Origin of the sequence: Actinokineospora sp., from assembly GCF_052390155.1 — a bacterium.
Taxonomy (GTDB): domain Bacteria; phylum Actinomycetota; class Actinomycetes; order Mycobacteriales; family Pseudonocardiaceae; genus Actinokineospora.
On the sequence record NZ_JBQTHF010000029.1, the window covers coordinates 1 to 55,649 of the forward strand.

Genomic DNA, 55,649 nt, shown 5'->3' on the forward strand with positions numbered 1-55,649 from the left:
TGCGTGACAGACGACACATTATGGGCCAGTTTGCAGATCGCAACTTTCGCCATCGTCTGTGTGACCTGGGAATCACGGCGAGCCGTGCGGGCCCGGCGACGCTGGTGGAGCGTTAGGAGACCAGGCCGCGCCGGAACCCGTGGGCGACCGCCTGAGCGCGGTCGCGCACGCCGAGCTTGCGGAACAAGCGCCGGGCGTGGGTCTTGACCGTGTCCTCGGACAGGTAGAGCTCGCGGCCGATCTGGCCGTTGCTCTTGCCCTGGCTCATGCCGCGCAGCACCTGCAGCTCGCGGTCGGTGAGCTGGACGCCGGGGTCCGACGGCTGGCGCGGCGCGGGCACCGAGGTACTGGCGAGCGTGTGGGCGAGCGCGGCCACCAGCTCGGGCCGGGACGCGTCCCACCGCAGATAGCCGCGGGCACCGCCCGCGATGGCCGCCGCGATGCTGCCCGCGTCGTCGGGCGCGCCGAAGACGATGACGTTGGCCTGCGGGTTGGCCGAGACGAGTCGCCGTGTCGCTTCCACGCCCGTGGGCACGGCGCGCTGGGTGCCGACCAGGACGACATCCACCGGCTGGCGGGAGAAGCGGGCGAGCAACTCGTCACCGTGTGCTACGCAGTCGATGCGACTGACCCCTGGCACCGCAGACATAACACGGGTCAAGCCCTCCCGAACGCTGCGGCGGTCATCGCAGATCAAGACCGTCGTCACGGGGACTCCTTCCTGCAGCCGAGTGACGTTCCACTTCCCCTATCGGACGCTTCGGGCCGAACCTTGACACGATTCGGTGGTAAATCTGTCAACCAATCCACCAGATGACCGCCTCAGTAGGTTCACCTGATCGGAGCAGCAGCGAACAGCCAGGTGGGAACCCATGGCGACGCCGCGGCGAGCAGCCGGACGCCGGGGTCGGAGTGTCGTAACACACAGTGCAGGGTCTCGGCCGCGAGCGCGCGATCCGCGGCCGCGGACTCGGGGGCCAGATCGGCGCGCACGATGGCGCATGGCCAGACCAATGGCCGCAGTCCCGACGCGATCGCGTCGGCCAGCGCCCCGGTGATCATTTCGCGGGCCTGGGCACGCTCGCCCGCGGCGGCCAGGGTCGCGCCGAGCACGAGTGCCGACTTCGTCCGGTGTCGCACGGAAGTGGATCTCCCCGCCGCCGCGGCGGCGGCCCGCGCCGGGGCGAGGGCTGACTCGATTCGGCCCGCGCCCAGTTCGATCTCCGCCGCCACCCAGCCCCGGCGGATCTCCGCACGCCAGCCAGCATCCGGGGATGCCGACTCGGTCGCGAGGAGGCTGCGCGCCTCCGCGGTCCGGCCGAGTCCGACGGCGTCGGCGGCGAGACCCAGCAGCACGTCCGAGCGAGCAGCCTTGGCATCCATGCCCGCCGGGCCCGCGATGTCCGGATGATCCCGATCGATGCCGCGCGCGCCGAGTACGCCCGCGGCCGCGAGCCGGTGCAGCCCGGCCGCGTCGAGCGCCCGCGCGGCGGCGTGCCCGCCGAGCTGCCTGCGGTGCGACGCGAGGGCCGCCGCGGCGAGCGCGGCGAGCACCGGATCACTGCCGTTGATCAACACCCGCAGGCGCGCGGCCGCCGCCGCGTAGTACCCGCGACCACCGAGAGCGACGGCCGCCAGCCAGGCGTCACCGGGTGTCGCGCGGTCGCCGGGAAGGTCTCGATCGGGTCGGGCGCCGAAAGCCGCGTCCCACAGCGGTGCTCGATCGGGGTCACTCACCTGGAGGAATCCGGGTCACCGAGAACGAACGCCTCGATCCGGTCGACCGCGGCCAACAGCCCGTCGAGGCGCTCGGCGCGGCCCGGCAGGTCGAGGTCGAACCAGCCGGGTCCGCAGGCGAACACGTGCACCCGCTGCCGCGTCCGGGGCAACTGGTCGAACACGGCCGCGTCGCCGTAGGCGGGCACCTGGGCCCACAGGACGACCGCGGCGGGCGCGGTCCGGCGCACGGCGGCCGCGATGGCGGCGCTGGGGACCGTGGCGCCCAGCATCAGGGTGCCGATGCCGCGCCGGGCCAGCGCGGCGCGCAGCACGTACAGGGGCAGGCTGTGCCGGTCACCGGGGACGCAGGCCAGCAGCACCGGCCGCGGGTTGCGCGGCGTGGGCAGCAGTGGGGTGGCCCGGATCATCGCGGCCAGCGCGCTCTCGTGGATCAGGTGCTCGACCTCCACGCCGTCGCCCGCGTGCGCCCAGCGGCCCGCCACGGCGGCCAGCACCGGCCGGATCACCCCGTCCCACACCGCGGCCACCCCGTCGGACCCGATCGCGTCGAGGAGCATCCGCTGGGCCGCGTCGTCGTCCATGGCCAGCGCCGCCCGGCCGAAGCCGCGCGCGGCCGGGGTGCCGCCGGGCAGCGCGAGCCGCCTGCCGCCGTGCCGGGCGGGCTCGGCCGCCGCGAACGCGGACTCCAGCTCCGCGTCCAGCCCGCCGGGCCCGGCCAGGTCGGCGTCGCCGCGCGCGGGCGTCGGGATCTCGGCGTCGTCGGCGATCAGCCGCAGCGCGTACTCGGCGGCCTCCGCGGGGGCCACACCCTTGAGCAGCGCGCGCTGCATGAGTTCGAGGCGGGCGATGTCGGCCGGCCCGTAGCGCCGGTGGCTGCCCGTCGTGTGCCCGCTCGGGCCGACGCCGTACCGGCGGTCCCAGGTGCGCAGCGTGGCGGGGGCGATGCCGAGCCTGCGGGCGACCGCGGCGACCGGGAGGGTCGGCTCGTCGCCCGCCGGGGGAACACCCGCGGTAGCGCTGCCCGGGATGACGGGCTCGGACTTGGTCACCACACCCCCATCGTCGGGTGACCCCGCGTGTCCGGCAACTGGGCACACGACCACGCTCCGTCGATCGGAGGATGCCGATCGGCTGAATCGGGCAACCAATGAGTCGATCACCCTTGAACAAGTATTGGCGCGGTTCTAGCGTGTAACCCGCTGCACCGAATGGAGTATTGACGCTCCCTTCCACCAGACACTCCCACCAGACATGGAGGCGGCCACGATGGCGGACACACGCAGGCTCCCCGGTCCGAACGCCGACGTGTGGGACTGGCAGCTCGACGGGTCGTGCAGAGGCATGGACAGCGCGTTCTTCTTCCACCCCGACGGCGAGCGCGGGCCCGCCCGGGTGCGTCGGGAGGCCAAGGCCAAGTCCATTTGCCAGAGCTGCCCGGTGCTGTCGCTGTGCCGAACCCACGCGCTCGCCGTGCACGAGCCGTACGGCATCTGGGGGGGTCTGTCGGAGTCCGAGCGCGAGGCCATCATCAAGACCGAGAAGCGCAGCCTGGCTGTCGCCAAGTAGACATCGACGAAGGGCCCGTTCGAGTTCCCTCGAACGGGCCCTTCGTCGGCTCAAGCCAGGTCAGTGACCGTGGCCGTGCCCGTGGCCCTGGGCCGCGGGGGACTCGACTTCCTTCTTCTCCACGATGGCGCTCTCCGTGGTGAGCACCATGCGGGCGATCGACGCCGCGTTGGCCACCGCGGAGCGGGTGACCTTCACCGGGTCGACCACGCCGTCGGCCAGCAGGTCGCCGTAGGTGAGCTTGGCGGCGTTGAAGCCGTGGCCCCACGGCAGCTCGCGCACCTTGTTCACCACGACCGCGCCCTCCTGGCCGCCGTTCGTGGCGATCCAGAACAGCGGCGCGGACAGCGCCTCGCGGACGATGGCGACACCGGTCGCCTCGTCGCCGGTGAGGCCGAGGCCGCCGTCGAGCTCCTTGGCGAGCTGCACCAGGGCGGCGCCGCCGCCGGGCACGATGCCCTCCTCGACCGCGGCCTTGGTCGCGGCGACCGCGTCCTCGATGCGGTGCTTGCGCTCGGCCAGCTCGGTCTCGGTCGCCGCGCCGACCTTGATCACCGCGACACCGCCGGACAGCTTCGCGAGCCGCTCCTGCAGCTTCTCGCGGTCCCAGTCGGAGTCGGACGCCTCGATCTCCTTGCGGAGCTGCTCGGCGCGCCCGTCGACGTCGGCCTTGTTGCCGCCGCCCTCGATGAGGGTGGTGTCGTCCTTGGTGACCACGATGCGCCGGGCGGTGCCCAGCACGTCGAGGGTGGCCTCGGACAGCTTCAGCCCGACCTCGGCGGCGATGACCTGGCCGCCGGTGACGACGGCGAGGTCGTCCAGGAACGCCTTGCGCCGGTCGCCGAAGAACGGCGCCTTCACCGCGACAGCCTTGATCGTCTTGCGCAGGGCGTTGACCACCAGGGTGGACAGCGCCTCGCCCTCGACGTCCTCGGCCACGATGAGGACGGACTTGCCGCTCTCGGCGATCTTCTCCAGGACCGGCAGCAGGTCGGCCAGCGCGGAGATCTTCTCCCGGTGCAGCAGGATGTAGGCGTCCTCCAGGATCGCCTCCTGCGCCTCCGGGTCGGTGGCGAAGTGGGCCGAGACGAAGCCCTTGTCGAACTGGACGCCCTCGGTGATGACGAGTTCGGTGGCCAGTGTGGAGGACTCCTCCACGGTGATCACGCCGTCCTCGCCGACCTTCTCGATGGCCTCGCCGAGCAGCGCCCCGATCGAGGCGTCGCGGGAGGCGACGGTGCCGACCTGGGCGATGTTGTCGCGGCCCTTGACCGGCGTCGCCTTTGCCTTGAGGGCCTCGACGATGGCGTCGGACGCGGCCTGGATACCCACGCCGATGGACATCGGGTTCGCACCCGCGGCAACGTTGCGCAGGCCGACCCGGACCAGCGCCTGGGCGAGCACGGTGGCCGTGGTGGTGCCGTCACCGGCGACGTCGTTGGTCTTGGTGGCGACGTTCTTCGCGAGCTGGGCGCCCAGGTTCTCGAACGGGTCTTCCAGGTCGATCTCGCGCGCGATGGTCACGCCGTCGTTGGTGACGGTGGGTCCACCGAATTTCTTGGCGAGCACGACGTGGCGCCCGCGCGGGCCGAGGGTCACCTTGACCGTGTCGGCGAGCTTGTTCACCCCGCGCTCAAGGGCTCGACGAGCGTCCTCGTCGAAACTGATCTGCTTGGGCATTGACTACCTCTCGTGTGCATTGCGATCCCCGTGGGAACCCGCGAGCGCGCAAACGCCCCGGTGGCCCCGAACGGGGCCGCCGGGGCGTCCTTGCTTGGTCAGCCGGACGTCAGTTGATGACGGCCAGCACGTCGCGAGCGGAGAGGATGAGGTACTCCTCGCCGTTGTACTTGACCTCAGTGCCGCCGTACTTGGAGTAGATGACGACATCTCCGACAGCCACGTCCATGGGGACGCGGTTGCCCTTGTCGTCGATCCGGCCCGGGCCCACGGCCATGACCTTGCCCTCCTGGGGCTTCTCCTTGGCGGTGTCCGGGATGACAAGACCGGAGGCGGTCGTGGCCTCGGCCTCGCTCGCCTGGACAACGATCTTGTCTTCGAGCGGCTTGATGTTGACGCTCACCGCTGTGACCTCCACGGGTCGTCGAAAGCGTTGGCAGGTACCTAATGACAGTTCACGCGGTGCCGACCGGACGGCCGACCCCTCGTTACGGCTCCTGCCACCCCGCCGTCGCGGGTGCCGGGGCGGTACTGGTGCCGTGCATCTAGCACTCTACCCACGCGACTGCTAACCCTGCAACGACCCCCACCCGCGCGGTTCCTAGACTCGTTCGGTGACTGTTGTTCGAGCCGCGCTACCAGGGGACTTCGACCGGCTGCGGGCCATCGAGGTCGATGCGGGAGCAGCGTTCCAGGCGGTGGGGATGGACTTCATCGCCGACCTGCCCGCGCCGCCGGACAGTGTGTTGCGGCGGTACGCCGACGGCGGGCGGTGCTGGGTCGCGGACGAGCATGCGGCGCGAGCTGCCGGGAATGCACTCACTAGATAGATATCGTGGAAACAATTGACGTACACGCTCGCCGGCAGCAGAGTGATCGGCAGTCCGATCGCCCCGCTTCGGGAGGCTGCCCGTGTCGCGCACCCTGGCCCTTGCCGTCACCGCCCTGCTGTTGACCGGCACCGCCGCCCCGGTGGCCGCCGCGCCGACGCACGACGACGAGCGGCAACGTGACTTCAGCTCGGCCGCCGCCGAGTACGGCGTGCCCGAGCGGGTACTGCTCGGCGTCGCCTACCTGCAGTCGCGGTGGGATGCCAACGCGGGCACGCCCAGCACCGCGGCGGGCTACGGGCCGATGCACCTGACCGACGTGGAGACCGCCAACTCGGGCGGCAGCCACCACGACGAGGGCACCGAGGACCCGCGCGGCGACGACGCCCGAGCGGTGTTGACACCCGAGGCGGGCACGCCGGACCTCGACTCGCCGATGCTGCGCACCGCGGGCCTCGCCGCCGAACTGACCGGGCTCGACGCCGCCGAGTTGCGTACCGAGCCCGCCGCCAACATCCGTGGCGGCGCCGCGCTCCTCGCGCACTACCAGCGGGAGATCGGCCCCGCGAGTGCCGACCCGGCCGCCTGGTACGGCGCGGTCGCCCGCTACAGCGGCGCGACCGACACGGGCGCGGCGTCGACGTTCGCGGACGAGGTGTTCACCGTGCTCCGCGAGGGCGCCGAACGCACGACCGACGACGGCCAGCATGTCCGACTGGCCGCCTCCCCCGCCCTGACCCCCGACACGTCGTCGCTGGCGCGGCTCGGTCTGCGCCACACCGACCCGGACCGGGCCGAGTGCCCCCGCAACCTGGGCTGCGAGTGGATTCCCGCGCCGTACCAGGAGTTGCCGGGCAACGACTACGGCAACCACGACCAGGCGAACCGGCCGGTGAGCCAGAAGGTCGAGTACATCCTCATCCACGACACCGAGGCCACCTGGGACACCACCCTGCGCCTGGTGACCGACCCGACCTACGTCAGCTGGCACTACTCACTGCGCAGCAGCGACGGGCACATCGCCCAGCACGTGCGCACCGAGGACATCGGCTGGCACGCGGGCAACTGGTACGTCAACGCCAAGTCGATCGGCCTGGAGCACGAGGGTTTCGCCGCGCAGGGAAGCTGGTACACCGAGGCGATGTACCGCACGTCGGCGAAGCTGGTGCGGTATCTGGCCAAGAGGCACGACGTTCCGTTGGACCGCGCGCACATCATCGGGCACGACAACGTGCCGGGCACCACGCCCGCGAACGTGCGCGGCATGCACTGGGACCCGGGGCCGTACTGGGACTGGGCGCACTACATGGACCTGCTCGGCGCGCCGATCAAGGCCAAGGGCGGCCACCACGCCGGACTCGTGACGATCAACCCGGACTACCGCACGAACCAGCCCGCGTTCACCGGCTGCGTCACGGCCGGGATGCCGTGCGCACCGCGCGGGTCGACCTCGGTGGTGCTGCGCGGCGAACCCCGCGACGACGCGACGCTGCTGGTCGACATCGGACTGCGCCCGAACGGCACACCGTCCACAATGCACATCTCCGACCACGGCAGCCGCGTGGAGACCGGCCAGCGGTTCGCCGTCGCCGACCGCCAGGGCGACTGGACCGCGGTGTGGTACCTCGGCCAGAAGGGCTGGTTCCGCAGCCGCGACGCGGTGCCCGCGCGGGGCTCGGTGGTGACCGCGAAGCCAGGCGTGGCAAGCGTTCCGGTGTACGGCCGGGCGTACCCGGAGGCGGCGGCATACCCGGCAGGGGTACCCGTGCAGAGCGTCGTGCCGCTGCAGTACTCGCTGCCCGCCGGGCAGACCTACGCGCTGGGGCTGAGCACGCCGTCGGAGTACTACTGGGCGACGACGTTCGACGCGACCAACCACACGGTGGTGCGCGGGGAGCAGTACCTGCAGATCCAGTTCGGACACCGGATCGCCTACGTCCGCGCGGCCGACGTGGACGTACGCCGCGCCTGACTCGGTAGCGGAATTCGGGTGTCTTTCGGGACACCCGAATTCTGTTCGCCTAGACCGACACCGTGGACACCGGCAGGGCCGGGTTCGCCGAGAGATCCAAAGAGGACGGTTCGACCCCGGCCGCGACCAAGTGCGCGCCCAGTGCCGCCATCATCGCCCCGTTGTCGGTACAGAGGCGGGGGCGGGGGACGCGCAGCTCGATGCCCGCCGCCGCACAGCGTTCCGCGGCCAACTGCTTGAGCCGGGAGTTCGCCGCGACACCACCGGAGACGACCAGCGTGCCGATGCCGAACTCGGTCGCCGCGCGTACCGCTTTCGCCGTGAGCACGTCGGCGACGGCTTCCTGGAAAGACGCTGCCACGTCGTCGATCGGGACGGGTTCGCCGTCGCGCTCGCGGGCTTCGACCCAGCGGGCCACCGCGGTTTTGAGGCCGGAGAAGGAGAAGTCGAACTTCGCGTCGCGGGGACCGGTGAGGCCGCGGGGGAAGGCGATGGCGGACGGGTTGCCGCGCTGGGCGGCCGCGTCGATGGGTGGGCCGCCGGGGTAGGGCAGGCCGATGACGCGCGCGACCTTGTCATACGCCTCGCCTGCCGCGTCGTCGATGGTGGAGCCGATCTCGGTGATCTTCCCGGCCAGGTCGTCGATGCGCAGGATCTGGCTGTGGCCACCGGATACCAGCAGCGCCAGGCACGGCGACGGCAGCGGCCCGTGATCGAGGGTGTCGGCGGCGACGTGACCCGCGAGATGGTTGACGCCGTAGAGCGGGACGCCCAACGACATCGCGTACGCCTTCGCGGCCGAGACGCCGACCAGCAGCGCACCCGACAAGCCCGGACCACAGGTGACCGCGATGGCGTCCACATCGGACAGTCGGAGCCCCGCCGTGTCGAACGCGCGGCGCATGGTGGGCACCATGGCCTCAAGGTGCGCCCGGCTGGCCACTTCCGGTACCACACCGCCGAAGCGGGCATGCTGGTCGACGCTGGAGGCGACCTCGTCGGCGAGCAGGTCGAGGCCGCCGCCGGGGTTAAGCCGGACGATGCCGACGCCGGTCTCGTCGCAGGAGCTTTCGATGCCCAGGATGATCGTCACGTGGTCTCCTCCACCGGCACCGGCCGGGCCATGGTGTAGGCGTCCGCACCGGAGGGCTGGTAGTAGCGGCGCCGCAGGCCGATCGTGCTGAACCCGTGCGACTCGTAGAGCGCGATGGCGGCGACGTTGTCGACGCGCACTTCCAGGAACACCTGCGCGTCGGCCTCCTCGGCGCGCGCGAGCATCGCCCGCAGCAGCGCCTTGCCGATGCCCTTGCCCTGCCACGCCAGATCGACGCCGAGGGTGTGCACGCTGCCCTCCATGTCCCCGGGCACTCCGGCCAGCGACAGCCCCCCGTAGCCGACCAACTCCTCGCCGACGTAGGCGCCGAGGTAGTAGTGTCCCCAGTCCAATTCGGACGCGAACGCCGACTCGGTCCACGGATCCTCGCCGCCGAACAGGATCAGCTCCAGTTCGGCGCAGCGGCGCAAGTCCTTATGGCGCAACGGTTCTAGCCGGAACGTCATACTCGGCTCACCCGCTTGCGGGCGCCGGGCTCGACCGCGTCGGGCCTGCGCAGGTACAGCGGGGTGAGCGCGGCGGGCTCCGCGCCCGCGAGCAGGGCGGTGCGGGCGACGGCGACCAGACCGGCCGGGCTCGGGTGCTCGGGGTCGACCACCGGCAGGCTGAACACGCTCGCGTAGAGCCGGGCGCCTGCCGCACGAACCACGCCCAATTCGGCCAGTCGCTCGGCCAGTTCGGCGGGCGGGGTGACCGCGGGCTCGGTGATCCGGGCGCCCGCGGCATCGTAGGCAGCCCAGTAGACCTCGCGGCGGCGGGCGTCGGTGACGACCAGCAACGGCGGGCCGGGGGCGTCGGCGGCGATCGCGTCGAGCGAGCAGACCGGGTACACCGGGCGGTCCAGGCTGTGGCCGAGGGCGGCGGCGGTGACCATGCCCGCGCGCAGGCCGGTGAACGGACCGGGCCCGACCCCGCACACCAGCGCGTCGACGTCGGCCAGCGTGCGGCCCGCCGCCGCGAGGGCGTCGCGCAGGTGCGGGGTCAGCAGCTCGCCGTGCGCCTTGGCGTCGACGGTGACGCACTCGGCCAGCACGCGGGGGGTTCCGTCGGCGAGGTCGACGACTCCGGCGGTGACCGCGGGCGTCGCGGTGTCCATAGCGAGTACCAGCACGGTAGTCAAGGGTACGGCGCGCCCTCGACGTGATCGCCGCAACTCCCCGGAAACCCCGGGGACGCCATTAGGGTTGCCGAGTGCTGCTGCCCACCTTGGCCACGCCGGACGCGCGCGAAGCGCTCCGGTTCGGGCCCGACACCCTGACCCACGCCGAGCTGGCCCAGGCCGCCCAGGCGCTGGCGGCGCGGCTCGACGGGACCAACCGGGTCGCGGTGTGGGCCACGCCAACGCTGCACACCTGCGTGGCGGTCGTGGCCGCGCTGGTGGCGGGTGTGGCCGTCGTGCCGGTGAATCCGAAGGTCGGTGCGCGTGAGCTGGCGCACATCGTCGGGGACAGCGCGCCCGATCTGGTGCTCGCGGACCAAGCCGCCGAGTTGCCCGCGGCGCTGGCCGCGCTGCCGCGGGTCGACGTCGACCCGACCGACCGGCTCGACGGCGTCCTGCCTGCCGAGGCCGACCCGGAGGCCCCCGCGTTCATCGTCTACACCTCCGGCACCACCGGGCCGCCGAAGGGCGTGCTGCTGCCGCGCCGGGCCGTCGCGAGCAACCTCGACGCGCTGGCCGACGCGTGGAAGTGGACCGCGGCCGACGTGGTCGTGCACGCGCTGCCGCTGTTCCACGTGCACGGGCTGATCGTCGGCATGCTGGGGCCGCTGCGCCGCGGCGGCGCGGTGCACCACCTCGGCCGGTTCGACTCGCGCGCGGTCGCGGACGCGCTGGCCGGTCCCGCGACGATGATGTTCGGTGTTCCGACGATGTATCACCGACTCGCCGCGGACTGCGAGGCCGACCCGGCGCTGGCCGCGGCCGTCGGGCGGGCGCGGCTGCTGGTGTCGGGTTCGGCGGCGCTGCCCGCGGTCGACCACGCGCGGCTCACCAAGGCCACCGGGCAGCGGGTGGTGGAGCGCTACGGGATGACCGAGACGCTGATGAACTGCAGTGTCCGCGCCGCTGGCGACCGGCGGCCGGGCACGGTGGGGCTGCCGGTGGACGGCGTCGATCTGCGGCTGGTGGACGACGCGGGCGTGCCGTTGGCGGAGTTCGACGGCGAGACGGTGGGCGAGATCGAGGTGCGCGGGCCGAACCTGTTCCTCGGCTACCTGAACCGGCCGGACGCGACCGCGGAAGCGTTGCGGGACGGGTGGTTTCGCACGGGTGACATGGCCGTGCGCGAGCCGGACGGCTACCTGCGGATCGTCGGGCGGCGGGCCACCGACCTGATCAAGAGCGGCGGCTACAAGATCGGTGCGGGCGAGATCGAGAACGCGCTGCTGGAGCACCCCGGGGTCGCCGAGGCCGCGGTGACCGGCGAACCGGACGACGACCTCGGCGAGCGGATCGTGGCCTGGATCGTGGCCGAGGGCGACCGTCCGTCCGAAGTGGAGCTTGCCGACCACGTGGCGCGACTGCTGTCGCCGCACAAGCGGCCCCGGGTAGTGCGGTACCTGGATTCGTTGCCCCGCAACGACATGGGCAAGGTCACCAAGCGGGCACTGCGTGGCTGACGGCGGCGCGCGGGACATCGTCACCGCGATCTCCACCGGCTTCGTTGAGTTCACTGTGGACGGTCCGGCGCGCTCCGGCCCGAACGGCCCGCTGGACTGGTCCGGCTACGCCGAGGCCCGTGCGCGCGCCGTGGAACGGTCGGGGGAGACCGAGTCGGTGATCGTCGGCGAGGGCCGGATCGGCGACACCGCGGCGGTGCTGGTGGCCTTCGACTTCCGGTTTTTCGGCGGTTCGGTCGGCACCGGTACCGGCGACCGGATCGAGTACGCCTTCGCCCGTGCCCGCGAGACCCGCACGCCGCTGGTGTCGCTCATCGCGACCGGCGGCAGCCGCATGCACGAGGGAATGCTGTCGCTGCGCCAACTCCAGCGCATCGCGCGGCAGTCGACGCTGCTGCGCACGGCGGGTGTGCCGCAGGTGTCGGTACTGCGCGACCCGACGACCGGCGGGGTGTGGGCCTCGCTGGGCGCGGGCGCGGACGTGGTGATCGGCGTCGCGGGGGCGCAGATCGGGTTCGCGGGCAGGCGCGTGCGGGCAGCGGTCGACGCCTACGACCCGGCATACACGGCAGAGGGGCAGCTCGCGAGCGGACACGTGGACGAGGTGTGCCGGCCCGACGACCTTGCCGACGTACTCGCGGAATGGTTGGTACTGCTGGGTTCCGGCACACCCGAGCCCGCCGAGTTGCCGCGCGCGCTCGGGTCGGCGGAGTCGTCCGGCGACGGCTGGGCGGCGGTTCAGCGCGCCAGGTCGGCGGGCAGGCCGCACGCGGAGGCGTACCTGGACGACTACTTCGACCTGCGCAGAACCATTTCCGGCGACCGCGCGGGCGGCGTCGACGCGGGCATGTTCTGCGGCGTCGGTCTGCGCGGCAGGCGGGCGATCGCCTTCGCCGCGCAGGCGGGCACCGCGACGACACCGGCCGGATTTCGCACCGCCAGCAGGCTGATCCGGCTCGCCGAACGGCTCGGCCTGCCGGTGCTGACCCTGATCGACACGCCGGGCGCGGCCAACGACGCGGCCGCCGAACGCGCGGGCGTCGGCCCGGCGATCGCGGAACTGTTCGGCTGTGTCGCCGCCGCGCGGGTTCCCGTCACCACGCTGGTCATCGGCGAGGGCGGCTCGGGCGGCGCGCTGGCGCTGGCCGCGCCGGACCGCACGTGGATCACCCCGGACGCCTACTTCTCCGTCATCGCACCGGAACTGAGCGCGGCCATCCTCAAGCGCCCCGCCACCGAGGTCCCGTCAACGGCCGAGCAACTGCGCCTGCGACCGCGGGACCTGGTCGATCTCGGTGTGGTGCGCGGAATCGCGCGCTAACGCCAGCCGTCCAGGATCGCGGGCAGGTCCGACAGGCGCTGCACCACCGCGTCCGGCTCGACGTCGACCGGCACTCGCTGGTGCACCGGGATGTCGCTGTGCGGCACCAGAACCGCGCGCATCCCGGCCGCCTTGGCGCCGCTGATGTCGTCGTGCGGGCGGTCGCCGACGTAGACGCAGTCAGCCGGATCGTCCACCCCAACGGCCAGCATGGCCGCCTCGAACGCCGTCCGATGTGGCTTGGTGTAAGGAAGATCGCTGCTCCACACCCGGCCGTCGAACAGGTCGCGGACGCCGTCGCGGTGCAGCACCTCCTCGTGCCAGGCCGCGGGCCACGAGGTGGAGGACAGCACCCCGGTGCGCAGGCCGCGCTCCTTGAGCGCACCGAGCAGGGGCGCGACGTCGGGATCGGTCAGCGTGGCGGGATTCCAGTACTCGCGCAGCGCGGTCAGCGCCGGTTCCTCGTGCGGGGCCCCGGCTGTGTCGAGCACGTACGCCAAGGTGAACGCGGTGTGCTCGACGCGGACCCGCTGCCACGCGGCGTCTTCGGCGGCGAACACCGCGGCGGCGAGTTCCCCTGCGGCGACCGGGTTTCCGGGGTGCACGACGTCGGCGTAGGCCCGCCAGGCCGCGAGGTGGTCCATGGTCACCCACGGGGTCAGCGTGCCGCCCCAGTCGAAGATCACCGCGCGCATGCCGACCACCCTACGGCGCGGTCGATCCACGCGCCGTGCGGTTCGAGGGTGGCCAGCCGGGTGTCGTCGGGGCGGCGGTCGAGCCGGATCAGCAGGTGGTCGTCGGACAGCCGGGATGCCGCGCCCTCGCCCCATTCGACAACGACCACCGCCGCCACCAACTCGGTGTCCAGGTCGAGATCGTCGAGTTCGTCGAGATCGCCACCCAGCCGGTAGGCGTCGACGTGGACCAGCGGGATGCCGCGCTCGCCCGCCCGGTGTTCGCGGGCGATGATGAAGGTGGGGCTGCTGACCCGGCCCTTGACGCCCAGCCCGGCCGCGATTCCCTTGGCCACCACCGTTTTCCCCGCGCCGAGCGGCCCGGCGAGCAGGATCAGGTCGCCCGCGCGCAGCACCTCGCCCAGCCTGCGGCCGAACTCGAAGGTGTCCTCGGCCGCGGCCAGCTCCATCGGCTCAACCACGCTGCCACCACCATTTCCGGCCCGCGCCCCGGCCGCGCGCGCATTCCCGCAGCAGACCCAGCAGGTGCTCGTTGACCAACTCCGGCTGCTCCATCATCACCATGTGTCCCGCGCCCCGCACCCGGACCAGCTCCGCGTCGGGCAGTTCGGCCGCGATCCGCTCCGCGTGCGCGAACGGCGTCATCCAGTCCGCGTCGCCGCTGATCACCAGGACACGGCAGTGTTTCAGGCCCGCCAGCGCCGCGTATCGGTTGTGGCTGCCCAAAGTCTCGATGAAGTCCGCCAACACCCGCACGGGCGTCACGTTCAGCATGTCCACCAGGAAGTCGACCAGGCTCGGACTCACGCTGCGCGAGCCGAAGCCCACCGTGCGCACCGCGCGGCGGGTGAGCTGGCCGCCCGCAGCGCGGACCAGTTCGACCAGGCCGGGCTGCCACTCGGCGAACCGGCCGACGATGCGGGTCACCGGGTTGTACTTGGACAGCAGCGGTCGCGGCAGCCCCTGCTTGCCGACCTCGCCTGCCGACGTGCCGATCAGGGCGACGCCGCGGACCCGGTCGGCGAACAGGTCGGGGTGGCGTTCAGCGAGCGCCATGACGACCATGCCGCCCATCGAGTGTCCGATAAGGATGATCGGACCGGTGGGCACGACGGCGCGGATCACGTCGTCCAGGTCGCTCGCGAGCTGCTCGATGGAGCTGGTCTTGACGTTCGCGCGCTCGGACCGGCCGTGGCTGCGGTGGTCGTACAGCACCAGGCGCACCCGGGGATCGGTGGACTCGGGCAGGTCGCGGCGCTGGAAGTGCCAGCAGCGGCGGCTCAGCGCGAAACCGTGCACCAGCACCACGGTCAGGTCGGGGTCGCCGCCGTCGACGGGGTCGACCTCCTCGACCGAGATGGCCATGCCGTCGTCGGTGGCGACCGTGCACGACCGGTCGGAAGCGAGCTGTCCCAACGGTTCGCCCGCGTGCAGCTCGTCAGGCTTGCGCTTGCGGGCCGAGCGGACGGCGAGGGCGGCGCCGCCCACCGCGACCCCGACGGCGGCCGTCGCGACCCGTGTCGACCAGTTCATCCGACCTCGCCGAGGTAGGTGCGCGTGACGCGCGGGCGGTACATGCCGGTGACGATCTCGTAGTCGATGGTGCCGATCGTGTCGGCCCACTCGGTCGCCGTGGGCTCGCCGCGCGCGCCCGAGCCGAACAGCACGACCTCATCGCCCAGGTACACGTCGTCATCGCCGCAGTCGACCACGATCTGGTCCATGCACACGCGGCCGCGCACGGGCCTGCGCTTGCCCGCCAGCAGCACCTCGAAGCGCCCGGACAGCGCACGCGGGATGCCATCGGCGTAGCCGACCGGCACCAGCGCGAGAGTCGTGTCCCGGTCCGCGGTCCACGTCTGTCCATAAGAGACAGACTCGCCCGCGGGGACCCGCTTCAGCAGCGCCACCGACGACCGGAACGTCATCGCCGGACGCAGGTCTTCCTGTTGTGGCAACGGATTGAGCCCGTACATGGCGATGCCGACCCGCACCAGGTCGAAGTGCAGGTCCGGCCGGTTCAGCGTGGCGGCGGAGTTCGCGAGGTGCCTGCGCGGCGCCAGTCCGGCGTCGAGCGCGACCTGGTACGCCTCGGCGAACCGCTCGGCCTGCCGGTCGGTCGCCGGGTTGTCCGGCTCGTCCGCGCACGCCAGGTGCGACCAGATCGCGTACACCTCGTTGTCCGACCCGGCCGCGGCGGCGACCAGCTCGGCCCACCGCGCGCGCGGGCAACCGTTGCGGCACAACCCGGTATCGATCTTCAGGTGCACCCGCGCGCCGGACAACCCGCGCAGTTGGTCCACACTGGACACTGACACGTCGACGCCCGCCGAGACCGCGGCGGACAGGTCGGTGTCCGCGATGTCCAGCCAGGCCAACACGGGCGCGGTGATCCCGGCCGCGCGCAGCGCCAGTGCCTCGGCCAGCGAGCACGAACCCAGCCAGGTCGCCCCGGCGGACAACGCGGCCCGCGCGACCGGGACGGCGCCGTGGCCGTAGCCGTCGGCCTTCACCACGGCCATGGTCTCCGCGCCGCCCGCGCGGGCGGCGAGCAGCGCGACGTTGTGCCGAAGGAGGTCGAGGTCGACGGTCACTTCGGCGCGGGGGATCATCTGATCAGCCATGACACCGCCAATGCTTGCACAGCGCGCTCAGCGGGCGAGCGCGCGGATCGCGTCGGGAACCGCGGCCACGATCGCCGACGCCGGGGCGGGCGCGCCTCGCGCGGCCAGTTCCCCCGCCCGGACGTGCACCCAGGCCGCGCACCCGGCGGCGAGCACCGGCGGCAGGCCCGCCGCCAGCAGCGCGCCGACGAGGCCGGACAGCACGTCGCCGGAGCCCGCGGTGGCCGGCCAGTGCGAGCGGGCCGGGTTGACCAGCACCCGGCCATCCGGCCCGGCGATAACCGTGGCGTGCCCCTTGAGCAGCACGGTCGCGTCGAGCTTCGCGGCCAGCGCGCGAGCCGCGCCGACCCGGTCGGTGCCCAGCCGGATGCCCAGCGGCTCGGCGATCCGGGCGAACTCCCGGTCGTGCGGGGTGAGCAGCACGGGCGCGTCGGGGTCGCGGGCGTCCCACAGCTCGGGGCGCGCGCCGAGCAGGGTGATGCCGTCGGCGTCCACACAGGTCGGCACGCCCTGGTCGAGCACGTGCGCGAGCACCTCCGCGGCCACTGTGCCGGTGCCCAGGCCAGGGCCGACCACCCACGCCTGCACCCGGCCCGCGTCCTCGACCGAGCCGGTCGCCACGACCTCAGGCCAGCGCCTGCGCACCTCCTCGGCCGCCGTGCCCGCGTAGCGGGTCAGGCCGGATGTGGCGAGGACGGCGGACCCCACGGCGAGCACCGCGGCCCCCGGGTAGACCGCCGATCCGGCGGCGAGCCCCACGACGCCCTGGGTGTACTTGTCGTCGCCCGGGCCCGGCAGCGGCCACGCTCGGGCCACGTCGGCGCGGTCGAGTACCTGGAAATCGGGCTCGCCCAGTTCCGGTCCGAGGCCGAGGTGGACCAGGTGCAGCGCACCGCAGCGGACCGGGTCGAGGACGTGCACGGGCTTGTACGCGCCGAAGGTGACGGTGACATCGGCGCGCACGGCGGGCCCGTCGATCGCACCGGTGTCCGGGTCGATGCCGCTGGGCAGGTCGACCGCCAGCACGGGCGCGCGCACCCGGGCCACCAGCGCCGCGGCCGATGGCCGCAGTGACCCGCGCGCGGACAGGCCGACGATGCCGTCCACCACCAGGTCCGCGGACTCGATGTCGGCGGCGGACCCCACGCGCCCGCCCGCGCGGCGCAGGGCGGCCAGGCCATCGGCGTGCGCACGATCCGGGTCGAGCAGCACCGCGGCGACCCCGACCGACCGCCGCCGCAACAGTGCGCCTGCCCACAGCGCGTCGCCACCGTTGTCGCCCGCGCCGACCAGCAGCACGACCCGGCGGCCCGCGACGCCACCCGTGCGCTCGGCGAGCATGCGAGCCGCATGCAGTGCGACGCCATACGCCGCACGACGCATCAGTGCGCCGGGCGCGGACCTGGCGAGCACCCGGCCCTCGGCCTCCCGGACGTGCCCGGTGGTCCAGACACCCCGCATGCGGCTCCTACTCGACCGTGACGGACTTCGCCAGGTTGCGCGGCTTGTCCACGTCGTAGCCGCGCGAGCGGGCGATCTCGGCGGCCAGGATCTGCAGCGGCACGGTGGACACCAGCGGCTGCAGCAGCGTCGGCACCGCGGGCACCTCGATCAGCTCGTCGGCGAACGGGCGCACGGTCTCGTCGCCCTCCTCCGCGATCACAATGGTGCGCGCGCCGCGGGCCTGGATCTCACTGATGTTGGACACCAGCTTCGAGTGCAGCACCGCCCGCCCCTTCGGCGACGGCATCACCACCACGACCGGCAGCCCCTGCTCGATCAACGCGATCGGCCCGTGCTTCAGCTCGCCCGCCGCGAAGCCCTCGGCGTGCATGTAGGCCAGCTCCTTGAGCTTGAGCGCGCCCTCCAGGGCCACCGGGTAGCCGACGTGCCTGCCCAGGAACAGCACCGCCTTGGAGTCCGCCAGCTCGCGGCCCAGCGCCCGGACCTGGTCGGCCGAGCCGAGCACCTGGCGGACCGCGGCGGGCATGGCCGCCAGCTCGTGGAACTCGCGGGCGATCTCGTCGGCGTACTTGGTGCCGCGCGCCTGCGCCAAGGCCAGCCCGACCAGGTAGTTCGCCGCGATCTGGGCGAGGAACGCCTTGGTGGACGCGACCCCGATCTCCGGGCCCGCGTGCGTGTAGAGCACCGCGTCGGACTCACGCGGGATCTGCGCGCCGTTGGTGTTGCAGACCGCCAGCACCCGCGCCTTCTGCTCCCGCGCGTGCCGCACGGCCTCCAGCGTGTCGGCGGTCTCGCCGGACTGGGACACCGCCACCACGAGGGTGTCGCGGTCGAGCACGGGGTCGCGGTAGCGGAACTCCGAGGCCAGCTCGACCTCGACCGGCAGCCGGGTCCAGTGCTCGATGGCGTACTTGGCGACGAGGCCGGAGTGGTAGGCCGAGCCGCAGGCCACGACGAACACCTTGTCCACGTCGCGCAGATCCTGGTCGGCCAGGCGCTGCTCGTCGAGCACGATCCGGCCGTCGACGAAGTGCCCGCGCAGCGTGTTGGCCAGCGCCTCGGGCTGCTCCTCGATCTCCTTGAGCATGAAGTACTCGTGGCCGCCCTTCTCGGCGGCCGAGAGGTCCCAGTCGACGGTGAACGGCTTCACCGGGGCGGGCTCGCCGTGGAAGTCGATCACCTCGTAGCCCGCGCGGGTGATCACCACGACCTGGTCCTGGCCCAGCTCGACCGCCTCGCGGGTGTGCTCGATGAACGCGGCCACATCGGAGGCGACGAACGTCTCCCCCGCGCCGATGCCCACCACCAGCGGCGACGACCGGCGCGCCGCGACGATCTGGTCCGGCTCGTCCACATGCGTCACCACCAGCGTGAACGCGCCTTCGAGCCTGCGGCAGATCGCCCGCACACTGGCGGGCAGGTCGCCCGCGGTGTCGCCCGCCGCGTAGGCCCGGGCGATCAGGTGGGCCGCGGTCTCGGTGTCGGTGTCGCTGGCGAACTCGACGCCCGTGGCCTCCAGCTCACCGCGCAGCGCGACGAAGTTCTCGATGATGCCGTTGTGCACCACCGCGACCTTGCCCGCGGTGTCGCGGTGCGGATGGGAGTTGCGGTCGACCGGAGCGCCGTGCGTGGCCCACCGGGTGTGGCCCATGCCCGCGGTGCCGGTGAAGCCGTCGCGCCCGACCTCGTCGAGCCGGGCCTCCAGGTTCGCCAGCCTGCCTGCCTTGCGCTCGACCGCCAGCGCACCCGCGCCGCTGAGCACCGCGACTCCAGCCGAGTCGTAGCCCCGGTACTCCAGGCGCCGAAGTCCATTCAGTACCACGTCGAGCGCCGCTCGGTGGCCTACGTATCCCACGATTCCGCACACGGGCACCAGGGTAACCAGCCCGGGCCCAGACGTCGGCACGCCTGCCATGGCGGCCACCACTAAGCTGCCCGCATGGCACGCAAGGCCAAGCACCTGCTCGACGAACTGGCTCGCCGGGGGCCGCACGAAGTCCTGCGCGGCGACCTCGCCCTCGTCGGCATGCCCGGGCTGGTCTACACCCCGAAATCCGGCCTCGGCCTGCCCGCGGTCGCGTTCGGCCACGGCTGGCTGCAACCGCCGACCCGCTACGCGGACCTGTTCCGGCACCTGGCGTCCTGGGGCATCGTCGTCGCCGCGCCCGGCACGCACACCGGGCCGCTCGGCTCGCACCGGCTGCTCGCCGCCGACCTGCGCACCGCGCTCGACGTGTGCGTCGGTGTGCGCCTGGGCGATGGCGACATCAGCGTCGACCCGGACCGGCTCGGCCTCGCCGGACACTCCACCGGCGGCGGCAGCGCGGTGCTCGCGGCGGCCGACGACGGCCGGGTGCGCGCGGTGGCCACGCTGGCCGCGTCCCAGACCAAACCGTTCGCCACCGAGGCCGCGCGCTCGTGCGGCATGCCCGGCCTGCACCTGGCCGCAGGCCACGACCTGGTGGCGCCGCCCGCATCCAACGCCGAACTGATCGCGCGCGCGTGGGGCGGGCCGGTGCAGGTGCGGACCCTGCCCAAGGCCAGCCACCTGGGGTTCACCGAGGGCAGGCACTGGAGCGGCCTGCTCGTGCACGGCAAGGCCGAGCACGCGACCCACCGGATCGCGCGGGCGCTGCTGACCGCGTTCTTCCTGGTCCACCTGACCGGCGAGGCCGACTACCTGCCGCTGGTCGAGGAAGACCTCAAGGGCGCCGAGATCACCTACGACGGCGACGACGACCTCGCCGCGACCCCCGCGTAGCGCTCACTCCCGCCGGTCGACCCAGTTGCGGCTCGACCAGTCGTCGTCCGAGTCGTCCTCGGGCGCGGGACGGACGATCGGCGCGGCGTCGTGCGGGCCGGGCGACGGATACCGATCCGGCGCGGGGCGGTCGCGGTCCTGGGCGGGGTTGTCCTCGCTGCCGATGGTCAGCAAGGTCGACTTGTCCGCCCGCGGCCCCCAGGATTTCGCGGCCTCGTCGCCCTTGTCGTCCTCGCGGCGCTGCCGCAGCTCGGCGAGCAGGTCGGCGTCGGCGCGGTCGCGGTCCTCGGTCCGCTTCGCCAGGTCGGCGGCGCGCTTGTCGAATTCGTCACCGATCTCGGCGACCGCGGCCCGCCGCCGGTACCTCGACTCCTCGAACGGCGCGACGGCCTCGCGAAAGACCGGGTTGCGATCGTCCAACACCGGAATCCTCCTCACCGGTTGCTGTCGCCGAGGGCGCCGCTGACGCGGACCTCGGCGTCCTCGTAGTCGTCGTCGAACAGCTCGCCCTGGGTCCGCCACTGGCTGCCCCCGCGGTCCTGGTCGCCCGACCCACCCGCGCCGCCGCCCATGCCGCCCATCATGGGCATGCCGCCGCCGAGCCCGGACCCACTCTGGCCGCCCGGCTGCGCGTGGCCCGACCCGGACTCCGCCTGGGCGCTGGACAGGCCCGCCTCACCGGCGCCCGCGGTCTGGGAGTCGCCGGACGGGCCCGCGGCCTCGTCGCCGAACACGCTGCCCGCCGCGCCCCACAGGCCCGCGCCGCTGTCGCTCGCCGCGAAGGTCGACTGTGGACTGTCCCCGACCGTCTGCCCGGACTCGGAACCACCCGCGCCTGCGCCCGATCCACCCGCGACCGACTCGGCGGCAGGCTGTCCACTCGCGACCGACTCGGGAGCACCCGGTCCACTCGCGACGGACGCGCGGTCGGCCTGCCCACCCGCGGCATCGGGTGCGGCGGTCGCCGGTTCGATCTTGGGGTGCGCCGGGTCCTGGTAGTCGAGGGTGTAGGTGGTCGGGTCGCCGGAGCCGTCGTCCAGGGTGATCCGCACGGTGTCGGGCGATCCGTCGGGCCGCTCGGCGGTGATGGTCAGCCCACCGTCCTCGACGACCACCTTGCCGTCCGGGCCCGCCTGGACCTGCTCGACACCCGCGGAAACAGCGCCATCGGCGGGGTACGGCAGTGTCCGCACCGGCTGGTCCGCCCCGGGCTCGGCCGCGGCGGCGAAGTCCAGCTCGTAGGTCTTCGGGGTGCCGGACCCGTCGTCCACGGTGACCTTGACCCGACCCTGACCGTCCGGGCTGTCGACCGAGATGGTCCGGTCGCCGTCCTTGATGGTCACCGTCTCCGGCGGGCCCGCCGCGGGCGTTCCGCCGAGTCCGGGCGACGCGCTCGTGGGGTCCGTCCCAGCCGGATCGGTGGCCTGCGGCATCTCCGGCGCCGCGGACATCGCGGGCATCGCGGGCATCGCGGGCACAGCGGGCGGGGTAGGCCCACCGCCACCGCCGCCACCACCGGGATTCCTGGTCGACTCACCGGGGTCCCGCGGCTGGTCGACGGGCTCGCGCGGCTGCTCCGGTGGCGTCTGCGGCGCGGGCGGCGCGATCTTGGCGAACGGGTCGGCCGCGCTCGGCTCGCCGGTCTTGCCCGCGATGGTCAGCGGACCGGTCACGTCGCCGAACAGCTCGAAATCGGCCTTCACCGCGTCGCAGCAGGTCTTGATCCTGGCCCGCCACTCGGTGACGACCTCGTTGTACTGCGAGGCGAGGTCGTCGAGCCAGAACACGGCCCTGGTGATCTCCTCGTAGAGCCGCAGACCTTCCGGGAACGGCCCGTAGTGGTCGTAGGCGATGTCGATACAGAACTCGTAGTCCTCCCGCGCCCGGTCCACAATGGACCGCAGGTTGGGGAATCCCTGGCTGGCGATCGTGTTGAGACCATCGATCTTGTACGAGATGTTGCTGAGGAAACCGGCGTCGGTGTTGCCGTAGATGCCGACGAACTGGCCGCCGCGCTGGTCCGGGTCGGCGAACTTGACGAGTTCGTCCACTGCCTCACTGGTGTTGCGCCACAGCCCGAGGACCGCGCCGGACAGCTTGGTGTTGCTGTCCTGGTAGAGGGTCGCCCCCGCGACGACATCGTCGAACTTGGCCAGCGCCGCGGTAGCCGCATCGCCCCGCCACACCGTGCCGATACCCGAGTGCGCGGCGGTCATCGCGGCGGTGAGACCGCCGCCGACCTCGCTCATCTTCGCCAGGCGCCCGTACATGTCGTACAGGTGGCCCCAGTTGATCGGCTCCAGCTTGGGGATGTTCTTCTCCTCGTCCCCATCTCCGTAAACCCAGGCGCCCCAACCCTTCCTGGCGAATGTGTGGTCGCGCCAGCGCTCGTAGAGGCCGCCGAACTGGCCCCGCGAGAGCAGGTCGCGCAGCTTCTGCGCGTGGGCGAGGGTGTTGCGGCCGGTGTGGTTGGCGTTGACGTTCGGCGGCTCCTCCTCGACGATCGCGAAGATCGCATCCGCCTCGTTGGTGATCGCGCCCATGTCAGATCCCACCCGCCGACCGGTTGAGCAGCGCGGTGCTCTGCGCCTCGTTGTCGACCTGGAGCCCGGCCGCGGACTTCAGCGCCGCCTCGGTGCCCTGCACGAGGGTGCCGACGTAGCCGACCGACTGCGCGAGGGACGCGACCACCTCAAGGAACCGGCCCGCCGCGCGCTGCGCCGTCGGGAGATCCCCGAAGTCGGCCTGTGTGAGTGGACTGGCGGCCGCGAACGTGCCCGCGGCCACCGTCGCGTCGCCCAGTTCGCCAAGCTCGTAGGCGATGGCCGACACGGCTCCCGGGTCCATCTCGGTGCTGCCCTGCTGCGGTGGCGCGTCCGGCATAACTCCCCCTTGCCCCTGACTGGTACCGATCAACTCCCATCCGACGCATGGGTGACGCCGATGGTGCCGATAAGTAAGCAAGAGCAAATGTACTCAGCGGACCGGACGCGCCGCGGCCAGTCGGCGGGATTCACCACTGTCAGTGAGCGGGCTGTCAGTGCGCGGCCGAGACGACCCCGGCCAACCGTTCGGCGGCGGACTGGGCAACCTCGTGGCTCGGCGCCTCGACCATGACGCGCACCAACTGCTCGGTGCCCGACGGGCGCAGCAGCACGCGGCCGGTGTCGCCCAGCTCGGCCGACACCGCGGCGACGGCTGCGCTCACCGCGGGTGACGCGGCGACGGTGGCCTTGTCGGCGACCCGCACGTTCAGCAGCACCTGCGGGAGCCTGCGCATGGCGCCCGCCAGGTCGGCCAGGGAACGGCCGGTGCCCGCCATCCTGGCCATCAGGCGCATCGCGGTCAGCAGGCCGTCGCCGGTGGTGGCGTAGGTCGGGAGCAGGACGTGGCCGGACTGCTCGCCGCCGAGGGACAGCCCCCGCGCGCGCAGCTCGGCCAGCACGTACCGGTCACCCACCGAGGTGGTGTGCAGCCCGATGCCCGCCTCGCGCATGGCCAGGTGCAGGCCCAGGTTGCTCATCACGGTGACGACGAGCGTGTCCTCGATCAGCTCGCCCGCCTCCTTCATGGCCATCGCGAGCACGACCATGATCTGGTCGCCGTCGATGATCTCGCCTGCGGCGTCCACCGCGAGACAGCGGTCCGCGTCACCGTCGTGGGCGATGCCCAGGTGCGCGCCCTCGGCGACGACGGTGGCCCGCAGCGCGTCGAGGTGGGTCGAGCCGCAGTTGTCGTTGATGTTCTCGCCGTCGGGCAGGGCGTGGATCGCGATGACCTCGGCGCCCGCCTCGCGGTACGCCTGCGGGGCCGCGGCCCAGGCGGCGCCGTTCGCGCAGTCGACCACCACGCGCAGCCCGTCGAGCCGGTTCGGGATCGACTTGAGCAGGTGGGCGATGTAGCGGTCGTGGGCGTCGTTGATGTCGTAGACGCGGCCGACAGCCGCGCCGGTCGGCCGGGCGGCGGCGTGACCGAGACCGGCCTCGATCTCGTCCTCGATGGCGTCGGCCAGCTTGTGCCCGCCCGCGGCGAACAACTTGATGCCGTTGTCGGGCATCGGGTTGTGCGAGGCGGAGATCATCACGCCCAGGTCGGCGTTCAGCTCGGCAACCAGGTGGGCCACGCCGGGCGTGGGCAGCACCCCGACCTGCATGACGTCGGCACCCGCGGAGGTCAGGCCCGCGCAGACGGCGGCCTGCAGCATCTCACCGCTGGCCCGCGGGTCGCGGCCGACCACCGCGACGGGCCGATGCGAGCTGTCGTGCGCGGCGAGCACCCTGGCCGCCGACGCCGCGACCGAGAGCACCAGTTCCGGGGTGAGATCGGAGTTCGCGAGGCCGCGCACCCCGTCGGTGCCGAACAGTCGGGCCATGTCGGGTACCTCCGCCGCGCTGGGGATTGGGGAAAGAGCGTAAGACACCAGAGAAAAACACAGCGGGAGCAGCAGTTCGGATCGCGAACCTGCTGCTCCCGCTGGAAGGGCTGACCGGAGGGTCAGCGCTTGCTGTACTGCGGTGCCTTGCGGGCCTTCTTGAGGCCGTACTTCTTGCGCTCCTTGGCCCGCGGGTCGCGGGTGAGGAAGCCGGCCTTCTTCAGGGCCGGGCGGTCCTCGCTGTCCAGCTCGATCAGCGCGCGGGCGATCGCCAGCCGCAGCGCACCGGCCTGGCCGGTGATGCCGCCGCCGTGCAGGTTGGCGCGGATGTCGAAGGACTCGGGCTTCTCGACCAGCACCAGCGGCTCGCGGATGAGCTGCTGGTGGACCTTGTTCGGGAAGTACTCCTCCAGCGTCTTGCCGTTGAGGAGGAACTTGCCGCTGCCCGTGACGATCCGCACGCGGACGATGGCCTGCTTGCGGCGGCCGACGGTCTGGGCGGTCTCGGAGGTCAGGTGCGGCAGCACGGGGGCGGCGTCGTCGCCCTCGGGAGCCTCGGTGTCGGTGCTCTCCGCGACGACGGCGGTCTCGGCGACATCGGCGGTCTCCGCGACATCGGCAGTCTCCGCGACGTCAGCGGTCTCCGCGACATCGGCAGTCTCCGCGACGTCAGCGGTCTCGGGAGCCTCGGCCACCTCGGCGGCGGCCTCGGTCTCGGCGACCTCGACGGCCTCGGGGGCCTCGTCGGTGTCGGTGGTCACGACATCCTCACTCACTTGGCGACCTTCGCAATCTCGTACGGCGTGGGCTGCTGGGCGGCGTGGGGGTGCGCCGGGCCTGCGTAGACCTTGAGCTTCTTCCCCTGGGCGCGGCCGAGCTTGTTCTTCGGCAGCATGCCCTTGACGACCTTCTCCAGCAGCCGGTCGGGGCGCGAGTCGAGCAGCTCACCGAAGGAGCGCTTGCGCAGACCGCCCGGGTAACCGCTGTGCCGGTAGGCGAACGCCTGGTCCCGCTTGTTGCCGGTCAGGGCGACCTTCTCGGCGTTGACGATGACGACGAAGTCGCCGGTGTCCACATGGGGGGCGAAGGTGGGCTTGTGCTTGCCGCGCAGGAGCGTGGCTACCTGCGTGGCGAGACGGCCGAGCACCACGTCCTCGGCATCGATCACGTGCCAGGCGCGGTCGACCTCGCCGGGCTTAGGGCTGTACGTGGGCACGGGTCTACCTCATCGTCAACTTGCTTCATGGGTGCCTGTGCGGGCCTCACCTCTGGCTGCTTGGGACACCCAGAGGCGCGCAACGCCGCTCGACTCGCATTTGACCAGTCGAGCTTTACGCCCCGCGCCGCACAACAAAGTAAGAAGATACCGGGTCCGCCCGCGGAGGGTCAAAACGGGTGCCGGTTGACCCCTGGCGAAGGGCACGACACCCGGTCCGGGGCCGGTCCCGGAGGCCGACGCAGACACCCGAGTGGGGCCCGGGAACATCTCCGGGCCCCACTCGGGAGTTTGGTAGTCGGCTACCGCGACGAGCGCGGGATCAGCCCCACTTGCTGGCGTTGGCCTTCTCGGTGGCCTCGTAGTTCTCACCGGAGTGCTGCACGGCCACGCTGATCGAGCTGAGGACCTGCTTGAGCTCGTCGTAGGCGGTGTTCCACTGCGCCTGCTTGGCGGCCCAGGCCTCCTTGGCGTCACCGGTGTAGCCGGCGTCCAACGGCGCGAGCCGGGACCTGAGGTCACTCAGCAGGTTTTCGAGCTGCGAGGACGTGGAGTTGATCGACGAGGCAGCGTTCGCGACCTCCGCGAAGTTGACGCTGATCATGTCGTTGGGCATTGCGATGTCTCCCTGAGTCTTGAAGTCCCGAAGTCGGAAAAGGTCTCGAACGAGGTGGAGATCAGGTGCGGAGCGAGCAACGTCAGCCGAGGACGTTCGTGATGGTGCTCATCGACTGCGAGGCTTCCTCTTCCTGACGGGTGTAGGCCACGTTCGAGTCCTTGAGCTGCTGGGAGATCGCGGCGAGCGCGTCGTGCAGCTTGGCGGAGTCGGCGTAGTAGCGGTCCATCAGCGTGGCGAACGCCATGGACGCGGTGCCCTTCCAGTTGTTGCGCAGCGGCTCAAGGTTGCTGCCGAGGCTCTTCAGCGCGTTCTGGCTCTCCTCGTTGACGTTGTCGACGTCGACGGCAGCCTTTGCCATCTCTTCGGTCGAGAGTCCATAACCGGCCATTGGGAGTGACCCCCTGAGTTAGTGGTTAGGGCGTACGCCCTTTTTCGTTCGTACGCCGCTTACGACGATGACCCTGCCAGGTTTGGTTCCACCTCGGAGCCGGTTGGTCTGAGGTAGTTGCTCCAGTAAACGCCGAAATCGGGAACCCGCAGGTCAGGTGGCCTACCACAGCGCGATGACACCCGATCGGGTTCACAATGGCGAACCGGTGGGCGGCGATCGATCGACGCCGATGTGCGAATGCACGCGTTTCAGCCGCGAAACAGGATCCGGTGCTGCGAGAAATCCTCGTCGTCATCGTCCTGACCGGATGGTGCGGGGGCGGGCGGCGCGGGCGCGGCGACCAATTCCTCGTCGGGCGGGAACTCGTCCACCGCGAAGCCGTGGTCGCGGCGCCAGCCCTCGGCCAGCGCGCGCTGCGCCGGGTCGGTCAGCTCGTCCGGCTCGACCTGGGCCCGGCCCTCGCGCAGCGCGCCGGACAGGTCGTTGGTCTCCCGGTGAAACGACGACGCCTGGTCGTGGGCCTCGGCCGCGGCCCGCCGCGAGCGGGTGACCGCGGCAGCGAGTTCGGCCCGGAACCGGGCGACGGACTCGGCGAACCCCTGGTTGGGGCCGTTCATCGACATGCCCGCCACCTCCACCTGCGCATCAGCCCGCGACCACCATCGAGCGAACCACTGTGTCACACGCCCGCTGGACCCGGTCCCGGCCGGACTCGGTGTACTGGCAGCCGACGCTGACCTGGGCCGTGCCCTGGAACAGGACATACCAGTCGACCGTCGCGGTATCCAGCGTCTCCCGGTAGTACACGACGTCGCGGCCCGCGAAGCTGGCGCGGTCGGCGAACCCGGAGAACTCGCCGCCGCCCGCCTCGAAGTCCCGGCGCAGCTTGTCCACGGCGCGGGGCCGGTCGGCGTCGCTGTCGAAGCTGAGCCGCTTCTCCTCGACTAGCACCAGGTCGGCGCCCTGCTCGGCGCCCGCGGGCTTGATCTCGGAGCGCAGCAGGGCCGCGTTGGCGCCGGTCTGGGTCCAGCCGTCGGGCAGCGTGAAGCGGTACTCGTACTGGGCGATGACCCGGCCGGGGTCGGCGGGCTTGTCGCGGCCGAGCAGAACGACCAGGGACACCGCGGCCGCCGCGACGACCACCACCGCGGCCGCGGTGAGCGCGATGGCCCGACCGCGGCGTGACCGCGCGGCAGGTGCCTGAGGACGAAGCGGGAGTGCGCCGGACGACTGCGGTGGGCCCAGCGGCAGCGGGCCGGAGGGCTGCGCGCCCGGCAGCGGGCCGAACGGCCGCGGACCCGATGGCGGCACGCCCCGCGGCAGCCTGCCGGAATGCTGCGCCTGCCCGCGCACCACCGGCATCGTCAGCTCGGCGGCGAGCACGCCCGAGGCGGGCACGGTGCGGTCCGCGGCGGCCACCGAGTCGGCGCGCAGGACGCCGGTGTTGTCCGGCTCGACGGCGACCGCGCGCAGCGCGCCGCGGGCCACCACGGTCTCGGGCTGGTCGAGGGTCACCGGCACCACGCCCGTGCGCTCCGCGACGAGCTGCGCGACCAGCGGGATCCGGCTCGACCCGCCGACGAGGAAGATCCCGGCGAGCTGCGCGGGCACCAGGCCCGCCGCGTGGATGGTGGCCTGCGTCAGCTCGACCGCCCGCCCGATCGGGGCCGCGATCAGCCGCTCCAGGTCGGCCCGGGTGAGGTGGGCGTCGGGGAACGGCGACGGCAGCGGGACGTCGGCGTAGGTATGCCGGGACAGGGTCTCCTTGGCGCCGCGCACGTCCTGACGGAGCACCCGCCTGCGCCGCCGGTCGGGCAGGTCGCGGCCCTCGACGAGCGCGCGCCAGGCGTTCGGGTCGCCGCCGGACACCGCGGCGCCGATGTGCTCCATGAGCAGTTGGTCGATGTCCGCGCCGCCGAAGGTGGGGTCGCCGCGGGTGGCGAGCACGGTGAACGACGGCGGCCGGGGGCCGGGCGTGGTGCGCACGACGCTGACGTCGACCGTGCCGCCGCCCAGGTCGAGCACCGCCAGCGTGCGGCCAGCGGGCCCGGTCGGCGCCGGGTAGCTCGCCGAGTGGAACACCGCGGCGGCGACCGGCTCGGGCACCAGCGTGATCCGCCCGGCCAGCCCGGCGGCGGCCTGGCGCAGCACCTGGGTGCGGGTGCCGCCCCAGTCGGCCGGGTGGGTCAGCACGAGCTGGTCGACCTGCCCGCCGCCGACCCGGCGGGCCTCGGACACCGCGCGGCCCAGCACCGCGCGGAACACCGCACCGACCGGCAGCACGGTGTCGCCGAGCAGCAGCTCGGCCTCATCGATGCGGCGCTTGGGGTTCGGCTCGTAGCGGGACGGGTCGAGCGCGGCCTGCCGGTCGGCCTCCTGGCCGACGAACAGGGTGCCGTCCGGCGCGGCGTACACCGCCGAGGACAGCAGCGGCTGCCCGTCGACCACCACGACCTGCGGCTCCCTGCCGTGGACGGAGACCGCGACACACGTGCTCGACGTGCCGAAGTCGACTGCCACTCGCAGCGCCACCGTTGTCTGCCCCTCGACCGCCGCTCCCTCAGTCCGGCTGGATCCACGCGACGTGCATCAGCGCCTGGCCGACCTTGCGACCGACCAGCGTGCCCCGGCCGGGCGGCATCGCGGACCCCTTGACGGTGCCCAGCAGGGCGCCCTCGTCCTTGTTGCCGCTCATCACGATGCCGGGGCTGGCGATCTCGCGCAGCTTGCCCAGCACCGGGTCGAACATGGCCCGGCTCGCGCCGCCGGAGCGCCGCGCGGTGATCATGTGCAGGCCGACGTCCTTGGCCTGCGGCAGGAACTCCGCGAGCGGCTGCAGCGGGTTGTTGCCCTGCGGGGCGACCAGGTCGTAGTCGTCGACGATGACGAACAGCTCGGGCCCGGTCCACCAGGAGCGGTTGCGCAACTGGTCCTGGGTGACGTCCGGGCCGGGCAGCCGCTTGAGCATCGAGCCGCGCACGTCCCGGATCATGTCGCCGAGCTGGTTGGACGAGACGGCGTAGCCGAGCAGGTGATCGGTGTTGACGAAGCCGAGCATCGTGCGCCGGTAGTCGACCAGGATGATGACCGCTTCCTTGGGCGTGTAGCGGTCCATGATGCCGCGCACGATCGTGCGGATCAGGTTCGTCTTGCCGGACTCGCCGTCGGCGAAGGCCATGAAGTGCGGCTCCGCGTCGAAGTCGAGGTACACCGGGGCCAGTTCGTTCTCGTCCACGCCGATCGGCACCATCTTGGTGTCACGGCGGGTGTCCTGGACGAGCAGGTCCTCGTAGGGGAACAGGTCGGGCAGCAGCCGCACCCGCGGCGCGGACCGGCCGCGCCAGGCGGCCTTGATCCGGGCGACGGCGTCCTGCACGCCGCCCGCCACGTCCTCGGTGTTGCTCGACCCGTCGATGCGCGGCAGGCCGGTGAGGAAGTGCAGCTTGTCGCGGGACAGGCCGCGGCCGGGGCGCCCGGCCGGGATGTTGACCGCGACCCGGCGGTCCACATCGGACTCGCTGGGGTCGCCGAGGCGCAGCTCGAACCGGGTGCCGAGCAGATCCTTGAGCGCGGGCCGGATCTCGGCCCAGCGGTTGGCGGCGGCGATGACGTGGATGCCGTAGGACAGGCCCTGCGCGGCGAGGTTGACGACCTGCATCTCCAGCGCGTCGAACTCCTGGCGGAAGTTGAGCCAGCCGTCGACGACGAGGAAGACGTCGCCGAACGGGTCGTCCTGGATCTCCCCGCGGCGCTTGCGGTTTCGGAAGTCGGTCATCGAGTCGATACCCAGGTCGCGGAAGCGCTGCTCGCGCTCGCCGACCAGGCTGGTGACCTCGGCGACCATCCGGCGGACCTTGTCCGGGTCGATCCGGCCCGCGACGCCGCCCACGTGCGGCAGGCTGTCCAGCGTGCCGAGCGTGCCGCCGCCGAGATCGAGCAGGTAGAACTGCACTTCCTGGGCGGTGTGCGTGAGGGCCATCGACATGACCAGGGTGCGCAGCATCATCGACTTGCCCGACTGCGGGCCGCCCGCGATCGCGGCGTGCCCCGCGGCGCCGGAGAAGTCGGCCCACAGCAGGTCGCGGCGCTGCTCGTAGGGCTTGTCGATGATGCCCAGCGGCACCTGGAGCCTGCCGTTGCCGTAGAAGCCGACCGGTGAAAGGCCGCGGTCCTCGGTGGGCTGCAACGGCGGGAACAGGGTGTCGAGCGAGTTGGGCTCGTTGAGCGGCGGCAGCCACACCTCGTGCGCGGGCGGGCCCTGGCCGACGAGCCGGGTGACGATCACGTCGAGCTCGCTGGCCTCCTGGCCGCCCTCGGGCTTCTTCTCCTCCTTGGGCGCCTCTTCAGGCTGCTCGGGCTCCTTGAGGATCTCCACGTAGTCCGGCACGAACAGCTTCGCGCGCCGGTCGCCGGTGACCGCGGCGGCGGGCCCGGCGGCCTGCATACCGGCGGGCCGGTAGGGACCGGACACATAGGACGCCTTGAACCGCACCATCGTGCTGGTGTCGAACTTGAGGTAGCCCGATCCCGGGATGGACGGCAGCTCGAACGCGTCGGGCACGCCGATCGCCGCGCGCGACTCGGCAGCGGAGAACGTCTTCAGGCCGATCCGGTAGGACAGGTGCGAGTCGAGGCCGCGCAGCTTGCCCTCCTCCAGCCGCTGCGAGGCGAGCAGCATGTGCATCTGCAGCGACCGGCCCAGCCGCCCGATCGCGACGAACAGGTCGATGAAGTCGGGCTTGGCCGAGAGCAGCTCGGAGAACTCGTCGACCACGATGAACAGCGCGGGCAGCGGGTCGAGGTCGGCGCCGTTCTCGCGGGCCTTCTCGTACTCCCACACGTTCTTGAAGTTGCCGCCGTTCTTGAGCGCCTCCTGGCGCCGGTTCATCTCGCCGGCGAGGGCGTCCTTCATCCGGTCGACCAGGGTCAGGTCGCCCTGCAGGTTGGTGATGGTCGCGGCGACGTGCGGCGCGCCGTCGAGGCCGAGGAAGGTCGCGCCACCCTTGAAGTCGACCAGGATGAAGTTGAGTGTGGTCGAGGAGTGCGTGGCGAGCATGCCGAGCACGAGCGTGCGCAGGAACTCGGACTTGCCCGAACCGGTCGCGCCGATGCACAGGCCGTGCGGGCCCATGCCCTCCATCGCGGCTTCCTTGATGTCCAGCTCGACGGCCTGGCCGAACTCGCCGACGCCGAACGGGACCCGGTAGCGGTCGCGTACCGGCCGGGGACGCCACGCCTGCTGCACGTCGAAGGTCATCGGGTCGCCGGGGATGCTGAGCAGCTCAAGCAGCGTCGGGTTGGACAGCAGCGGCTCCTCGTCGCCCGAGTCGGCCGCGGCCGCGCCGAGCCGGTACGGGGACAGCTTGCGGGCCAGCGCCTCGGCCTCGGCCACGCTGAGCGTGTCGGGGCGGGCGAACCACTCCACACCGCTGGCGCTGCGCGCGCCGAGCCGCTCCTCCTCCACCACGAGCCGCAGGCCGCGGCGGGCGGTGAGGTTGCCGAGGCAGTCGGACAGGTCGACCAGCGTGACGCCGACCAGCCCCTCCTCCAGGATGATCTGCTCCTCGCGGGTGACTTCGCCGTCGTCGATGACGATCACCACGTGCGGCTGGTCGGGCTGCGGCGGGGCGTTGCGGGTGAACCGCTGCCGGTCGCGCAGCTCCTCGTCGAGCCACTGCTCGATCTGCGCGAGCGAGCCCGCCATCATCCGAAGCTGGCCGATGCCGTCGAGCAGGGTCGGGTGCTGGGCGTGCGGCAGCCACTTCGCCCACTCCCACTCCTGCTTTGCCTTGCCGGAGGTGACGACCGCGATCAGCACGTCGTCGGGGGTGTGGAAGGTGACGAGCTGGGCGAGCAGCGCGCGGGCGAGGCCGCGGATCAGCTCCTGCTCGCCGGAGAGGCCGACGGCGGCGAACCCGCGGATGGCGACCTGGATGGGCAGCTCGGGCACGATCGAGTGGGCGCGCACGAACCGGCGCAGCGCCAGCGTGGCGATCGGCTCCAGTTCGTCGACCGGGCCGGTCTGCGGCGGGACGAGCCGGGTGGCCAGCCGCTGCGAGCCGCGGCCCGCGCGCAGGTGGCAGAAGTCGGCGTCGGCCTGTCGGCGCTCCCACATCCGCCTGCTGGTGGCGATCGACCACAGGGCCTGCGGGTCGGGATGGGTCCACTCCAGCGACGCGCGCTGGTCGAGGGCGGCCTCGCGGGCGCGGTCGCGCATCTGGCCGAGGTAGCGCAGGTAGTCCTTGCGGTCCTCGTTCATCTCGGCCTTCTTCTGGCCGCCGCCCCGCCCGCCCATGCCGCCCGCCATCATGCCGACGGTCGACATCAGGAACATGCCGCCGAAGAGCAGGGACGTGGGGTTGCGCCCGCCCACGACGAACATGAACGCCATCATGCCGATGGACGCCACGATCATCACCGCGGGCAGCAGCTTCATCACGATGTTGCCCGGGATGACCCGCGGCACCTCCGGCGGCGGCTCCAGGTGCACCTCACCGCCGGGCTGACGGGGCGCGGACAAGCGGGGCGAACGCTTGAACTGCAGCGTGCTCACCGGGCGGACACCTCATTCACTCGACTGCGACCGCCAACGAGGCGGCAGTAGGAAACTACCCAACACGACCGTCGGCGTCGGCCGGTTAAGCCGAACGGGCGTGTCGGTCACCGACGAGCATCCCCAACACCGACACCAGGAACAAGGCGGCGAACACCAGCGACACCGGGGTGCGGCCGCTCACCGCCAGGAAGTAGGTCAGCGCGACCGAGGCCGCGACCACCGCGGCGCCGACCGCGAACCTGGCTGGGCCGGTCGCGCTCGCGCCGACCAGCATCACCACCGCGGCCAGCAGGAACAGGCAGCCGAAGACCAGCGAGGACGGCTCGCCTCTGGCCGCGACGAACGTCACCGCCAGCACCCCGAGCCCGCCGACCACCGCGGCCAACGGCACCCAGCGCACCAGGTCGCGGCCGCTGTCCGCGCCGACCCGGCCGCCGAACGTGAGCCCGAGCGCGCCGACCAGTAGGAACAGCCCGAACACCATCGAGTTGGGATTTCGGCCTGCCAGCACGAAGGCCACGCCCGCCATCGCCACCGACGCACCCGCGAGGACCAGGCCGAGCCCGAGGCGCGGCGCGAACGCGGCGCCCGCCGGGCTCCACGCCATCGCGGCAGTCGCGACCAGGTAGACCACTCCGGGCAGCAACACGACCGGGTCGCCGTCGGACAGCGTGAACAGGAAGACCGCCACGCCGACAGCCGCCACACACAACACCGCGGGCAGCAACTTTCCCACGGTGCCGCGCTGATCCCCAACCGACTCGACCACTACTGACTCCCTGTCCCCGACGACTTGACGGAACCGCCGCACTCGCCGGGACCGGTGCGGCCATACTAGAGCTGGCCCCGGGAGCCCGGGAGCCGAATCGGCGGACCTGTGGACAACCCAAGGGGGCAGGCGGTGGCAACCGGTACGACCGTGTTCAGCCGGGTGACGGTGGTCGCGCCGAGAACGCGCATCGACGTCGCGCTGCCGGCGGACGTGTCAGTGGCTGACCTGTTGCCGATGCTGCTGGAGATGGCGAAGGAGGCCACTCCCGACGGCGGCGCGCGACACGGCGGGTGGTGTCTGGCCAAGCTCGGCGACAACCCGCTGGACCCGAGCCGCACGCTCGGCTCGCTCGGCATCGTCGACGGCGACATGCTGCAACTCCGCAAGCGCGCGGAGAACCCGCCGCCGCCGCTGTACGACGACGTCGTCGACGCCATCGCCGAGTCGTCGCCGGATAGCTACCGGCCGTGGACGAAGGCGACCGCCAACCGGATCGGGCACATCGCGGGTGCGATCGCGCTGATCACCGGCGCCCTCGCGGTGCTGATGGCGGGCCCGATGTGGGGCGGCGGCAACCTGGGCCCGGCGATCACCGCGGGCGCGGCCGCGGTCGTGGCGGTCACCCTGGGCGCGGTCATCGCCCGCGCGTACGACGCGCGGACCACGGGCGTGCTGATCGCGGCGGCGGGCGGGCTGCCGATGGCATTCGTCAGCGGCCTCTCGATCGTGCCTGGCTATCCGGGCCGGGCGAGCCTGCTGCTGGGCTCGGCGCTGGTGCTGATCGTGGCGTCGGCGTCGATCATGCTGATCGGCGCGGGCATCACCACCTTCGTCGCGGCGGGCACCGCGGCCACCCTGGGCGTGATCGCCTTCTCGGTCGCCACGCTGATCGCGCACCCGGCGGCGGGCATCGCCGCGGGCACCGTGGCCGTCGCGCTCGGCGCGCTGTCGGTGCTGCCCCGGCTCACCATCCAGCTCGCGCGGCTGCCGTTGCCGAACGTGCCGGGCAGTGCCGAGGACCTCAAGGAGGACACCGGCTTCCCCGACTACCGCTCCATCGAGCGGCGCGCGGGCCTGGCGCACGAGTACATGACCGGCATGATCATCGGCTGTGGGGTCGCGGGCGCGATCGGGGCGATCGTGTCGGCGAGTTCGCCGACGGTGTGGGGCGTCATCCTGGGCATCGTGGGCACGGTGGTGCTGCTGCTGCGCGCCCGTACCTACGCCAACGGCAGCCAGGCGATCGCCCTGCTGGCCACGGGCATGCTCGCCGCGGGGGGCATCCTGGTCGGCTGGCTGTTCACCATGGACACCGCGGGCAGGCTGCTGTGGGTGTTCGGCGCGCTGGTGCTGATCGGCGTCGCGGCGCTGGTGCTCGGCGTGATCTTCCCCGAGCAGCGGTTCTCCCCGCCGCTGCGGCGCACGGTGGAGATCATCGAGGCCATCTGCATCGCGGTGATCCTGCCGATCGCGCTGGCCGTGATGGATCTCTACGCCACGCTCCGAAGCGTCACGTTCTAGAGGCAGGCGATACCGAGTGCGTACCACGAGCAGGCGGATCGCGGCGGTCATCGGGGCAGCCGCCCTGGTGATGGCCGTTCCGGTGACCCCGGCGGCCGCCCAGCAGGACGGGACGCAACTCCCGGACTCCATGGCCAAGCCGCCGCCGCTGCCCGCGGACACCCCGGTCCCCAGGGGCACCGTCCCCGACCTGCCCTACACGCTCAAGAACCAGTGCATCGGCGCGCTCAACAACGGCGGGACCGACCTGAGGAACATGCCGTGGGGGCAGAGCCAGCTCCGCTTCGACGAGCTGCACAAGTTCGCCACCGGCGAGGGGCAGCTCATCGGGGTGATCGACACCGGCGTCCGGCAGCACCCGTTCTTCGAGAACCGGCTCCGCGGCGGCGGCGACTACGTGATCGCGGCCGACCAGGGCATCCGGGACTGCGACGGTCACGGCACCGAGGTCGCGGGCATCATCGCGGCCAATCCGCCCAAGGAGTCCGGGCTCGCCTTCAAGGGCATCGCCCCGGCGGCGCAGATCTTGAGCATCCGCCAGTCCAGCGGCAACTACGTCGCCAAGCGGCCGACGCCGGAGGAGCCCGAGGGCAGGGAGTCGACCGCGGGCACCCTGGAGACGCTGGCCCAGGCGGTCGTGTCCGCCGCCGACCAGGGCGTCCGGGTGCTGAACATGTCGGTCGACAACTGCCGTCCGGTCAGCCTGGGCACGATCACGGGCGCGGAGCGGCAGTTGCAGGCGGCGCTGCGCTACGCGTTCGAGGAGAAGGACGTCGTGTTGGTCGCGTCGGCGGGCAACACCGGCGAGAACGGCTGCCCCGACCAGCGCAACGGCGAAGACCCGAACCGGCCGACGCACATCGTCACCCCGCCGTGGTTCTCCGACTACGTGATCTCGGTGGCCGCCATGGACCGCAACGGCGACCCGGCGCCGTTCTCGGTGCAGGGCCCGTGGGTCACCGTGGCCGCGCCCGGCACGGAGATCATCTCCCTCGACCCGGTCAGCAACGGGCTGGCCAACCTGCAGGAGATCGACGGCAAGCGCAATCCCATTCAGGGCACCAGTTTCGCGGCGCCCTACGTGGCCGGGCTGGCCGCGCTGATCCGGCAGCGCTTCCCGAACCTCACCGCGAAACAGGTGACGGAACGGATCAAGATCACCTCGTCGCACCCGGCGGCGCCCGGCGGCCGCGACAACCTGGTCGGCTGGGGCATGATCAACCCGATCGGCGCGCTCACCACGGTGATCCCGGCCGAGCAGGGCGCCAAGGGCGACGACGAACTCTTCATGGAGATGGCGCTGCCCGCGGCCGAGGTGAAGAACTGGGCTCCGATGCAGGTGGCGATCATCGGGTCCAGCGGCGGGGTGCTGGTGCTGCTGCTGACGTTGTTCGTCGTGCACACCGTGCGCAGGAACCGGCCAGGAGCCAAGCCCGAACCGCGCGGGATGGCCTGACCTACTCTTCGCCGACGACCGGCGGCGAGGTCTTGGTGGGTTTGCCGAAGATGTCGGTCGGGTCGGCGACGACGCGGCTGCGCGTCTTGTGCTCGACGTCGCCGCTCTGGCCGCCCATCGCGCCGCCCATGCCCATCATCGGCATGCCGCCGCCCAGGCCGCTGCCACCGCCGGACGCGCCCGATGCCGCGGGCGCACCGCCCGCGGCGGGCGCCAGTCCCGCGGCGCGGGCGGGCCCGGCCTCGCCCGCCGTGACGTAGGCGCCCGGCTGCAAGACCGGAGCCGGGGTGTCGCGGGCACCGCCCGTGCCGATCGACCCGGTACCGCCGCCACCACCGCCTGCGCGCAGGGCGTCGACGGCGGGCGCCGGGTCCGCGCCCGGCACCTGCGCCGGGACCACCGGCAGGTCGACCTTCGCCGCCCAGTTGTCCTCGGGGAACGTGTGCGCCATCGCGACCGGCTCGAACACCTTCGACCCGTCCATCCCCTCGCACAGCCCGACCAGGGCCTCCAGCACCTGCCGGACCGACTCGAACAGTTCCTTGGTCGGCCGCCGCATCGCGTCGAGGTGCTGGCGGGTGCGGTCGTCGCCCTGCGCGGGCATGGCCATGGCCTCCGACGCGGTCTCCGCCGTCTCGGCGAGCACTCCGGCGAGGTCCTGCACGATCTTGCGGATGCCGTCGGCGGTCTCGTCGAGGATCTCGCCCATGGCCGTCATGGCGTCGGACATGTCGTGGCCCGCGAGGCCGACCCGGTTCATGTACTCGATGAACGAGTCGGCGTCGGCGCCCTGCCAGGCGCCGTCCAGCCCGCCGAGCGGCTTGGTGAGGCCGTCGGAGACCGCTTCGGCGCGCGCGCCGACCGTGCGCCAGCGCTCGGCCTCGGCGTGCATGTCGCTCCAGCGGCCCACCACGGGCGCGAAGTACTCCTCGACCGGGTCCGGGATGCCCAGGTCGGCGCAGAGCGTGCTGAGGTAGTCCAGGTGGTCCGCGATGTCGGCCTCGATGTCGGAGCCGTCCGGGCCGCCCTCGGCCTGGCCAGTCGGCGGCATGCCGCGCTCGTCGTCGCGGGCCGACGCGAGGCTGACCTCTCCCTCGCGGGCGACATCCGGGTAGGTCTGTCGAGTGTTCACCGGGTCCCCTACTCCTGGCCGCTGCGCTTGATCGCCTGCGCGCCGTCACCGTCGGACACGCGGTACTTCTCGGCGACCTGGGTGAGACTCCCCGCGGCCGACTCCAGCGCCTCGACACCCCGGGTGAGCTGGTCGCGCAGCACCTCGGCGGCCCGGCCGTAGGCGTCGGCGATGCGGACCGTGCGGCCGAGCGCGCCGAATGCGTCACTGCTCAGCGAGCCGGAGCCGAGCACGTCGGCGCTGGTGGAGAGCTCGTCGGCGCTCTCGGCGACCTTCTTCGCGTACCCGCTGACCCACTCGGGATCGACTCTGATGGCTGCCATGGGCTGACGGACCTCCTCGGCGACGGGCACCCTGGTCACCCTGTGACGGTAGGGGACGCGCGCCGGTTCCGCCGACAGGTCAGCCGCCGCCCTGCCCCTGGCCCCCGGCGGGCGCCTGCTGGGCGGGCGCGAACTGGCCAGGCGCGACCGGCACGGTGTCGTAGGTCTGGACCACGTCCCGGGTGTTCAGCGACGCCCCGTTGGGCAGCAGCCGCATGATCGCGTCGGGCGCCGGTCGCTGATCGGACAGGCCCAGCGCGGCGGCGGTGCGCGCGTCCGGGACGCCGAACTTCACGCCGCGGTCGGAGACCAGGTAGATCGGGCCGGTGGCGAAATCCTGCCGCGACGTCGCGCCGCGCACGACCGCGGCCTTGCCGGGGGGCAGGTAGAAGTGGTCGAGCCGCTGGCCGTCGGCGCTCGGGCTGCTGATGTTCACCGTGATGGGCTCACCCGACGGGGCGGTCGGCAGCGGCAGCCTGGTGCCGATGTGCACCTCGGTGTGCTCGTCGGCGTCGCGGCCCTCGCCGACGATGTTCCAGCTCAGGCAGGCCACCGGGTAGTTGACCGGGCTCAGCGCCTCGGGCACCACCTGCGGGAAGCTGCTCTCGTCGATCACCGCGAGCTGCGGCGCGGCCTGGATCTGGTCCGGCCGCACCAGGGTGATCGCCGCGCCGCCCGCGGTGGCGGTGAAGCGGATCAGGTCGGCGGTGGTCTTCTTGATCTGCTGCACGCCGCCGCGCAGGATCACGAAGTAGTCGAACTGGCCCGCGCGCTCGATCTGCACGACCGAGCCGATCGGCAGGCCGTTGATGTCGACCTCGCCGCGGTCGCCGCTGTCCTCGATGGTGGGCGACTGCAGCGGGCGCGCCTCCGGGATGGCGTTGAGCAGGCCGGTGGTGATCTGCCGGATGGTCGAGTCCTTGAGGTTCAGCGCGGACCGGATTCGGGTGTTGGTCATGTCGACCTTGGCGCGCACCGTGTTCGCGTTCTTGATGTTCGCGGTCGCCGGGGTGCGGTAGACCAGGTAGACGGTCTTGTCGAGCGCCTGGACCAGCAGGGCCTCGTCGACCGCGAGCTCAGGGCCGAGTTCGGTGATGCCGCCAGCCACCGTGGTCTCGATCTTGTTCTCGTCCGCCGGGTTGTTCAGGCTGCGGTCGAGCTTGTACTCGTCGCACACCGCCCAGTCGCTATCGATCCGCTGGTTGGCGCCGGGGAGGAACTGGGGCCCGTCCTGAATGCCGGTGAGCCGCTCCCGGGTGATGCCGACGAGTTTGTCGTCCGGGATGACCTCGGGCTCCGCCGGGCCCTGGTTCGCCCCGCCCTCCTCGGTCTGGCTGCCGGGCTGCTGCGAGCCCGGGTTGCTGCGGGCGAGCAGCAGCAGCCGCGCGGAGGCCAGGTTGAACGTCGGGACGAGCACCTTGCCCTTCGGGGTGTTGGCGAACAGCACGTACACCGCGCCGGAGGGCTTGGCGATGATGATGCCGTCCTTCTCGGGGGCCTTGGGCGCCGGGCTGAGCAGGCCGAAGATGAGGAACCCGATGACGCCGACCGCGGCGATGCAGACCCCCACCATCGTGGCCCGCGAATGGGTCCGCATCGGGTCGTGCAGCATCACGGCGTCCTTGCGGACCAGCGCCGACTGCATCCTGCGCAGCACGAAGCGATACGCCTGGACCTGAGACTTGGTAGTCGGTGTTGATGGCATTCTCGGCTCGCAGCTCTCCCCGTCGCGGTACGGTTTCGCAGGATAGCCGTACGGCGGTTGCCGTATGTGGGTTCTCCACCAACCGGGGGTAAACCCCGCGCGCCCAGGCCGCCGAGCAGCACCGATGAGGGGAAGAGAACGAGCGGATGTCCGTGACCACTCCTCCGCGACAGGGCATGACGCCACCGCCGGGACAACCGCCGCGGCCAGGTGGGCCGGGCGGGCCGGGAAGACCCGGTGGGCCAGGCGGACCCGGTGGGCCGCCCGGACCTCCCGGGCGACCGCAGGCCGCCGGGCCGCAGCCGCCCACGGGTCCGCAGACCAGGGTCTCCGCGCGCAGACGCAACCGTGGCTCCAGCCTCGGCACGCTGCCGGTGTCCAACCTGGTCGTGCTCGAACTCGGCGTCGCCATCGGGCTGGTGCTGCTGGCCATCGACCTCGACCTCAAGTACGTCGGCGTCGGCATCGCCGCCGTGGCGCTGGTGGTGGCGTTCCTGCGGTGGCGCGGCCGGTGGTTCACCCAGTGGATCACCGTGACGGCGCGCTACACCGTCCGCGGGCACACGCGGATCACGTCGCCGCCGAGCCCGGTGACGCTGGAGGAGTTGGCCGCCGACGACGGCGCCACGGTGACCGGGCCGGACGACCCGCGGGTCAACCTGCTGCGCCTCGCCGTGCCGGACCTCGTGGTGGCGCACGGCGTCGACCACGAGCACCGGCCGCTGGGGCTGGCCTGGCACGAGGGCACCTGGACCGCGGTGCTGCTGGTCGACCCCGCACCCGCGCTGGTCAGCCAGGTCGGCTCGACGCCGAGCCTGCCGCTGGGCGCGCTCGCGCCGTGTCTGGAAGACCGCGGGGTGGTGCTCGACGCCATCCAGGTCATCTGGCACTGCTACCCGGGCAGCGCGGCGCTGCCGCCGAACTCCCCCGCGCTGGCGTCGTACTTGGAGGTGTTGGGCCCGCTGCCCGCCGCGGCGCGGCGCACCACGTGGGTGGCCGTGCGGATCGACCCGCGGCGCTGCCCGGCGGCGGTGCGGGAACGCGGCGGCGGCGTCGTCGGCGCCCACCGCGCGCTCATCGGCGCGCTGTCGCGGGTGCGCAACGCGCTGGAGTCGCGCGGCGTGCCGACCCGGCCGCTGGACCCGGACGAGTTGCTCAAGGCGGGCATCTCCTCGGCCGAGTTGACCGGTGTCGCGGGGTCGAACACCCGCGTGTCGCTGCGTGAGCGGTGGACCGGCGTCACGGCGGCGGGCATCGGCCACGCCAGCTACGCGATCACCGGCTGGCCCCAGGGCAAGCTCGCGAACAGCCTCAACGCGCTCACGGGCGTGCGTGCGCTCTCGGCCACCGTGGCGATGTCGATCTCGCCGGGCAGCGACGAGGGCAAGGTGGGCCTGCGCGGACTGGTGCGGGTCAGCGCCCGTAACCCCGACGAGCTCGGCCTCGCCGACGAGCGGCTGACCGCGATCTCCGACCGGCTCGGCATCACCCTGACCCCGCTGCGCGGGCTGCAGGTCGCCGGGCTGGCCGCCACGCTCCCCTTGGGAGGACAGGCATGAGCGAGCTTGCGAGCGAATCAATGCCACCGTACGACCTTGCGAGCGAGTCACTGTCACCGTGCGACCGCGAGCGGCAACACCGAGTCTGTGAGGGATTGTCGTGAGTGGCTCCAGCAGGCTTTTGGACAGCCAAACCGCCAATGCGGGAATCGCGCCCGAGTTCATGGTGTCGGCCGAGATGCTCGACGCGATCAGCCCGTCCGGCGATCGCGGCGGCATGGTGCTGGGCTCCGGCATGCAGGGCGAGCCGCTGACGATCTCCGCGCTGCGGCCGGCACCGACCAGGATCGTGCTGGTCGGCGGGCTCTACCTGGCGCGTCAGGTGGCGTTGCGGGCGATGGCGGTCGGCGCGTGGGTGGTCGTGGCCACCGGCCGTCCGGCGGCCTGGCAGGTGCTGCAGAAGGCGGCGGGCGGCGGCCCGGACGGGCGGCCCGCGCCGCTGGTGCAGATCCGCAGGCTCAGCCCGGTGGAGCTGCCGCGCCCGTCGGAGGACGGCCCGCTGCTCGTCGTGCACGACGGCGGCCCGACCCCGCAGGAGCTGTTCCCGCCGCGGTCGCCGTGGCAGACCACGGTCTACGTGCTGCCGTACATGCACCCGCAGGCCGGGGCCACCGCGAACGCGGCCGACCTGGTGCTGGTGCAGCGGCTGCCGGTGGGCCAGGCGCAGCTCGCCGCGCGGATCTGGCGGCTACCGCCGCCGATGGTGCAGCAGTTGACGACGCTGGCCGACGACCAGGTCGTGGCCCTCGGTCGCAACCTGTGGCGACCGCTGCGACTGGTCACCACCCAGAAGGAGCAGCAAATCCTCGGCCCGGTTCGCCGCGGCGACTGATCTTCGGCGCAGGTCGAGCCGACAGCGCCCGATACGCCCGAACAGCGGTATTCGCTACGCCGAATGTCCTAATTCATTACCAATCGCGGACCAACTGTTCAAAAGTCGAGCCCGCCAAACAGGCCAGGTCTCTTGCCCGACCGATTCCCGTTGACCAGTGTGGGTTTTGTTCGCGCGGACAACTTCAGCAGCACCTCCAAACAGCACGCGGCCCAGACGTGAGGGCTTGACGCCGTGTGCTCCCTGCAAAGGAGTCTGTGCAAATGGGAATGTCTCGCGCTAAGTCGCTTCGGCGACTCGCCGGGGTGGGGCTAGCCACCATGGCGACCATCGCGGCCGGAGTGACTCTGGTGACGCCTGCGGCCGCCGCCGAGGGCCAGATCCTGGGCGCCGACCGGGCGAACGTGATCCCGGGCAGCTACATCGTGGTCTTCAAGGACGGCGTGCAGGCGCAGGGCGCCAGCGCCGACGCGCTCGCCGCCAAGCACGGCGGCAAGGTCACCCACCGGTACTCGACGGCGGTCAAGGGCTTCTCCGCCACGATGACCGAGCAGCAGGCCAAGCAGCTCGCGGCCGACCCGCAGGTCGCCGCGGTCGAGGCTGACCAGACCATGCGGATCTCGGTCGACCAGCTCAACCCGCCGTCCTACGGCCTGGACCGCATCGACCAGCGCAACCTGCCGCTGGACAACAAGTACTCGTACTCGACCACCGCGTCGAACGTGAACGCGTACATCATCGACACCGGCATCAACATGACCCACAGCGACTTCGGTGGTCGTGCGGTCAGCGGTCGGGACACCGTCGACAACGACAACGACGCCTCCGACTGCAACGGCCACGGCACGCACGTCGCGGGCACCACCGGCGGCGCCGCGTACGGCGTGGCCAAGGGTGTGCGGCTCATCGGCGTCCGGGTGCTCAACTGCCAGGGCTCCGGCACCAACGCGGGCGTCATCGCGGGCATCGACTGGGTGACCGCGAACCACGTGAAGCCCGCGGTCGCCAACATGAGCCTCGGCGGCGGCGTGTCCACCACGCTCGACCAGGCCGTGCAGCGCTCCATCGCGGCTGGCGTGACCTACGCCATCGCGTCCGGCAACTCGAACGCGAACGCCTGCAACTTCTCGCCCGCCCGTACGCCCGAGGCGATCACGGTCAACGCGAGCGACCGCAACGACGCCCGCGCTTCGTTCTCCAACTTCGGCACCTGCACCGACATCTACGCGCCGGGCGTGAGCATCACCTCGGCGTGGATCGGCGGCAACACCGCGACCAACACCATCAGCGGCACCTCGATGGCCACACCGCACGTCGCGGGTGGTGCGGCGCTCTACCTGGCCGCCAACCCGACCGCGACCCCGCTGGCGGTCCGCAACGCCCTGGTGGCCGCGGGCACGCCGAACAAGATCACCAACCCGGGCACCGGCTCGCCGAACGTCCTGCTGTACACCGGTTCCGGCACCACCCCGCCGCCCCCGCCGCCCCCCGGCTGCGCGGCCGTCACCAACGGCACCGATGTCGCCATCCCGGACGCGGGCGCCGCGGTGACCAGCTCGATCGCGATCTCCGGCTGCACCGGCAACGCGTCGGCGACCAGCACCGTCGCGGTCAACATCGTGCACACCTACCGCGGTGACCTGGTCATCGACCTGCTCGCCCCGGACGGCAGCTCGTACCGGCTGAAGAACTCCAGCGGGAGCGACTCCGCCGACAACGTCATCGCGACCTACACGACGAACGTGTCGTCGGAATCCGCGAACGGCACCTGGCGCCTGCAGGTCCGTGACGTCTACTCGGTCGACACCGGCTACATCAACAGCTGGACCCTCGACCTGTAATCGGTAAGCACGCAAACGAATGCCCCGGGTGGCCACCCGGGGCATTCGTTTGTGTGCGGGAACTACCTGGCCAGTGACCAGTCCGCGTCGCCGTCGCGCACCGTGCCGTCGCTGTAGCCCGCGGCCAGCGGGTCCGGCCACTTGCCGCCGGGGAAGAAGCTGGCGTCGATGGTCTCGCCGTGCAGCACGATCATCTGCTGGGCCTGCGCGGCCAGCGCGGCGGTCAGGGCGCCGACCGCGGCCCAGATCAGCGCGCTGTTCACCCCGGCCTCCTCGACGATGATCGCCGCGCCCGCCCAGGAGAACACGGCCGAGCCGAACGCGGCGATGGCGGCCACCATGGCCACGATGAACTTCACCAGGATCGCCCCGATGGCGACGTAGAACACCAGCCCGGCCGCCGCGCTGATCTGCAACGCTGTCGCGGTCTTGTCCGCGATGACGGAGAGCTTGTTGGCCGCGTCGCCCTGGGGCTTGATCTGGGCCTTGTAGGCGGTGGCCGCGCTGCCGCTCCACACCTGGCTCGCGGGCATCGCCTCGGGCTTGAGTTGGCCGGTCACCCCGTTCGCGATGCCACGGATGTCCTGCCAGTCGAAGGCGTACTTGAAGAAGTAGACCGGCGCGGCCACCCCGACCAGCACCTCTTTGATCTTGTTCCAGATCCAGGTCGCCAGCTCGGTGATCTTCTCCGCGCACCATCTGATCGCGTCTTTGATGAATCCCGGGATGTACCAGTGGTCCATCGCCGCGTTCGCCGCCTGCGGCACCTCGCCGATCTTGCCGGACAGGTCGTTCATCCCCTGGTTGATCTTGGTGACGACCTCGTTGAACTGGGCCTCGCTGAACGTCATGACCGGCTCCTAGTAGATGTTCTCAAGCTTGTGCACGTTCGCGGCTTCTTCCTGCTCATAGGTGTCCGCGACCGTGCGCAGCGTGGTGCCGACCTCGGTCATCCGGTCCCTGCCCTCGTTGGACCGGGCGATGACCTGGTCGAGCACGTCGGCGTAGGCGTCGAAGATGACCTGGAACAGGCCCGCCTCGATCCGGGTGAGCCGCAGTCCCTCGGCCTTGGGCCCGATCGTGCCCATGGCGGTCGACTCGGTGTCCCAGTACTTGGCGTCGGCACGCAGCGCCTCGATCGCGACCTTGATCTGGTCGGCGGTGGGGGTGGACATGCGGGGCGTCCTTTCAGTCGGCGAGCCTGCGGGGGTCGTTGAGCAAAGCCATGGCCTCGGCGAGCACCTGGTCCATACCGTTGTTCGGCGCGGGCTTCTCGGCGTTGGCCGCCAGGTCCGCCTTGGCGGCGGCGAGGGCCTCGCCGAGCGCGTTCATCAGCCGCGCGGCGGTCTGCTCGCCGACCCAGTGGGCGTCCGCGCTGCACGAGGTCAAGCCGGTCGTGGACAGCACGATGGTCAGCTTGCCGCTGCGGTCCATTCCGGTGCCGACGCCCCGGGCGGCGGATTGCGCGGAGAACACGTCGATGTTGTCGAACGCCTTGATCACCTGCTCGGACAGGTCACCGACCGGGCGGGCGGGGATGTCCTCGGCGTCGGGCTTGCGGAACGCGGGCGGAATCCGGCCCTTGTCCGGCGCGCCTGTCAGGCCGCCCTTGAGCTTGTCGACCCGGTCCTGCCAGCCGTCCTCGGCCAGCGCGGAGGTCCACGCGGACAGCCGTTCGCCGATGGCGGCCTGGAACGCCTCGACCACCGCGCCGCCGAAGGTTTCCGGGCCCATCTTGCGCTCCCACTCGGTGTCCACCCGGAAGGTCGTGGGCAGCCCGTCCGGCCCCAGCGTGACGTGCACCGACTTGGTCGGATCCGCGCCCTCGGACTCCCGTGGCGCGTGCTCCTGTGCCCCGGCGACCAGGTTCTGCAGGGCGGTGGCGTAGCGCTGCATCTGGGCGAACTGCGCCATCATGTCTTCGATCATCGGATTCCCTGTCCTGAGTCACTTGCGCCAAGACGTGGCGCGGACGCGCGCCTGACCTCCAGGGCGATGGGCACAGCCAACACCCAGGCGAACGCGAGTTGTAGTGCGACACCGGGCGCGGTCGCCACTTGGACGAAGGCCAGCAGACCCACGCCCGCCATCGCGAGGGTGAGCAGCCCCAGGAAGACCACCGGTAGCAGCCGCGACACCCGGGCGGCGAGCAGCACGACGACCATGGCGGCTATCAGCAACACCATCGCCACGACCACGACGGCGACCCAGCCGCGTTGGCCGAACAGCGCCGGGTCGGGCGTCGTGGCGGCGCTGCCGGACCACACCAGCAGAGTCGCGCCCAGCAGCACCTCGGCCATCAACGCACAGGTCAGCGCGGTGTACCGCTGCGCCCTGGACTTCCGATCGGCACCGCTCACGCCCGCTCCCGCTTCACCTGGACCCGCCGCGACCGCCGGATCGCCGGTTCGACGCAGCGATACTCCCGCTAGTTCCGGCTGACCGAAAATCCATGCGCCAGCACCCGTTCGCGCGCCTTGCCGATCTCCTGAGGTGGTGGTTGGGAGATCCTCCCCTGCGCAGACGGGGGGCAACCCTGGCCACCGGCAGATGGCAACGGGTCGGCGAACATCACGCGGCCCGAGCCGGTGAGAACTGTCGGTGCTCCATGCGACACTCAAAGTGGCCAATCGATCGACCCAGTCGCGGGTCGGCCACGACCCGGCCCCACGGCGAGTCCACTCGGATCACGCCGACCACTGGGAGGGGACGCCGCTGTGAGCACCAGGACCCGTGGGAGCGTACGAAGAAGGCTCATCGCGATTGCCGCGTTGGTCCTTGTCATCACCCAAATACCGGTGATCCGAAATACTGCTGTCGATATTCCGGTCATCGGCGGGGTGGTCAGCCGGGTCCCCGCAGTTGTTGAATTATTTGCGGGTGAAGCGAACGGAATGGCAGTGCCAGGCCAGTGGAAATCACACGTGGAGAACTGTCTGCCGGTCACGATCAAGAGAGAAAAACGTTGTGGCGACCTGCCCGTCCTCCCCGTGGATGCCAATGTCACGCCCTACATCGCGCACAATGTGAGCGCCGCTTGGGCAAATGGAGCGTCCGCAATGCTGACCTTGATGCGATCGAAGGCCGACGCCAATCGGGCCAACGCGCTCGCGGGCCGTGTACGAAACTTCAGCAACACGAGCCTTGACGAGTACCCTATGGCGACGACCGCCGAAGGCGGTAGAGGTGCGCGGGTTGAAGAGGTGCCGGAACGTGAAAACAGCAGTCAGGGCGGAACAATGAACACGTTCTACTACGTGAACAAGATGAGCGACGGCGACCAGTTTCTTGTGGTCATTATCAACCCGCGAGAAATCGCAACCTACGCTTACCAGGGATAGGAAATGTTGGACACTCAACGGTTTTCGTGGGTCAACGACCAAACCAGGTACGGCGGGTTCACCCTCGCCATAATCGACGGCATAGCAGAAGATGACGTGGTTCGGCTATACGGCGGCGATCCGGGCGAGTACCAGATAATGACATTCGACGAGTCCTTCAATATGTGCGACGAAACGTCACCGTGCTTTGTGCGAACATTGACAACGCTCACCCGGGTTCGGGTCGATGGTGACCAAGTGGAAAAAGACACCGCCGTGATAGCCATGGAAAACAACGGCTGGGCCGCGAAGGATGCGGCGCGCACTGCGGACAAAGGACGACACTTTGTGGTCTACCGGGGCGGGCAAGGCCAAACACTTGTCGTGCACACAGTGGATGGCCAGCTCGTGGCCGACTTCGAACCCGCTCTCATGGTCGATGGAATCGACGTCAACGGCACCATCCCAGCGTGGGTGAACGAAGTGGACTGGTCCTGGGACAACATCGCCGCCGCCGCACTCGCGCTCGCAGCCGATGTGATGAAAGTCGACGTCACCGAGGACTGGTTCACCATGCCGTGCAGAACGACCGTGATCGCTCCCCCATAGCAGTACCCGGTCAAACCGCCGCGACGGTGGTGACGAAGGCCGACCAGGCAGCAGGCGGGAGCCTCAGCGAACCGGCGGCCGGGTTCTTGGAGTCCCGCACCCGCACCGGTGTGCCAACGGCGATCCGGCACTCAACGCACTGGTCGCCGCCACCGTTGCTGAAACTGCTCTTGAACCACCCGGTGTCGCGGACCACGGTTGACATCGCTCACTCCTGGAGTTTCCGGCGGATGACGTCAACTGTAGCGCGGTGATCCAGCGCCAGTTCCTGCAGCTTTCGGAACGCCCGCAGCAGCGCCGCGACGTCGGGCTCTTCATCGAAGTACGTCGACGGCCCGTATGCCCCCTGAGTGAAGGCCACCCGAGGGGCGGCGCCTGCGAAGTCCAGCAACGTCATTCCACCGTTGGGTGATGGACTGCGCATCCAGCCGGACCGGATGACCTGGAACCGGATGCCCGGGTAGAGCCTGCCGAGGTAGAGCAGGTGGTCACACTGCTCCCGCACCAGGTCAGCCTCGACCTCGTCGTCGGAGATCGTCAGCGCGTCCTCGGTGAAGACGAACTGGAGGTCCTTCGGCCGAGCCGACTCCAGCACTTTGATCTGCCGCTCCCGCCGGAACGCGATCCGGCTTTCCACTGCGGCGTCCGACCGCTCCCAGAACACGCCGTCACACGACTGGATGACCGCCCGGATGTACCCCGGCGTTTGCAACGGCCCGGGGATGACGCCGGGTTCGTACAGGTAGATCGAGGTGGCGTCGGCCTCCATGTCGGCGAGGCGTTGGAACGAACCGGGCAAGGTGTCGGTGTAGGCGTGCGCTTCCTTGGCGCCGCGCCGCGAGCGTTTGCGCGCCTGGGCGCCCAACTCCAGCAGGGTGGCCCGCTCCGGGCCGTGCACGTTGAGGTAGTCCAGCACAGTGTCGAGTTCCTCGACGCTGAGCGTCGCGCTGCCGTCCTCCACCTTGCTGATCCGCGCGTCGAGGTGCCCCAGCAGGTCCGCGACATCGTGCTGCGATCGGCCCTGACTCACCCGGTGCCGCTTGAGCGACAGGCCGAGTTGACGACGCTCCACCGTCTGCCGCGCACCCATCCGTCGACCTCCATCACAAAGCGTGTCAATACCGACTGCCCCGGTCCACCCGATCGAGGTAGTGAATTTAAGGAAAGTTCCTCGTAGGATCTCAAGCAACGGAGAACCTTCAAAGCAAACACATCAAAGTTTCGACCGACCACGGATACTAGCCGCCCAGCTCACCAACTACCCCCATGACTCGGAAGGAACAGCCATGTTCACCCATCGAGGTATAGGCATCGATTCGTTCGCCAAAATCGAGTCCGACTGCCCCATGACCTGCGAGGTGGTCGGCAACGAGGCCCAGTTCGAGTTCGGCCACGCCACGCACTGCCTGAACCTGGTGATTACCGAGCAGGCGCTGCACCATCTCGCCGCCGTCGTCGCGGACGCCCTGGCCAAGTTCGCCGACGACCTCCCACCCACCCGACTGACCGCGTGACGGCGGCGATCACCCATGAGCATCCACGACCAGGCCCAGCAGCTCGCCGCCCTCGCCGAACGACTACCCGTCGGCCAGGTCCAGGCCATGCACGCCGAACTCACCGCGATCCTGCAGCAGACCGTCGCCCACCTTGGCGACACTGCGAGCGCCGCCGCCGTCCACAGCGTTATCGCGCAGGCCCAGGCGCTCGCCAACGACCTGAGTGCCGCCCTCGAACACGCCCGAGCAGAGATCATCACGGCCGCGAACCACCACCTGCGCGGGTGATAGCCGACCACGCCGACCACCTGCGCCTACTCGCAGACCGTGTCCCGGTCATGTCCACGAAGGCCATTGCAGACGACATCGAGGCAGTGGGACTCGCAATGGCGGAACTACTCGGCGACCACCCCCTCATCCACCTCATCCGCGACGCCATCGCCCGCGCCGACACGTTGACCGACGCACTCACCCGCCTAACCGACATCCTCAACACCACCGCACAGCACCACAACCCGGCGGACACCCCCGCGAGGGCCACGCGACCACTCGGCTCGCCCCTCAACCCCCGCGCGGCACTACCCCGACCACCGCATCGCGACAAGACACACGGACGGTGGCTGGGCAACGACGGCAACACGGTGATGTTGGCCAGCGGCAATAAGCAGCAGTACTTCGAGGCAGCGAACGAGCGCGCGCGGGAGGTCGGCCTGACCTCGGGCCATGCACAGGCCCCGCTCGCGCGGCACGTCGAGATCCAGTTCGCGTGCCGCATGGTTGCCCACGGTCTGACCGACGAGGTGATCGAGATCAACCGGCCGGTGTGCGGAACCAACGATCACGACAAGGAGTGGACCGACACCTGCGACAAGCGCCTGGAAGACTTCCTGCCAGAAGGCGGCAGGCTGACGGTGCTCGACGGCACATCCCCGAACGGCCGCGTCTACATAGGACGGAAGAGACGATGACCATGGAAGTCGGCTGGTTGGTCGAACAGGCGAGTGGATCGTTCACCAGTGAGCACGTCATGCTGGCCGACTCAGACGATGTCTCCGACCTGGTACGGAGACTTGGTGCGCCCGGTGCCGGCCTGGCACGTCTGATCCACGGTGGGCGGCCCCTGTGGGAGCAAGCACGCTGCTTGCCCGACCATCATGTTTTCGTCGCGATCGACGACGGCTTTGGGTACCTCAGCTTCCAGGACATGGCCCACGGAAAGCGCTATGTGGTCGGGGCTCCAGAGTCACCGGGGGGTGAGTACCTGGACGACGAGTTCCCGCCAGGTTCGGGGATCTCCGTCGACCAACTCGCCAAAGCCATCGCGGAGTTCATGCACACTAGCGAGATCCCGACATGCGTCGCCTGGACAACGACCTCCTGATCATCCGGCCAGATCAGCGGGTGCGGTCAGAGAGACCGAGGTCGACTTTGAGGTCGCTCCACGACACGCTGCCGGGTCGGGGGCGGCCGGTGCGCTGGACCTCGGCTGACGTGACAAGCATCTGGCGGTGGCCGTCAGGGTCCTGCTCGGTCATCAACGCCATCCGCCGCCACATGCGCAGCACATGGCGTAACTGATCGAGATGCAACGTCTGGCGGGCCGCGGTCAGCGCGCCATCGAAGGCGGCGTCGAACTCGCCCACCTGTTCTGGCAGCAGTGCCCCTCGAATCGCCGCAGGCGAGCCAAACCGTTCCGCGGCGGTCGCGTCGCCAACCCACTCCGGGAACGGCTCCAGCCCGTTGCTGCCCGCCATGGCCGATGGATGCGGCTCGGGGAGATGCGGCGCGGCAGTCACAACAGGCATTCTATCCCTCAGCAGCCAGGTCCGGTGGGACGAGATCCGGCCAGGTCAGCGGGTGCGGACGCGGCGGGTGACTGCGGCGCGGTCGGCCAGTTCCGCGTCCGGCGGGTAGTCCACGCCGATCAACGCCAACCCGTGCGCGGGCGCCACCGTGATCACGCTGGGGCGTTCGGTCGCCAGCAGCATCGACGCGGGCCAGTCGACCGGTTTGCGGCCCTCACCCACCGCGAGCAGGGCGCCGACGAGGCTGCGCACCATCGAATGGCAGAAGGCATCGGCGCTGACCTGGGCCGCCAGCAGGCCATCCGACTCGCGAGTCCACTTGAGACACTGGAGGTGCCGGATTGTGGTCGCGCCGTCGCGGCGTTTGCAGAAGGCGACGAAGTCGTGTTCTCCCAACAACAATTCCGACGCCTCGGTCAGCGCCCCCAGGTCGAGCGGGCGCGGCCAGGTCACCACGTGGCTTCGGCGCAGCGGGTCGGCGCGCCAGGCCGTGTCGCACACCCGGTAGACGTAGTGCCTGCGCAGCGCACCGAATCGGGCGTCGAACGCGGCGGGTACGGGGCGCAGCGCGGTGACGCGGACGTCGGCGGGCAGCGCGCGGGCGAAGCGGGGGACCAGGGCGGCCAAGTCGGTGTCGGCGGGCAGGTCGGTGTGGGCCACCTGCCCGGACGCGTGCACGCCAGCATCGGTACGGCCTGCGACGGTCAGCCGGACGTCGTGGCGCAGCACCAGCGACAGCGTGTCCTCCAGCACCCCGCACACCGTGCGCCGCTGCGGCTGCCGCGCCCACCCGGAGAACTCCGTGCCGTCATAGGCGATGTCGAGCCGAACGCGGACGAGCCCGCCACCCTGAATCGGGGCGGCGGGCTCGTCCGAGGGGTACTGCGCTGTCAGGACTCGTCCTCGTCAGCCTTGTCCTGCTGCGACTTCGGCAGCGCGAATCCGGCCGCCTCGGCGTCCTCGGCGGTGGCGAACCACACCTCGGCGACGGTCCGGTCGTAGAACGCGCTGTCCGGCACGTGGTACAGCATCGAGTCGGCGTTGCCCTTGATCGGGAAACCCTCCGGCTGCGAACCGTCTTCCAGCGCGGCGTGGCTGCCCGGACCGTGCGGGGCCTCGACAGCAGGCGCCTCAACGGTTTCCGCGGCCTCGACAGCCGGAGCCGCCTTCGGCTTGTCGGCGAACTTGGTCTTGCGGGCGGCCTCGGCCTCCGCGGTGACCGTCTTCTCGCTGATCAGCTCGATGACCGCCATGGGGGCGTTGTCGCCCTTGCGCGGCATCGTCTTCGTGATCCGGGTGTAGCCACCGTTGCGGTCACTGAAGAACGGGCCGATCTCGACACACAGCCGCTGCACGACGTCCTTGTCGCGGATCACTTTCATGATCTGCCTGCGGTTGTGCAGGTCGCCCTGCTTGGCCTTGGTGATCAGCCGCTCGGCGTAGGGCCGCAGCCGCTTCGCCTTGGCCTCGGTGGTGGTGATCCGGCCGTGCTGGAACAGCGCGGTGGCCAGGTTGGCCAGAATCAGCCGCTGGTGGGCGGGGCTTCCGCCGAGACGGGCGCCCTTAGTTGGGATGGGCATTGCTTGCTCCTTGTGGAAATCCGCCGCTCAGCCAGTCCGATGTGGACTGGATCAGAGCTGCTCGGTCTCTGCGTAGTCCTGGCCGTCGTCAGTGCCGGTGTCCGCGCCGTCCGACCAGCCGTCGGTGGCGTAGTCCGCCGCGGCAGCCGTCGGGTCGAACCCGGGCGGGCTGTCCTTGAGCGCGAGACCGAGGCCGACGAGCTTCATCTTGACCTCGTCGATCGACTTCGCACCGAAGTTGCGGATGTCCAACAGGTCCGCCTCGCTGCGCGACACCAGCTCACCCACGGTGTGGATGCCCTCGCGCTTGAGGCAGTTGTACGAGCGCACGGTGAGGTCGAGATCCTCGATCGGCATCGCGTAGGCGGCGATGGTGTCCGCCTCCTGCGGCGACGGCCCGATCTCGATGCCCTCGGCGTCGATGTTCAGCTCGCGGGCGAGACCGAACAGCTCCACCAGCGTCTTGCCCGCGGACGCCACGGCGTCGCGCGGGGTGATCGACGGCTTGGTCTCGACATCGAGGATCAGCTTGTCGAAGTCGGTGCGCTGCTCGACACGGGTGGCCTCGACCTTGTAGGTCACCTTCAGCACCGGCGAGTAGATCGAGTCGACCGGAATGCGGCCGATCTCCGCGCCCGCCTGCTTGTTCTGCACGGCCGGGACGTAGCCGCGACCGCGCTCGACGACGAGCTCGATCTCCAGCTTGCCCTTGCCGTTCAGCGCGGCGATGTGCAGGTCCGGGTTGTGCACCGTGACGCCGGCGGGCGGCACGATGTCGCCCGCGGTGACCTCACCGGGGCCCTGCTTGCGCAGGTACATCGTCACCGGCTCGTCCTCCTCCGAGGAGACCACGAGCTCCTTGAGGTTGAGGATGATGTCGGTGACGTCCTCTTTGACACCCGGCACGGTGGTGAACTCGTGCAGCACGCCGTCGATGCGGATGCTGGTGACCGAGGCACCGGGGATCGACGAGAGCAGCGTGCGCCGCAGCGAGTTGCCCAGCGTGTAGCCGAAACCGGGCTCCAGCGGCTCGATGACGAAGCGGGAGCGGGTCTCGTTGACCGGCTCCTCGGCCAGAGTTGGACGCTGTGAGATGAGCACTTCTTGTTGTTTCCTTCCCGATGGCGCCCACTATTTGACGCCGACTGAACTGGGATGTCACCCGCCCGGAGACGAGTGACAGGGGCGGCGGCTCCGGCGCCGCCGCCCCTTCGAGATCACTTCGAGTAGAGCTCGACGATGAGCTGCTCCTGCACGGGCACATCGATCTGGGCCCGCACGGGAAGCTGGTGCACCAGGATCCGCAGGTTGGCCTGCACGACCTGCAACCAGGCCGGGATCGGGCGGTCGCCGTAGCCCTCCTTGGCAATGACGAACGGCAACGTGGCCATCGACTTCGGCTTCACATCGATGATGTCGAACTTCGACACCTGGAAGCTGGGGATGTTGACCTTCTTGCCGTTCACCAGGAAGTGGCCGTGGTTCACGAGCTGGCGGGCAGCGCGGCGCGTGCGGGCGAGGCCCGCCCGGTAGACCACGTTGTCCAGGCGGGACTCCAGAAGCTGCAGCAAGACCTCGCCGGTCTTGCCCTCGCGTCGCGAGGCTTCCTTGTAGTACTTGACGAACTGGCGCTCAAGGACGCCGTAGGTGTAGCGGGCCTTCTGCTTCTCCTGGAGCTGAAGCAGGTACTCGCTCTCCTTGACCCGTCCGCGGCCATGCTGGCCGGGCGGGTAGGGACGGCGCTCGAATGCCTGGTCTCCGCCGACGAGGTCGACCTTGAGCCGACGCGAGATGCGGGTCGCGGGGCCGGTGTAGCGTGCCATTTCTGTTACTCCTCCCCGTTCCTCAGACCCGGCGCCGCTTGGGCGGGCGGCAGCCGTTGTGAGGCTGCGGGGTCACGTCCTGGATGGTGCCGACCTCAAGACCCGCCGCCTGCAGCGAACGGATCGCGGTCTCCCGGCCGGAACCGGGGCCCTTGACGAACACGTCGACCTTCTTCATGCCGTGTTCCTGCGCCTTGCGGGCCGCGTTCTCGGCGGCCATCTGCGCGGCGAACGGCGTGGACTTGCGCGAGCCCTTGAAGCCCACGTGGCCGGACGAGGCCCACGCGATGACGGCCCCGGTGGGGTCGGTGATCGAGACGATCGTGTTGTTGAAC

At 71.0% G+C, this 55,649-nt stretch carries 58 protein-coding genes (1 of these 58 running past the window's edge); 17 read left to right on the top strand and 41 right to left on the bottom strand.

All coding sequences use genetic code 11. The features are described from left to right. Positions 1-112: 112 nt before the first annotated feature. From ACT4N7_RS11075 to ACT4N7_RS11085, 3 genes are all read right to left on the bottom strand, one after another. Complete coding sequence (locus ACT4N7_RS11075) at positions 113-709, bottom strand: response regulator transcription factor (RefSeq protein WP_018682728.1); 597 nt, start codon at positions 707-709, stop codon at positions 113-115. Positions 710-831: 122 nt separating this feature from the next. Continuing rightward, positions 832-1,737: a hypothetical protein gene (locus ACT4N7_RS11080; RefSeq protein ID WP_444828571.1), complete on the bottom strand. Its 906-nt coding sequence runs from the start codon at positions 1,735-1,737 to the stop codon at positions 832-834. Continuing rightward, positions 1,734-2,792, bottom strand: a complete 1,059-nt coding sequence (locus tag ACT4N7_RS11085) for a MerR family transcriptional regulator (RefSeq protein WP_444828572.1) — start codon at positions 2,790-2,792, stop codon at positions 1,734-1,736. Before ACT4N7_RS11085 ends, ACT4N7_RS11080 begins: the two co-directional genes overlap by 4 nt. 214 nt (positions 2,793-3,006) lie before the next feature. Between ACT4N7_RS11085 and ACT4N7_RS11090 the strand changes: the two genes are divergently transcribed. Continuing rightward, the gene (locus tag ACT4N7_RS11090; RefSeq protein WP_444828573.1) at positions 3,007-3,306 is read left to right on the top strand and encodes a WhiB family transcriptional regulator; all 300 of its coding nucleotides are present in this window, start codon (positions 3,007-3,009) and stop codon (positions 3,304-3,306) included. A 60-nt stretch (positions 3,307-3,366) separates the two neighbouring features. Here the strand turns inward: ACT4N7_RS11090 and groL are convergent, their stop codons facing one another. Continuing rightward, complete coding sequence (gene groL, locus ACT4N7_RS11095) at positions 3,367-4,986, bottom strand: chaperonin GroEL (protein WP_444828574.1); 1,620 nt, start codon at positions 4,984-4,986, stop codon at positions 3,367-3,369. Positions 4,987-5,095: 109 nt separating this feature from the next. Continuing rightward, positions 5,096-5,389 (bottom strand): co-chaperone GroES, encoded by a 294-nt coding sequence (groES, locus tag ACT4N7_RS11100; protein ID WP_444828575.1) that lies wholly within the window; start codon positions 5,387-5,389, stop codon positions 5,096-5,098. A 211-nt stretch (positions 5,390-5,600) separates the two neighbouring features. On the opposite strand from groES, the gene ACT4N7_RS11105 reads away from it, so the two are divergent. Then, the gene (locus ACT4N7_RS11105) at positions 5,601-5,816 is read left to right on the top strand and encodes a hypothetical protein (protein WP_444828576.1); all 216 of its coding nucleotides are present in this window, start codon (positions 5,601-5,603) and stop codon (positions 5,814-5,816) included. A gap of 76 nt (positions 5,817-5,892) precedes the next feature. Further along, positions 5,893-7,788 carry an N-acetylmuramoyl-L-alanine amidase gene (locus ACT4N7_RS11110; protein ID WP_444828648.1) on the top strand — a complete coding sequence of 632 codons (1,896 nt, stop codon included), beginning with the start codon at positions 5,893-5,895 and terminating at the stop codon, positions 7,786-7,788. A gap of 49 nt (positions 7,789-7,837) precedes the next feature. Here ACT4N7_RS11110 and tsaD read toward each other — a convergent pair whose 3' ends face one another. The 3 genes from tsaD to tsaB are packed head-to-tail and all read right to left on the bottom strand — an operon-like array spanning position 7,838 to position 10,013. Further along, positions 7,838-8,881 (bottom strand): tRNA (adenosine(37)-N6)-threonylcarbamoyltransferase complex transferase subunit TsaD, encoded by a 1,044-nt coding sequence (tsaD, locus tag ACT4N7_RS11115; protein WP_444828577.1) that lies wholly within the window; start codon positions 8,879-8,881, stop codon positions 7,838-7,840. After that, entirely contained in the window at positions 8,878-9,348 is a 471-nt protein-coding gene (gene rimI, locus ACT4N7_RS11120; RefSeq protein ID WP_444828578.1) for a ribosomal protein S18-alanine N-acetyltransferase, read from the bottom strand. Before rimI ends, tsaD begins: the two co-directional genes overlap by 4 nt. Further along, positions 9,345-10,013: a tRNA (adenosine(37)-N6)-threonylcarbamoyltransferase complex dimerization subunit type 1 TsaB gene (gene tsaB / locus ACT4N7_RS11125; protein ID WP_444828579.1), complete on the bottom strand. Its 669-nt coding sequence runs from the start codon at positions 10,011-10,013 to the stop codon at positions 9,345-9,347. Before tsaB ends, rimI begins: the two co-directional genes overlap by 4 nt. Before the next feature lie 80 nt (positions 10,014-10,093). Here tsaB and ACT4N7_RS11130 point away from each other — a divergent pair, with 80 nt between their 5' ends. Both ACT4N7_RS11130 and ACT4N7_RS11135 read left to right on the top strand, forming a co-directional pair. Continuing rightward, on the top strand, positions 10,094-11,521 hold the full coding sequence (locus tag ACT4N7_RS11130) for an acyl-CoA synthetase (protein WP_444828580.1): 1,428 nt from the start codon (positions 10,094-10,096) through the stop codon (positions 11,519-11,521). Next, on the top strand, positions 11,514-12,842 hold the full coding sequence (locus tag ACT4N7_RS11135) for a carboxyl transferase domain-containing protein (protein WP_444828581.1): 1,329 nt from the start codon (positions 11,514-11,516) through the stop codon (positions 12,840-12,842). The genes ACT4N7_RS11130 and ACT4N7_RS11135 overlap by 8 nt, the downstream gene beginning before the upstream one ends. On the opposite strand, the gene ACT4N7_RS11140 is transcribed toward ACT4N7_RS11135, so the two are convergent. From ACT4N7_RS11140 to glmS, 6 genes are read right to left on the bottom strand one after another with little or no spacing between them, the layout of a single operon-like run. Next, positions 12,839-13,537: an HAD family hydrolase gene (locus tag ACT4N7_RS11140; RefSeq protein ID WP_444828582.1), complete on the bottom strand. Its 699-nt coding sequence runs from the start codon at positions 13,535-13,537 to the stop codon at positions 12,839-12,841. The genes ACT4N7_RS11135 and ACT4N7_RS11140 overlap by 4 nt on opposite strands. Next, a complete protein-coding gene (tsaE, locus tag ACT4N7_RS11145) occupies positions 13,525-13,986 on the bottom strand; it encodes a tRNA (adenosine(37)-N6)-threonylcarbamoyltransferase complex ATPase subunit type 1 TsaE (RefSeq protein ID WP_444828649.1) in 462 nt (153 codons plus the stop codon). Before tsaE ends, ACT4N7_RS11140 begins: the two co-directional genes overlap by 13 nt. Positions 13,987-13,990: 4 nt before the next feature. After that, a complete protein-coding gene (locus ACT4N7_RS11150; RefSeq protein WP_444828583.1) occupies positions 13,991-15,070 on the bottom strand; it encodes an alpha/beta fold hydrolase in 1,080 nt (359 codons plus the stop codon). Continuing rightward, positions 15,067-16,161 (bottom strand): alanine racemase, encoded by a 1,095-nt coding sequence (alr, locus tag ACT4N7_RS11155; protein WP_444828584.1) that lies wholly within the window; start codon positions 16,159-16,161, stop codon positions 15,067-15,069. The genes ACT4N7_RS11150 and alr overlap by 4 nt, the downstream gene beginning before the upstream one ends. 27 nt (positions 16,162-16,188) lie before the next feature. Next, on the bottom strand, positions 16,189-17,622 hold the full coding sequence (locus ACT4N7_RS11160) for an NAD(P)H-hydrate dehydratase (protein ID WP_444828585.1): 1,434 nt from the start codon (positions 17,620-17,622) through the stop codon (positions 16,189-16,191). A gap of 7 nt (positions 17,623-17,629) precedes the next feature. Beyond that, a complete protein-coding gene (gene glmS / locus ACT4N7_RS11165; RefSeq protein ID WP_444828586.1) occupies positions 17,630-19,492 on the bottom strand; it encodes a glutamine--fructose-6-phosphate transaminase (isomerizing) in 1,863 nt (620 codons plus the stop codon). Between the two features lie 72 nt (positions 19,493-19,564). On the opposite strand from glmS, the gene ACT4N7_RS11170 reads away from it, so the two are divergent. After that, entirely contained in the window at positions 19,565-20,386 is an 822-nt protein-coding gene (locus ACT4N7_RS11170; RefSeq protein ID WP_444828587.1) for a dienelactone hydrolase family protein, read from the top strand. Between the two features lie 3 nt (positions 20,387-20,389). On the opposite strand, the gene ACT4N7_RS11175 is transcribed toward ACT4N7_RS11170, so the two are convergent. From ACT4N7_RS11175 to ACT4N7_RS11230, 12 genes are all read right to left on the bottom strand, one after another. Further along, positions 20,390-20,809, bottom strand: a complete 420-nt coding sequence (locus ACT4N7_RS11175) for a hypothetical protein (RefSeq protein ID WP_444828588.1) — start codon at positions 20,807-20,809, stop codon at positions 20,390-20,392. 11 nt (positions 20,810-20,820) lie between these two features. Beyond that, entirely contained in the window at positions 20,821-22,929 is a 2,109-nt protein-coding gene (locus ACT4N7_RS11180) for a hypothetical protein (protein WP_444828589.1), read from the bottom strand. Between the two features lies 1 nt (position 22,930). Next, complete coding sequence (locus ACT4N7_RS11185) at positions 22,931-23,269, bottom strand: hypothetical protein (RefSeq protein ID WP_444828590.1); 339 nt, start codon at positions 23,267-23,269, stop codon at positions 22,931-22,933. Positions 23,270-23,423: 154 nt separating this feature from the next. Further along, positions 23,424-24,758 (bottom strand): phosphoglucosamine mutase, encoded by a 1,335-nt coding sequence (glmM, locus tag ACT4N7_RS11190; protein ID WP_444828591.1) that lies wholly within the window; start codon positions 24,756-24,758, stop codon positions 23,424-23,426. A gap of 122 nt (positions 24,759-24,880) precedes the next feature. After that, positions 24,881-25,453, bottom strand: a complete 573-nt coding sequence (gene rpsI / locus ACT4N7_RS11195) for a 30S ribosomal protein S9 (RefSeq protein WP_444828650.1) — start codon at positions 25,451-25,453, stop codon at positions 24,881-24,883. 77 nt (positions 25,454-25,530) lie between these two features. After that, positions 25,531-25,974 (bottom strand): 50S ribosomal protein L13, encoded by a 444-nt coding sequence (gene rplM / locus ACT4N7_RS11200; RefSeq protein ID WP_444828592.1) that lies wholly within the window; start codon positions 25,972-25,974, stop codon positions 25,531-25,533. A gap of 322 nt (positions 25,975-26,296) precedes the next feature. Further along, positions 26,297-26,590: a WXG100 family type VII secretion target gene (locus ACT4N7_RS11205; RefSeq protein ID WP_444828593.1), complete on the bottom strand. Its 294-nt coding sequence runs from the start codon at positions 26,588-26,590 to the stop codon at positions 26,297-26,299. Positions 26,591-26,672: 82 nt separating this feature from the next. Continuing rightward, positions 26,673-26,951 carry a WXG100 family type VII secretion target gene (locus ACT4N7_RS11210; RefSeq protein WP_444828594.1) on the bottom strand — a complete coding sequence of 93 codons (279 nt, stop codon included), beginning with the start codon at positions 26,949-26,951 and terminating at the stop codon, positions 26,673-26,675. Positions 26,952-27,232: 281 nt separating this feature from the next. Further along, on the bottom strand, positions 27,233-27,607 hold the full coding sequence (locus ACT4N7_RS11215) for a hypothetical protein (protein WP_444828595.1): 375 nt from the start codon (positions 27,605-27,607) through the stop codon (positions 27,233-27,235). 22 nt (positions 27,608-27,629) lie between these two features. Continuing rightward, positions 27,630-29,516: a type VII secretion-associated protein gene (locus tag ACT4N7_RS11220; protein WP_444828596.1), complete on the bottom strand. Its 1,887-nt coding sequence runs from the start codon at positions 29,514-29,516 to the stop codon at positions 27,630-27,632. A gap of 28 nt (positions 29,517-29,544) precedes the next feature. Continuing rightward, positions 29,545-33,537 (bottom strand): type VII secretion protein EccCa, encoded by a 3,993-nt coding sequence (gene eccCa / locus ACT4N7_RS11225; RefSeq protein WP_444828597.1) that lies wholly within the window; start codon positions 33,535-33,537, stop codon positions 29,545-29,547. A gap of 85 nt (positions 33,538-33,622) precedes the next feature. Then, positions 33,623-34,309, bottom strand: coding sequence for a hypothetical protein (locus ACT4N7_RS11230; RefSeq protein WP_444828598.1), 687 nt, complete (start codon positions 34,307-34,309; stop codon positions 33,623-33,625). Between the two features lie 132 nt (positions 34,310-34,441). On the opposite strand from ACT4N7_RS11230, the gene eccD reads away from it, so the two are divergent. Both eccD and mycP read left to right on the top strand, forming a co-directional pair. Beyond that, positions 34,442-35,833 carry a type VII secretion integral membrane protein EccD gene (gene eccD, locus ACT4N7_RS11235; protein ID WP_444828599.1) on the top strand — a complete coding sequence of 464 codons (1,392 nt, stop codon included), beginning with the start codon at positions 34,442-34,444 and terminating at the stop codon, positions 35,831-35,833. Positions 35,834-35,849: 16 nt separating this feature from the next. Continuing rightward, on the top strand, positions 35,850-37,289 hold the full coding sequence (gene mycP, locus ACT4N7_RS11240) for a type VII secretion-associated serine protease mycosin (protein ID WP_444828600.1): 1,440 nt from the start codon (positions 35,850-35,852) through the stop codon (positions 37,287-37,289). Between the two features lies 1 nt (position 37,290). Here mycP and ACT4N7_RS11245 read toward each other — a convergent pair whose 3' ends face one another. The 3 genes from ACT4N7_RS11245 to eccB are packed head-to-tail and all read right to left on the bottom strand — an operon-like array spanning position 37,291 to position 40,449. Then, positions 37,291-38,421 (bottom strand): WXG100 family type VII secretion target, encoded by a 1,131-nt coding sequence (locus tag ACT4N7_RS11245; RefSeq protein WP_444828601.1) that lies wholly within the window; start codon positions 38,419-38,421, stop codon positions 37,291-37,293. An 8-nt stretch (positions 38,422-38,429) separates the two neighbouring features. Next, a complete protein-coding gene (locus tag ACT4N7_RS11250; RefSeq protein WP_444828602.1) occupies positions 38,430-38,783 on the bottom strand; it encodes a type VII secretion target in 354 nt (117 codons plus the stop codon). Between the two features lie 40 nt (positions 38,784-38,823). Then, on the bottom strand, positions 38,824-40,449 hold the full coding sequence (gene eccB, locus ACT4N7_RS11255) for a type VII secretion protein EccB (protein ID WP_444828603.1): 1,626 nt from the start codon (positions 40,447-40,449) through the stop codon (positions 38,824-38,826). Positions 40,450-40,823: 374 nt separating this feature from the next. Here eccB and eccE point away from each other — a divergent pair, with 374 nt between their 5' ends. The 3 genes from eccE (at position 40,824) to ACT4N7_RS11270 (ending at position 44,681) form a co-directional block, all read left to right on the top strand. Beyond that, entirely contained in the window at positions 40,824-42,008 is a 1,185-nt protein-coding gene (gene eccE / locus ACT4N7_RS11260) for a type VII secretion protein EccE (RefSeq protein WP_444828604.1), read from the top strand. 163 nt (positions 42,009-42,171) lie between these two features. Further along, complete coding sequence (locus ACT4N7_RS11265; RefSeq protein WP_444828651.1) at positions 42,172-42,840, top strand: hypothetical protein; 669 nt, start codon at positions 42,172-42,174, stop codon at positions 42,838-42,840. 263 nt (positions 42,841-43,103) lie between these two features. After that, positions 43,104-44,681, top strand: a complete 1,578-nt coding sequence (locus ACT4N7_RS11270) for a S8 family peptidase (RefSeq protein WP_444828605.1) — start codon at positions 43,104-43,106, stop codon at positions 44,679-44,681. A 62-nt stretch (positions 44,682-44,743) separates the two neighbouring features. Here the strand turns inward: ACT4N7_RS11270 and ACT4N7_RS11275 are convergent, their stop codons facing one another. Genes ACT4N7_RS11275 through ACT4N7_RS11290 form a run of 4 tightly spaced genes read right to left on the bottom strand, consistent with a single transcriptional unit; the run spans position 44,744 to position 47,041 of the window. Beyond that, positions 44,744-45,532, bottom strand: coding sequence for a hypothetical protein (locus ACT4N7_RS11275; RefSeq protein ID WP_444828606.1), 789 nt, complete (start codon positions 45,530-45,532; stop codon positions 44,744-44,746). A 9-nt stretch (positions 45,533-45,541) separates the two neighbouring features. Next, the gene (locus tag ACT4N7_RS11280; protein ID WP_444828607.1) at positions 45,542-45,856 is read right to left on the bottom strand and encodes a hypothetical protein; all 315 of its coding nucleotides are present in this window, start codon (positions 45,854-45,856) and stop codon (positions 45,542-45,544) included. A gap of 13 nt (positions 45,857-45,869) precedes the next feature. Next, the gene (locus ACT4N7_RS11285; protein WP_444828608.1) at positions 45,870-46,610 is read right to left on the bottom strand and encodes a hypothetical protein; all 741 of its coding nucleotides are present in this window, start codon (positions 46,608-46,610) and stop codon (positions 45,870-45,872) included. Continuing rightward, the gene (locus tag ACT4N7_RS11290; protein ID WP_444828609.1) at positions 46,607-47,041 is read right to left on the bottom strand and encodes a hypothetical protein; all 435 of its coding nucleotides are present in this window, start codon (positions 47,039-47,041) and stop codon (positions 46,607-46,609) included. The genes ACT4N7_RS11285 and ACT4N7_RS11290 overlap by 4 nt, the downstream gene beginning before the upstream one ends. 357 nt (positions 47,042-47,398) lie before the next feature. On the opposite strand from ACT4N7_RS11290, the gene ACT4N7_RS11295 reads away from it, so the two are divergent. After that, positions 47,399-48,022 (top strand): NucA/NucB deoxyribonuclease domain-containing protein, encoded by a 624-nt coding sequence (locus ACT4N7_RS11295; RefSeq protein WP_444828610.1) that lies wholly within the window; start codon positions 47,399-47,401, stop codon positions 48,020-48,022. Positions 48,023-48,025: 3 nt separating this feature from the next. Next, positions 48,026-48,610 (top strand): hypothetical protein, encoded by a 585-nt coding sequence (locus ACT4N7_RS11300; RefSeq protein WP_444828611.1) that lies wholly within the window; start codon positions 48,026-48,028, stop codon positions 48,608-48,610. Between the two features lie 10 nt (positions 48,611-48,620). Here ACT4N7_RS11300 and ACT4N7_RS11305 read toward each other — a convergent pair whose 3' ends face one another. Both ACT4N7_RS11305 and ACT4N7_RS11310 read right to left on the bottom strand, forming a co-directional pair. After that, positions 48,621-48,815, bottom strand: a complete 195-nt coding sequence (locus tag ACT4N7_RS11305) for a DUF397 domain-containing protein (protein WP_444828612.1) — start codon at positions 48,813-48,815, stop codon at positions 48,621-48,623. Positions 48,816-48,818: 3 nt separating this feature from the next. Beyond that, positions 48,819-49,700: a helix-turn-helix domain-containing protein gene (locus ACT4N7_RS11310; protein WP_444828613.1), complete on the bottom strand. Its 882-nt coding sequence runs from the start codon at positions 49,698-49,700 to the stop codon at positions 48,819-48,821. A 196-nt stretch (positions 49,701-49,896) separates the two neighbouring features. Here ACT4N7_RS11310 and ACT4N7_RS11315 point away from each other — a divergent pair, with 196 nt between their 5' ends. From ACT4N7_RS11315 to ACT4N7_RS11330, 4 genes are read left to right on the top strand one after another with little or no spacing between them, the layout of a single operon-like run. Further along, positions 49,897-50,124, top strand: coding sequence for a hypothetical protein (locus ACT4N7_RS11315; RefSeq protein WP_444828615.1), 228 nt, complete (start codon positions 49,897-49,899; stop codon positions 50,122-50,124). Positions 50,125-50,139: 15 nt separating this feature from the next. Next, on the top strand, positions 50,140-50,394 hold the full coding sequence (locus tag ACT4N7_RS11320; protein ID WP_444828616.1) for a hypothetical protein: 255 nt from the start codon (positions 50,140-50,142) through the stop codon (positions 50,392-50,394). A gap of 50 nt (positions 50,395-50,444) precedes the next feature. Continuing rightward, positions 50,445-51,074 (top strand): DddA-like double-stranded DNA deaminase toxin, encoded by a 630-nt coding sequence (locus ACT4N7_RS11325; RefSeq protein WP_444828617.1) that lies wholly within the window; start codon positions 50,445-50,447, stop codon positions 51,072-51,074. Further along, positions 51,071-51,487, top strand: a complete 417-nt coding sequence (locus ACT4N7_RS11330) for an Imm1 family immunity protein (protein WP_444828618.1) — start codon at positions 51,071-51,073, stop codon at positions 51,485-51,487. Before ACT4N7_RS11325 ends, ACT4N7_RS11330 begins: the two co-directional genes overlap by 4 nt. 13 nt (positions 51,488-51,500) lie before the next feature. Here ACT4N7_RS11330 and ACT4N7_RS11335 read toward each other — a convergent pair whose 3' ends face one another. From ACT4N7_RS11335 to rpsK, 6 genes are all read right to left on the bottom strand, one after another. After that, entirely contained in the window at positions 51,501-51,902 is a 402-nt protein-coding gene (locus ACT4N7_RS11335; protein ID WP_444828619.1) for a DUF6247 family protein, read from the bottom strand. Positions 51,903-51,956: 54 nt separating this feature from the next. Then, positions 51,957-52,766 carry a tRNA pseudouridine(38-40) synthase TruA gene (gene truA / locus ACT4N7_RS11340; RefSeq protein WP_444828652.1) on the bottom strand — a complete coding sequence of 270 codons (810 nt, stop codon included), beginning with the start codon at positions 52,764-52,766 and terminating at the stop codon, positions 51,957-51,959. Between the two features lie 35 nt (positions 52,767-52,801). Further along, the gene (gene rplQ, locus ACT4N7_RS11345) at positions 52,802-53,491 is read right to left on the bottom strand and encodes a 50S ribosomal protein L17, sunset domain variant (protein ID WP_444828620.1); all 690 of its coding nucleotides are present in this window, start codon (positions 53,489-53,491) and stop codon (positions 52,802-52,804) included. Between the two features lie 51 nt (positions 53,492-53,542). Further along, the gene (locus ACT4N7_RS11350; RefSeq protein WP_444828621.1) at positions 53,543-54,592 is read right to left on the bottom strand and encodes a DNA-directed RNA polymerase subunit alpha; all 1,050 of its coding nucleotides are present in this window, start codon (positions 54,590-54,592) and stop codon (positions 53,543-53,545) included. Between the two features lie 116 nt (positions 54,593-54,708). After that, complete coding sequence (rpsD, locus tag ACT4N7_RS11355; protein ID WP_444828622.1) at positions 54,709-55,314, bottom strand: 30S ribosomal protein S4; 606 nt, start codon at positions 55,312-55,314, stop codon at positions 54,709-54,711. Positions 55,315-55,336: 22 nt separating this feature from the next. Continuing rightward, a protein-coding gene (gene rpsK, locus ACT4N7_RS11360) for a 30S ribosomal protein S11 (protein WP_444828623.1) crosses the window boundary here: on the bottom strand, positions 55,337-55,649 show its 3' portion. It continues 95 nt past the right edge of the window; the window shows 313 of its 408 coding nt (coding positions 96-408); its start codon lies beyond the right edge, outside the window — the gene reads right to left on this strand; its stop codon occupies positions 55,337-55,339.

What these genes read in the sequence shown, in the direction of transcription:
- ACT4N7_RS11090 (WP_444828573.1), top strand. Translation starts at nt 3,007, where the DNA reads ATGGCGGACACACGCAGGCTCCCCGGTCCGAACGCCGACGTGTGGGAC.
- groL (WP_444828574.1), bottom strand. Translation starts at nt 4,986, where the DNA reads ATGCCCAAGCAGATCAGTTTCGACGAGGACGCTCGTCGAGCCCTTGAG.
- rimI (WP_444828578.1), bottom strand. Translation starts at nt 9,348, where the DNA reads ATGACGTTCCGGCTAGAACCGTTGCGCCATAAGGACTTGCGCCGCTGC.
- ACT4N7_RS11140 (WP_444828582.1), bottom strand. Translation starts at nt 13,537, where the DNA reads ATGCGCGCGGTGATCTTCGACTGGGGCGGCACGCTGACCCCGTGGGTG.
- tsaE (WP_444828649.1), bottom strand. Translation starts at nt 13,986, where the DNA reads ATGGAGCTGGCCGCGGCCGAGGACACCTTCGAGTTCGGCCGCAGGCTG.
- ACT4N7_RS11150 (WP_444828583.1), bottom strand. Translation starts at nt 15,070, where the DNA reads ATGAACTGGTCGACACGGGTCGCGACGGCCGCCGTCGGGGTCGCGGTG.
- alr (WP_444828584.1), bottom strand. Translation starts at nt 16,161, where the DNA reads ATGGCTGATCAGATGATCCCCCGCGCCGAAGTGACCGTCGACCTCGAC.
- ACT4N7_RS11160 (WP_444828585.1), bottom strand. Translation starts at nt 17,622, where the DNA reads ATGCGGGGTGTCTGGACCACCGGGCACGTCCGGGAGGCCGAGGGCCGG.
- ACT4N7_RS11170 (WP_444828587.1), top strand. Translation starts at nt 19,565, where the DNA reads ATGGCACGCAAGGCCAAGCACCTGCTCGACGAACTGGCTCGCCGGGGG.
- ACT4N7_RS11180 (WP_444828589.1), bottom strand. Translation starts at nt 22,929, where the DNA reads ATGGGCGCGATCACCAACGAGGCGGATGCGATCTTCGCGATCGTCGAG.
- ACT4N7_RS11185 (WP_444828590.1), bottom strand. Translation starts at nt 23,269, where the DNA reads ATGCCGGACGCGCCACCGCAGCAGGGCAGCACCGAGATGGACCCGGGA.
- glmM (WP_444828591.1), bottom strand. Translation starts at nt 24,758, where the DNA reads ATGGCCCGACTGTTCGGCACCGACGGGGTGCGCGGCCTCGCGAACTCC.
- ACT4N7_RS11205 (WP_444828593.1), bottom strand. Translation starts at nt 26,590, where the DNA reads ATGCCCAACGACATGATCAGCGTCAACTTCGCGGAGGTCGCGAACGCT.
- ACT4N7_RS11210 (WP_444828594.1), bottom strand. Translation starts at nt 26,951, where the DNA reads ATGGCAAAGGCTGCCGTCGACGTCGACAACGTCAACGAGGAGAGCCAG.
- ACT4N7_RS11215 (WP_444828595.1), bottom strand. Translation starts at nt 27,607, where the DNA reads ATGTCGATGAACGGCCCCAACCAGGGGTTCGCCGAGTCCGTCGCCCGG.
- eccB (WP_444828603.1), bottom strand. Translation starts at nt 40,449, where the DNA reads ATGCCATCAACACCGACTACCAAGTCTCAGGTCCAGGCGTATCGCTTC.
- ACT4N7_RS11265 (WP_444828651.1), top strand. Translation starts at nt 42,172, where the DNA reads ATGGTGTCGGCCGAGATGCTCGACGCGATCAGCCCGTCCGGCGATCGC.
- ACT4N7_RS11270 (WP_444828605.1), top strand. Translation starts at nt 43,104, where the DNA reads ATGGGAATGTCTCGCGCTAAGTCGCTTCGGCGACTCGCCGGGGTGGGG.
- ACT4N7_RS11275 (WP_444828606.1), bottom strand. Translation starts at nt 45,532, where the DNA reads ATGACGTTCAGCGAGGCCCAGTTCAACGAGGTCGTCACCAAGATCAAC.
- ACT4N7_RS11280 (WP_444828607.1), bottom strand. Translation starts at nt 45,856, where the DNA reads ATGTCCACCCCCACCGCCGACCAGATCAAGGTCGCGATCGAGGCGCTG.
- ACT4N7_RS11285 (WP_444828608.1), bottom strand. Translation starts at nt 46,610, where the DNA reads ATGATCGAAGACATGATGGCGCAGTTCGCCCAGATGCAGCGCTACGCC.
- ACT4N7_RS11300 (WP_444828611.1), top strand. Translation starts at nt 48,026, where the DNA reads ATGTTGGACACTCAACGGTTTTCGTGGGTCAACGACCAAACCAGGTAC.
- ACT4N7_RS11305 (WP_444828612.1), bottom strand. Translation starts at nt 48,815, where the DNA reads ATGTCAACCGTGGTCCGCGACACCGGGTGGTTCAAGAGCAGTTTCAGC.
- ACT4N7_RS11310 (WP_444828613.1), bottom strand. Translation starts at nt 49,700, where the DNA reads ATGGGTGCGCGGCAGACGGTGGAGCGTCGTCAACTCGGCCTGTCGCTC.
- ACT4N7_RS11315 (WP_444828615.1), top strand. Translation starts at nt 49,897, where the DNA reads ATGTTCACCCATCGAGGTATAGGCATCGATTCGTTCGCCAAAATCGAG.
- ACT4N7_RS11320 (WP_444828616.1), top strand. Translation starts at nt 50,140, where the DNA reads ATGAGCATCCACGACCAGGCCCAGCAGCTCGCCGCCCTCGCCGAACGA.
- ACT4N7_RS11325 (WP_444828617.1), top strand. Translation starts at nt 50,445, where the DNA reads ATGTCCACGAAGGCCATTGCAGACGACATCGAGGCAGTGGGACTCGCA.
- ACT4N7_RS11330 (WP_444828618.1), top strand. Translation starts at nt 51,071, where the DNA reads ATGACCATGGAAGTCGGCTGGTTGGTCGAACAGGCGAGTGGATCGTTC.
- rplQ (WP_444828620.1), bottom strand. Translation starts at nt 53,491, where the DNA reads ATGCCCATCCCAACTAAGGGCGCCCGTCTCGGCGGAAGCCCCGCCCAC.
- rpsD (WP_444828622.1), bottom strand. Translation starts at nt 55,314, where the DNA reads ATGGCACGCTACACCGGCCCCGCGACCCGCATCTCGCGTCGGCTCAAG.